General features: G+C 64.6%; 55 protein-coding genes and 1 tRNA gene (2 of these 56 cut by a window edge). 37 read left to right on the top strand and 19 right to left on the bottom strand.

The window, feature by feature from the left end:
- From JC616_RS17990 to JC616_RS17965, 6 genes are all read left to right on the top strand, one after another.
- Positions 1-800: the 3' portion of an MFS transporter gene (locus tag JC616_RS17990; protein WP_107800310.1), read on the top strand. Its footprint begins 463 nt before the window's first position; the window shows 800 of its 1,263 coding nt (coding positions 464-1,263); its start codon lies off the left edge, out of view; it ends in the stop codon at positions 798-800.
- A gap of 151 nt (positions 801-951) precedes the next feature.
- The gene (gene metG / locus JC616_RS17985) at positions 952-3,012 is read left to right on the top strand and encodes a methionine--tRNA ligase (protein ID WP_227104624.1); all 2,061 of its coding nucleotides are present in this window, start codon (positions 952-954) and stop codon (positions 3,010-3,012) included.
- A gap of 255 nt (positions 3,013-3,267) precedes the next feature.
- A complete protein-coding gene (locus JC616_RS17980; protein WP_019103612.1) occupies positions 3,268-3,453 on the top strand; it encodes a hypothetical protein in 186 nt (61 codons plus the stop codon).
- Positions 3,454-3,627: 174 nt separating this feature from the next.
- Positions 3,628-4,254, top strand: a complete 627-nt coding sequence (locus JC616_RS17975) for a VC0807 family protein (RefSeq protein WP_227104622.1) — start codon at positions 3,628-3,630, stop codon at positions 4,252-4,254.
- A 425-nt stretch (positions 4,255-4,679) separates the two neighbouring features.
- A tRNA-Met gene (locus tag JC616_RS17970) sits at positions 4,680-4,756 on the top strand.
- A gap of 148 nt (positions 4,757-4,904) precedes the next feature.
- Entirely contained in the window at positions 4,905-5,900 is a 996-nt protein-coding gene (locus tag JC616_RS17965; protein WP_227104620.1) for a 2-hydroxyacid dehydrogenase, read from the top strand.
- Positions 5,901-6,154: 254 nt separating this feature from the next.
- Here the strand turns inward: JC616_RS17965 and yaaA are convergent, their stop codons facing one another.
- Positions 6,155-6,928, bottom strand: a complete 774-nt coding sequence (gene yaaA / locus JC616_RS17960) for a peroxide stress protein YaaA (protein WP_227104618.1) — start codon at positions 6,926-6,928, stop codon at positions 6,155-6,157.
- Positions 6,929-7,063: 135 nt separating this feature from the next.
- On the opposite strand from yaaA, the gene dtd reads away from it, so the two are divergent.
- Together dtd and JC616_RS17950 are read left to right on the top strand one after the other, a co-directional pair.
- The gene (dtd, locus tag JC616_RS17955) at positions 7,064-7,516 is read left to right on the top strand and encodes a D-aminoacyl-tRNA deacylase (protein WP_107798428.1); all 453 of its coding nucleotides are present in this window, start codon (positions 7,064-7,066) and stop codon (positions 7,514-7,516) included.
- 3 nt (positions 7,517-7,519) lie between these two features.
- Entirely contained in the window at positions 7,520-8,599 is a 1,080-nt protein-coding gene (locus JC616_RS17950; protein WP_107798429.1) for an FUSC family protein, read from the top strand.
- 57 nt (positions 8,600-8,656) lie between these two features.
- Here JC616_RS17950 and JC616_RS17945 read toward each other — a convergent pair whose 3' ends face one another.
- Positions 8,657-10,462, bottom strand: a complete 1,806-nt coding sequence (locus JC616_RS17945; RefSeq protein ID WP_227104616.1) for a LysM peptidoglycan-binding domain-containing protein — start codon at positions 10,460-10,462, stop codon at positions 8,657-8,659.
- A gap of 326 nt (positions 10,463-10,788) precedes the next feature.
- Positions 10,789-11,553 carry a hydroxyacylglutathione hydrolase gene (gene gloB / locus JC616_RS17940; RefSeq protein ID WP_227104614.1) on the bottom strand — a complete coding sequence of 255 codons (765 nt, stop codon included), beginning with the start codon at positions 11,551-11,553 and terminating at the stop codon, positions 10,789-10,791.
- A 13-nt stretch (positions 11,554-11,566) separates the two neighbouring features.
- Here gloB and JC616_RS17935 point away from each other — a divergent pair, with 13 nt between their 5' ends.
- The 13 genes from JC616_RS17935 to JC616_RS17875 all read left to right on the top strand — a co-directional run bounded on the left by JC616_RS17935 (position 11,567) and on the right by JC616_RS17875 (position 24,739).
- On the top strand, positions 11,567-12,292 hold the full coding sequence (locus tag JC616_RS17935; RefSeq protein WP_107798432.1) for a class I SAM-dependent methyltransferase: 726 nt from the start codon (positions 11,567-11,569) through the stop codon (positions 12,290-12,292).
- A gap of 46 nt (positions 12,293-12,338) precedes the next feature.
- Positions 12,339-12,782, top strand: coding sequence for a ribonuclease HI (gene rnhA / locus JC616_RS17930; RefSeq protein WP_227104612.1), 444 nt, complete (start codon positions 12,339-12,341; stop codon positions 12,780-12,782).
- 70 nt (positions 12,783-12,852) lie between these two features.
- Positions 12,853-13,572: a DNA polymerase III subunit epsilon gene (dnaQ, locus tag JC616_RS17925; protein ID WP_227104610.1), complete on the top strand. Its 720-nt coding sequence runs from the start codon at positions 12,853-12,855 to the stop codon at positions 13,570-13,572.
- Positions 13,569-14,252 carry a 2-C-methyl-D-erythritol 4-phosphate cytidylyltransferase gene (gene ispD, locus JC616_RS17920; protein ID WP_107798434.1) on the top strand — a complete coding sequence of 228 codons (684 nt, stop codon included), beginning with the start codon at positions 13,569-13,571 and terminating at the stop codon, positions 14,250-14,252. The genes dnaQ and ispD overlap by 4 nt, the downstream gene beginning before the upstream one ends.
- Position 14,253: 1 nt before the next feature.
- Positions 14,254-14,730 carry a 2-C-methyl-D-erythritol 2,4-cyclodiphosphate synthase gene (ispF, locus tag JC616_RS17915; protein WP_107798435.1) on the top strand — a complete coding sequence of 159 codons (477 nt, stop codon included), beginning with the start codon at positions 14,254-14,256 and terminating at the stop codon, positions 14,728-14,730.
- 106 nt (positions 14,731-14,836) lie between these two features.
- Positions 14,837-15,496 (top strand): ribose-5-phosphate isomerase RpiA, encoded by a 660-nt coding sequence (gene rpiA, locus JC616_RS17910; protein ID WP_227104608.1) that lies wholly within the window; start codon positions 14,837-14,839, stop codon positions 15,494-15,496.
- 113 nt (positions 15,497-15,609) lie between these two features.
- Positions 15,610-16,311: a phosphate signaling complex protein PhoU gene (phoU, locus tag JC616_RS17905; RefSeq protein ID WP_107798437.1), complete on the top strand. Its 702-nt coding sequence runs from the start codon at positions 15,610-15,612 to the stop codon at positions 16,309-16,311.
- 198 nt (positions 16,312-16,509) lie between these two features.
- A complete protein-coding gene (gene ppx / locus JC616_RS17900) occupies positions 16,510-17,997 on the top strand; it encodes an exopolyphosphatase (protein ID WP_449727711.1) in 1,488 nt (495 codons plus the stop codon).
- A gap of 7 nt (positions 17,998-18,004) precedes the next feature.
- The gene (gene corA, locus JC616_RS17895) at positions 18,005-19,084 is read left to right on the top strand and encodes a magnesium/cobalt transporter CorA (protein WP_048412489.1); all 1,080 of its coding nucleotides are present in this window, start codon (positions 18,005-18,007) and stop codon (positions 19,082-19,084) included.
- 429 nt (positions 19,085-19,513) lie between these two features.
- On the top strand, positions 19,514-20,104 hold the full coding sequence (locus JC616_RS17890; protein ID WP_146176578.1) for a fimbrial protein: 591 nt from the start codon (positions 19,514-19,516) through the stop codon (positions 20,102-20,104).
- A gap of 179 nt (positions 20,105-20,283) precedes the next feature.
- Entirely contained in the window at positions 20,284-21,015 is a 732-nt protein-coding gene (locus JC616_RS17885; RefSeq protein ID WP_107798440.1) for a fimbrial biogenesis chaperone, read from the top strand.
- 59 nt (positions 21,016-21,074) lie between these two features.
- The gene (locus JC616_RS17880; RefSeq protein ID WP_227104604.1) at positions 21,075-23,615 is read left to right on the top strand and encodes a fimbria/pilus outer membrane usher protein; all 2,541 of its coding nucleotides are present in this window, start codon (positions 21,075-21,077) and stop codon (positions 23,613-23,615) included.
- A gap of 215 nt (positions 23,616-23,830) precedes the next feature.
- Positions 23,831-24,739 (top strand): spore coat protein U domain-containing protein, encoded by a 909-nt coding sequence (locus JC616_RS17875; protein ID WP_227104602.1) that lies wholly within the window; start codon positions 23,831-23,833, stop codon positions 24,737-24,739.
- Between the two features lie 9 nt (positions 24,740-24,748).
- Here the strand turns inward: JC616_RS17875 and JC616_RS17870 are convergent, their stop codons facing one another.
- Positions 24,749-25,654 carry an SAM hydrolase/SAM-dependent halogenase family protein gene (locus JC616_RS17870; protein ID WP_227104600.1) on the bottom strand — a complete coding sequence of 302 codons (906 nt, stop codon included), beginning with the start codon at positions 25,652-25,654 and terminating at the stop codon, positions 24,749-24,751.
- A gap of 199 nt (positions 25,655-25,853) precedes the next feature.
- On the bottom strand, positions 25,854-26,486 hold the full coding sequence (pncA, locus tag JC616_RS17865) for a bifunctional nicotinamidase/pyrazinamidase (protein WP_227104598.1): 633 nt from the start codon (positions 26,484-26,486) through the stop codon (positions 25,854-25,856).
- Positions 26,487-26,628: 142 nt separating this feature from the next.
- Between pncA and JC616_RS17860 the strand changes: the two genes are divergently transcribed.
- Entirely contained in the window at positions 26,629-28,986 is a 2,358-nt protein-coding gene (locus JC616_RS17860; protein ID WP_227104596.1) for a heavy metal translocating P-type ATPase, read from the top strand.
- A gap of 47 nt (positions 28,987-29,033) precedes the next feature.
- Positions 29,034-29,243, top strand: a complete 210-nt coding sequence (locus JC616_RS17855) for a heavy-metal-associated domain-containing protein (RefSeq protein WP_019102750.1) — start codon at positions 29,034-29,036, stop codon at positions 29,241-29,243.
- Between the two features lie 209 nt (positions 29,244-29,452).
- On the opposite strand, the gene JC616_RS17850 is transcribed toward JC616_RS17855, so the two are convergent.
- Positions 29,453-29,629: a hypothetical protein gene (locus JC616_RS17850; RefSeq protein ID WP_227104594.1), complete on the bottom strand. Its 177-nt coding sequence runs from the start codon at positions 29,627-29,629 to the stop codon at positions 29,453-29,455.
- A 213-nt stretch (positions 29,630-29,842) separates the two neighbouring features.
- On the opposite strand from JC616_RS17850, the gene JC616_RS17845 reads away from it, so the two are divergent.
- Positions 29,843-30,046, top strand: a complete 204-nt coding sequence (locus JC616_RS17845) for a hypothetical protein (protein ID WP_048409942.1) — start codon at positions 29,843-29,845, stop codon at positions 30,044-30,046.
- A 67-nt stretch (positions 30,047-30,113) separates the two neighbouring features.
- On the opposite strand, the gene JC616_RS17840 is transcribed toward JC616_RS17845, so the two are convergent.
- The 6 genes from JC616_RS17840 to JC616_RS17815 all read right to left on the bottom strand — a co-directional run bounded on the left by JC616_RS17840 (position 30,114) and on the right by JC616_RS17815 (position 36,118).
- Positions 30,114-30,437 carry a DUF190 domain-containing protein gene (locus JC616_RS17840; RefSeq protein WP_227104592.1) on the bottom strand — a complete coding sequence of 108 codons (324 nt, stop codon included), beginning with the start codon at positions 30,435-30,437 and terminating at the stop codon, positions 30,114-30,116.
- 18 nt (positions 30,438-30,455) lie between these two features.
- Positions 30,456-31,223, bottom strand: coding sequence for a 3',5'-cyclic-nucleotide phosphodiesterase (locus tag JC616_RS17835; protein WP_107798450.1), 768 nt, complete (start codon positions 31,221-31,223; stop codon positions 30,456-30,458).
- A gap of 167 nt (positions 31,224-31,390) precedes the next feature.
- Positions 31,391-33,283: a M14 family metallopeptidase gene (locus tag JC616_RS17830; RefSeq protein ID WP_227104591.1), complete on the bottom strand. Its 1,893-nt coding sequence runs from the start codon at positions 33,281-33,283 to the stop codon at positions 31,391-31,393.
- A 231-nt stretch (positions 33,284-33,514) separates the two neighbouring features.
- A complete protein-coding gene (locus tag JC616_RS17825) occupies positions 33,515-34,219 on the bottom strand; it encodes an amino acid ABC transporter permease (RefSeq protein ID WP_227104588.1) in 705 nt (234 codons plus the stop codon).
- The gene (locus tag JC616_RS17820) at positions 34,201-34,941 is read right to left on the bottom strand and encodes an amino acid ABC transporter permease (protein ID WP_227104586.1); all 741 of its coding nucleotides are present in this window, start codon (positions 34,939-34,941) and stop codon (positions 34,201-34,203) included. Before JC616_RS17820 ends, JC616_RS17825 begins: the two co-directional genes overlap by 19 nt.
- Positions 34,942-35,314: 373 nt before the next feature.
- Positions 35,315-36,118, bottom strand: a complete 804-nt coding sequence (locus tag JC616_RS17815) for an ABC transporter substrate-binding protein (protein ID WP_107798453.1) — start codon at positions 36,116-36,118, stop codon at positions 35,315-35,317.
- Between the two features lie 450 nt (positions 36,119-36,568).
- Between JC616_RS17815 and JC616_RS17810 the strand changes: the two genes are divergently transcribed.
- The 4 genes from JC616_RS17810 (at position 36,569) to JC616_RS17795 (ending at position 39,124) form a co-directional block, all read left to right on the top strand.
- Complete coding sequence (locus JC616_RS17810; protein WP_227104585.1) at positions 36,569-37,177, top strand: CDP-alcohol phosphatidyltransferase family protein; 609 nt, start codon at positions 36,569-36,571, stop codon at positions 37,175-37,177.
- Complete coding sequence (locus tag JC616_RS17805) at positions 37,170-38,117, top strand: phosphatidate cytidylyltransferase (RefSeq protein ID WP_107798455.1); 948 nt, start codon at positions 37,170-37,172, stop codon at positions 38,115-38,117. The genes JC616_RS17810 and JC616_RS17805 overlap by 8 nt, the downstream gene beginning before the upstream one ends.
- Positions 38,118-38,124: 7 nt before the next feature.
- Positions 38,125-38,778: a lysophospholipid acyltransferase family protein gene (locus tag JC616_RS17800; protein ID WP_227104582.1), complete on the top strand. Its 654-nt coding sequence runs from the start codon at positions 38,125-38,127 to the stop codon at positions 38,776-38,778.
- Positions 38,779-38,935: 157 nt separating this feature from the next.
- Positions 38,936-39,124 (top strand): hypothetical protein, encoded by a 189-nt coding sequence (locus JC616_RS17795; protein WP_107798457.1) that lies wholly within the window; start codon positions 38,936-38,938, stop codon positions 39,122-39,124.
- Positions 39,125-39,186: 62 nt separating this feature from the next.
- Here the strand turns inward: JC616_RS17795 and phnE are convergent, their stop codons facing one another.
- From phnE to lgt, 4 genes are all read right to left on the bottom strand, one after another.
- Positions 39,187-40,761, bottom strand: coding sequence for a phosphonate ABC transporter, permease protein PhnE (gene phnE, locus JC616_RS17790; RefSeq protein WP_227104580.1), 1,575 nt, complete (start codon positions 40,759-40,761; stop codon positions 39,187-39,189).
- The gene (locus JC616_RS17785; protein WP_227104578.1) at positions 40,755-41,549 is read right to left on the bottom strand and encodes a phosphonate ABC transporter ATP-binding protein; all 795 of its coding nucleotides are present in this window, start codon (positions 41,547-41,549) and stop codon (positions 40,755-40,757) included. Before JC616_RS17785 ends, phnE begins: the two co-directional genes overlap by 7 nt.
- Complete coding sequence (locus JC616_RS17780) at positions 41,546-42,388, bottom strand: putative selenate ABC transporter substrate-binding protein (protein ID WP_107798459.1); 843 nt, start codon at positions 42,386-42,388, stop codon at positions 41,546-41,548. The genes JC616_RS17785 and JC616_RS17780 overlap by 4 nt, the downstream gene beginning before the upstream one ends.
- Positions 42,389-42,534: 146 nt before the next feature.
- Positions 42,535-43,386 carry a prolipoprotein diacylglyceryl transferase gene (gene lgt, locus JC616_RS17775; RefSeq protein WP_107798460.1) on the bottom strand — a complete coding sequence of 284 codons (852 nt, stop codon included), beginning with the start codon at positions 43,384-43,386 and terminating at the stop codon, positions 42,535-42,537.
- A 197-nt stretch (positions 43,387-43,583) separates the two neighbouring features.
- Here lgt and ilvD point away from each other — a divergent pair, with 197 nt between their 5' ends.
- Positions 43,584-45,440, top strand: coding sequence for a dihydroxy-acid dehydratase (ilvD, locus tag JC616_RS17770; protein ID WP_227104576.1), 1,857 nt, complete (start codon positions 43,584-43,586; stop codon positions 45,438-45,440).
- 749 nt (positions 45,441-46,189) lie between these two features.
- A complete protein-coding gene (locus JC616_RS17765) occupies positions 46,190-47,269 on the top strand; it encodes a hypothetical protein (RefSeq protein WP_227104574.1) in 1,080 nt (359 codons plus the stop codon).
- A 73-nt stretch (positions 47,270-47,342) separates the two neighbouring features.
- Here the strand turns inward: JC616_RS17765 and JC616_RS17760 are convergent, their stop codons facing one another.
- Positions 47,343-48,260, bottom strand: a complete 918-nt coding sequence (locus tag JC616_RS17760) for a LysR family transcriptional regulator (protein ID WP_227104572.1) — start codon at positions 48,258-48,260, stop codon at positions 47,343-47,345.
- Between the two features lie 192 nt (positions 48,261-48,452).
- Here JC616_RS17760 and JC616_RS17755 point away from each other — a divergent pair, with 192 nt between their 5' ends.
- On the top strand, positions 48,453-49,154 hold the full coding sequence (locus tag JC616_RS17755) for a pirin family protein (protein ID WP_227104570.1): 702 nt from the start codon (positions 48,453-48,455) through the stop codon (positions 49,152-49,154).
- Between the two features lie 208 nt (positions 49,155-49,362).
- Here the strand turns inward: JC616_RS17755 and JC616_RS17750 are convergent, their stop codons facing one another.
- Positions 49,363-49,950, bottom strand: coding sequence for a hypothetical protein (locus JC616_RS17750; protein ID WP_227104568.1), 588 nt, complete (start codon positions 49,948-49,950; stop codon positions 49,363-49,365).
- 295 nt (positions 49,951-50,245) lie between these two features.
- Here JC616_RS17750 and glyA point away from each other — a divergent pair, with 295 nt between their 5' ends.
- The 5 genes from glyA (at position 50,246) to JC616_RS17725 (ending at position 54,678) form a co-directional block, all read left to right on the top strand.
- Positions 50,246-51,493: a serine hydroxymethyltransferase gene (gene glyA, locus JC616_RS17745; RefSeq protein ID WP_019100638.1), complete on the top strand. Its 1,248-nt coding sequence runs from the start codon at positions 50,246-50,248 to the stop codon at positions 51,491-51,493.
- Positions 51,494-51,620: 127 nt separating this feature from the next.
- Positions 51,621-52,079 (top strand): transcriptional regulator NrdR, encoded by a 459-nt coding sequence (gene nrdR, locus JC616_RS17740; RefSeq protein WP_019100637.1) that lies wholly within the window; start codon positions 51,621-51,623, stop codon positions 52,077-52,079.
- A 59-nt stretch (positions 52,080-52,138) separates the two neighbouring features.
- Entirely contained in the window at positions 52,139-52,678 is a 540-nt protein-coding gene (locus tag JC616_RS17735; RefSeq protein ID WP_146176579.1) for a GNAT family N-acetyltransferase, read from the top strand.
- A 3-nt stretch (positions 52,679-52,681) separates the two neighbouring features.
- A complete protein-coding gene (gene ribD / locus JC616_RS17730) occupies positions 52,682-53,806 on the top strand; it encodes a bifunctional diaminohydroxyphosphoribosylaminopyrimidine deaminase/5-amino-6-(5-phosphoribosylamino)uracil reductase RibD (RefSeq protein WP_227104566.1) in 1,125 nt (374 codons plus the stop codon).
- Between the two features lie 224 nt (positions 53,807-54,030).
- Complete coding sequence (locus tag JC616_RS17725; protein ID WP_107798468.1) at positions 54,031-54,678, top strand: hypothetical protein; 648 nt, start codon at positions 54,031-54,033, stop codon at positions 54,676-54,678.
- A 53-nt stretch (positions 54,679-54,731) separates the two neighbouring features.
- On the opposite strand, the gene JC616_RS17720 is transcribed toward JC616_RS17725, so the two are convergent.
- Positions 54,732-55,121 (bottom strand): nuclear transport factor 2 family protein, encoded by a 390-nt coding sequence (locus tag JC616_RS17720; protein ID WP_107798469.1) that lies wholly within the window; start codon positions 55,119-55,121, stop codon positions 54,732-54,734.
- Positions 55,122-55,412: 291 nt separating this feature from the next.
- On the opposite strand from JC616_RS17720, the gene JC616_RS17715 reads away from it, so the two are divergent.
- On the top strand, positions 55,413-55,442 hold the beginning of the coding sequence (locus tag JC616_RS17715; protein WP_227104564.1) for a carboxypeptidase M32. 1,464 nt of this gene lie beyond the right edge of the window; 30 of the gene's 1,494 nt are visible here — the first part of the coding sequence; the start codon lies at positions 55,413-55,415; the stop codon falls past the right edge of the window.

Here is a 55,442-nt window from a genome sequence, read left to right as displayed (position 1 = left end):
CGCTGGCCGGCGCCGCGCTGATGGAACTGGCGCCGTGGCGCACCAGCTTCCTGCTGATCGCCGCGCTGTCCTTCCTGGCCTTGCTGGGCCTGATCTGGAAAATGCCGGAAACCACCCAGCCCAGCCACGAGAAACTGCCGCTGGCGCAGATGGGCCGCGATTATCTGAAAGTGTTCGGCAACGGCCGCTTCGTGCTGTCCGCGCTGTGCATCCCGCTGCTGGCGCTGCCGCTGATGGGCTGGATCGCCATGTCGCCGGTGCTGCTGGTGAATGATCTGCACATGAGCGCGCTGGAATACGGCCTGATGCAGCTGCCGGTGTTCGGCGGCCTGATCGCCGGCAATCTGGCGCTGGTGCTGGTGGCCGGCCGCTGGCCGCTGGGCCGTTCCGCGCTGATCGGCATGTGGCCCATCGTGATCGGCCTCAGCCTGATGCTGTCCGGCGTGCTGTTGTCCGCGCATCCGCAATACTTCATGGTGGCCGGCATGACGCTGATGGCTTTCGGCGAAGGCCTGGCGTTTGGCGTGCTCTACCGTTTCGCGCTGATGTCCTGCGACGCCGCCGGCAAGGGCACGGTGTCCGCCAGCATGAGCATGCTGTCCATGGCCGGCTACGCGCTGGGCGTGGAGCTGTTCCGCATCGCTTACCAGCAGGCCGGCATGCTCGGCTTCGCCTGCCTGTCGCTGGCCTTCTCGCTGGCCTATGTGCAGGTGGCGCGCCGCACCGTGCGCGGGGCCATGCTGGAGCGCGCGCAACAGGCCGAGGCCAAGCAGCCGGAACTGGCCAATCAGGCTTCCTGAGCCCGAACCCGGCCCCGCTGGCACAGCCCGGCCCGCATGCGCGGCCGGGCTTTGTCTTGATGGCCGCCGTTTCCCGGATATCCGTCGTGACCGCCGGGGGCGACTGCCTCTATAATCGATCGTTTCAGATCGCACCTTTGGAACAATCCTAATGAGCAAACGCAAGATTCTGGTGACCAGCGCACTGCCTTACGCCAACGCGGGGCTGCATCTGGGTCACATGCTGGAACAGATTCAGACCGATATCTGGGTGCGCTTCCAGAAGATGCGCGGCCACGAATGCTATTACGTCTGCGCCGACGACACCCACGGCGCCCCCATCATGCTGGCGGCGGAAAAACAGGGCATCACCCCGGAGCAGTTGGTGGACAGCGTGCGCGAACTGCACCTGGCGGATTCTCTGGGCTTCCTGATCGGCCACGACAACTACTACAGCACCAACAGCCCGGAGAACAAGGCGCTGGCGGAGCAGGTGTATCTGGCCTTGAAAGCCGACGACAAGATCGCCTGCCGCACCATCGAGCAGCTGTTCGACCCGGAAAAGCAGATGTTCCTGCCGGACCGCTTCGTCAAGGGCGAATGCCCCAAGTGCAGCGCCAAGGATCAATACGGCGACAACTGTGAAGTCTGCGGCGCCACTTACAACCCCACCGAACTGAAGAACCCGTACTCGGCGGTGTCCGGCGCCAAGCCGGTGCTGAAAACCTCCGAGCACTATTTCTTCCGTCTGGGCGAGTGCGCCGACTTCCTCAAGCAATGGACCGGCGGCAGCAGCGTGCGCGCCGACGGCGCGACCCAGCCGCATTTGCAGCCGGAATCGCTGAATAAGATGAACGAGTGGATTTCCGGCGGCCTGCAGGACTGGGACATCAGCCGCGACGCGCCGTACTTCGGCTTTGAAATCCCCGGCGCGCCGGGCAAGTACTTCTATGTGTGGCTGGACGCGCCCATCGGCTACATGGCCAGCTTCAAGAACCTGTGCGATCGCAGCGGCCTGAATTTCGACGAGTGGTTCGGCAAGGACAGCCGTACCGAGATGTACCACTTCATCGGCAAGGACATCCTGTACTTCCACGCGCTGTTCTGGCCGGCGATGCTGAACTACTCCGGCCTGCGCGCGCCCACCGGCGTGTTCGCCCACGGCTTCCTCACCGTGGACGGGCAGAAGATGTCCAAGTCGCGCGGCACCTTCATCCAGGCCAAGAGCTATCTGGATTGCGGGCTGAATCCGGAGTGGATGCGCTATTACATCGCCGCCAAACTGAACGGCCGCATCGAAGACATCGATCTGAACCTGAACGACTTCGTCGCGCGGGTGAATTCCGATCTGGTGGGCAAGTTCGTCAACATCGCCAGCCGCTCCGCCGGCTTCATCGCCAAGCGCTTTGACGGCATGCTGGCCAGCCAGGTTAGCGACGGCGACATCCTCGCCAAGCTGCAGGCCGCTGCCGATGAACTGGCCGCCGCCTTCGAGGCGCGCGAATACGCCAAGGCGCTGCGCGACGTGATGGCGCTGGCGGACGTGGTCAACGCCTACGTGGACGCCAACAAGCCGTGGGAACTGGCCAAGCAGGAAGGCCAGGACGCGCGCTTGCAGGAAGTCTGCACCGTGTTGATCAACGCCTTCCGCCTGCTCACCATTTACCTGAAGCCGGTGCTGCCCAAGCTGGCCGAAGGCGTGGAAGCCTTCCTCGACGTGGCGCCGCTCGCCTGGAGCGACGCCGCCAACCTGCTGCTGGGCAAGAAGATCCACGCCTACCAGCACCTGATGCAGCGCATCGACCCGGTGCTGATCGACAAACTGATAGAAGCGAACAAACAGAATATGCAAGCCACCGCAGACACCCCGGCCGCCGCTCAATACGAGCCGCTGGCCGAAACCATCAAGATCGACGACTTCGCCAAGCTGGACCTGCGCATCGGCAAGGTACTGGAGTGCAACTTCGTCGAAGGCTCGGACAAACTGCTGCAGTTCACCGTGGATATGGGCTTTGAGAAGCGCAACATCTTCTCCGGCATCCGCAAGGCTTATCAGGAGCCGGAAAAACTGGTGGGCCGCAATGTGGTGGTGGTGGCCAATCTGGCCGAGCGCAAGATGCGCTTCGGCGTGTCGCAGGGCATGATCGTCTGCGCTTCCGGCCAGGACGACAGCGAAGGCCTGTTCCTGCTGGACGCCGATCAAGGCGCCAAGCCGGGCATGCGCATAGGCTGAGCCGGTAGTTCCTAATCCTGACTGTTCTTTTTACTAGTTGGGTCCCGCGGCCCCTGCTGTCATATTGGCATGCAGGGGCCGCGTCATTTCGCGGCCCCGAAACCTTCACCGGGCTGTCATCTGAGGCTGTTACATTCACTGCAAGCCAAATGCGAAACATTCTCGTCCGGCTGGCGGAACTTTTGAAAATATGGTATGTCTCTAGATGAAATGAATTTTGAACAACCCAAAAAAAAGAAAAAGGAATGAACCATCATGAAAATTTCTCAACTGAAACCCGGCTACAAAATCCTTGAGCACAAGGACAGCGGCTCTACCATGCATTACGAAGTGGTCAGCATTCGACAGGTTGGCAAGATGTTTGAAGTGACTTTCAAGTCCGCCTTGGGCTTGGCCAGCGCCTTGTATCCCGCCAACGCCTTCATTCAGGCGGCCGCCTGATGCCACTCCCCTGCGTTTGTCCATTCCATTGCGCAGATTACAGATGAAGCCCCGCAAAACGCGGGGCTTTGTTTTTGGCCCGTCCTTTTTCCCCCCCTGCGAAAAACTCAAGTCAGGCAGTTGACGTTTCGATGCAAATTGTTCATGCTTTTTGCATTTGAAGGCGGAGGCGCCGTGCCGAAACGCGCAAAACTGATACTGGAAATCATCGTCAATTTCCTGCTGCCCTGGTTGTGCTACCGCTATGGCGAGCCGCGCTGGGGCGAAGCCGGGGCGCTGATGTTTTCCGCCTTGCCGCCGGTGCTGTGGAGCGTGATCGAGCTGTTGCGCTTCCGGCGCGTGGACGCTTTGAGCCTGCTGGTGTTGTTGGGCATAGGCTTGTCCTTGCTGGCCATGCTGCTGGGCGGCGACGCGCGCCTGCTGTTGCTGCGCGAGTCCCTGATCACCGGTTTGATCGGCTGCGGCTTTCTGCTGTCCTTGGCGCTGCGCCGGCCGCTGGTGTTCTATCTGGCGCGGGCGACCTTGGCGCGGGAGTCGGAGCAGGGGCGGGAGCGGTTCGAACAACTATGGCGCGCGGATGGCTTCAGGCGCGCCATCCAGCAAATGACGCTGTGGTGGGGCTTGGGTTTGAGCTTGGAGGCAGGCGGGCGCGCTTATCTGGCTTGGACCTGGCCGGTAGAGCGTTTTCTGCTGGTGGCGCCCTTCATCAGCTACGGCGTGATGGGCGGGCTGTGCCTGATGACCTTGCTGTATAGGCGGAAGATGCGCCGCGAAGCCGCCGTGGCCATGGCCGCGCTTTGAAGCGGATCGCGGGCGAATAGACAAAAAAAAGGGCCGCAAAAGCGGCCCTGAAGTTCCGTGATGAACACTTAGGAGGAAAGACACGGCTGCTTGTTTTGCGGCTTCGCTGGCAGTCGAAACCGCAGCGGCAATGTCTTCCAAAATGCACAAGATCGCGCCCGCATCGGCAGCGCCTGTTGGCAGACAGGCGGCTGACTTCTCGGGCCGCAATCGCTCGGGGAGAACGACTGCGCTGACCTTGAGTTCACTTTAGACGGTCTTTGTTGATCAGGTGTGTGGTAGTAAAGATCAACTGTTAACAAGTATGAATCGTCTTGGTGCGAACTTTCCCCGCATCAGAAATCTTTTTTCCCAAAACGCTTGACCAGAAAAACGGGGCGGGGTATAGTTCGCTCCTCTGCACGAAACACAGCAGACAGATCAGACGCGGGGTGGAGCAGTCTGGTAGCTCGTCGGGCTCATAACCCGAAGGTCGTAGGTTCAAATCCTGCCCCCGCAACCAAGTTAAAAAACCCGAAGCCAAACGGCTTCGGGTTTTTTGCATTTCCGTTCCCGCCCGTGAGGGCCGGAGTTGCTTGCACGCTAGGCTTTTAGTTGGGAGAAGAGCTGCTTTATAGTGGTCTCATCCATCCGCATTCAGGAGCCGCAGCATGCGCATTGCCGTTTTCGACGCCAAGAATTACGACCGCCACGCGCTGGAGGCCGCCAATCAAAGCCACCATCATCAATTGCAGTTTTTCGAACCGCGTCTGAACCTGGACACCGTGGGCCTGGTTCAGGACGTGGACGCGGTCTGCCCCTTCGTCAACGACAGGCTGGACGCGGCGGTGGTGGCCAAGCTGGCGGCGGCGGGGGTGAAGCTGGTGACTTTGCGCTGCGCCGGCTACAACGGCGTGGATCTGGCGGCCTGCCGCCGGCACGGCATCGCGGTGACCCGGGTGCCGGCCTATTCGCCGCACGCGGTGGCCGAGCACGCCTTCGCCTTGCTGCTGGCAGTGGTGCGCCGCATCCACAAATCCTATACCCGGGTGCGGGAGATGGATTTTTCCTTGGACGGACTGGTGGGTTTCGATTTGCACGGCAAGACCATGGGCGTGTTGGGCGCCGGCCGTATCGGCCAGGCCACGATGTCCATCGCACGCGGCTTTGGCATGCGGGTGCTGGCTTACGATCTGTATCCCAACGCCGAGCTGGCGGCGAGCCTGGGCTGCGAGTTCGTGTCCTTGGAGGAGGTCTGGCGGCAGGCGGACGTGATCAGCCTGCATCTGCCGCTGACGGCGGAGAGCCGGCATGTGGTCAATCGCGAGACGCTGGCGCGGATGAAGCCGGGCGCGGTCTTGATCAATACCAGCCGCGGCGGACTGATCGATACCGCCGCCTTGCTGGAGGCCTTGAAGGCCGGGCGCTTGTCCGGCGTGGGCCTGGACGTGTACGAGATGGAAGAGGGCGTGTTTTTCGAGAACCTGTCGGAAAGCGGGCTGCAGGACGATCAGCTGGCGCGGCTGCTGACTTTCCCCAATGTGCTGGTGACTTCGCACCAAGGCTTTCTGACGCGCGAGGCGCTGATGAATATCGCCGACACCACCTTGGGCAATGCCGGCGCTTTCGAGCGCGGAGAGGCGCTGGTCAACGCCGTATCCGCCTAGTTGGGGCTGCTAAGAAAACCGCGCAGAGAAGCTGAGCCAAGGCGCGCCGACGCAGGCAGTACAAGTCCTAGGACAAGAAGGCGCAACGCAGGATCAGCGATGCTGTTAGCGGGTCTTAGCGTCTGTTTACGATTTCGCGAGCCAGAGCGAGACAAGGCGTTGAGGCTGAGAAAGCGGAATGTACGGGGGTACATGAGCATTTCGAAGTGGTTTTCAACGCCGTATCGCTGAAGCGCAGCAGACTTTAGAGGTTCTTAGGGCAGGTCGCGGCGGAACACCCAGTTGAGTTCGTTGGAGGCCGCCGCATCGAAGGCGTAGCCGGCGCTGTCGAAGTGCTTGAGCTGCTCCGGCTGGCTGACCTGATGCAGCGCGGCCCAGCGCGCCATCATGCCGCGCGCGCGCTTGGCGTAGAAGCTGATGATTTTGTACTGGCCGTTCTTGCGGTCCTGGAACACCGGGGTGATCAGGCTGCCGTTGAGCTTGGCCGGCTTCACCGCCTTGAAGTATTCCTCCGAGGCCAAGTTCACCAGCACCGGGTCTTTTCTTTGCTCCAGCACCGCGTTCAGCGCGTGGGTGACGGTGTCGCCCCAGAACTCGTACAGGTTTTTGCCGCGCGGGTTGCTCAGGCGGGTGCCCATCTCCAGCCGGTAGGGCTGCATCAGGTCCAGCGGCCGCAGCGCGCCGTAGAGGCCGGACAGGATGCGCAAATGGTTTTGCAGATAGCTCATCTGCCCCGGCTCCAGGCTGGCGGCGTTCAGGCCTTCGTAGACGTCGCCCTTGAAGGCCAGCACCGCCTGTTTGGCGTTGGCCGGGCTGAACGGCGCTTGCCAGTCGTGGTAGCGACCCACGTTCAATTGGGCCAGCGCGTCGCTGATGCTCATCAGCTTGCCGATTTCCAGCGGGCTCTTGGCGCGCAGCACCTGAATCAGTTCGGCGCTGTGATGCAGAAAGTCCGGCTGGGTGTAGTGATCGGTGGCGGCGGGGGTGTCGAAGTCCAGCGTCTTGGCTGGGGAGATGACCATCAGCATGAGGCGAATCCTTATTGAGCAACCGTCATTGTACTGGACTGCGCCGGGCTTGGCCCGTCGTCGTGACCGGCGGCGCGCTTGGCTCTAGAATGCAGGCCGGGATTTGAATCTATGATGGTCTGGCAAGGAGAGGACATGCGGGTATTGGTGCAAAGGGCGAGGCAGGCGTCGGTGACGGTGGAAGGGCGCGTGACCGGGGAGATCGGTCCCGGCCTGCTGTTGCTGGTGGGCATTGAGGAGGAAGACGGGGCGGAGGATATCGCCTGGCTGACGCGCAAGCTCAGCCAACTGCGGATCTTCAACGACGAGGCCGGCGTGATGAACCGCTCGGTGCTGGATTGCGGCGGCGAGGTGTTGGCGGTCAGCCAGTTCACCTTGTTCGCCAGCACCAAGAAGGGCAATCGGCCGTCGTATTCGCGCGCGGCGCGGCCGGAGCGCTCCAGCCCCCTGTTCGATCAATTTGTCGCCTCGATGGCGCAGACCTTGGGCAAGCCGGTGCCCACCGGGGTGTTTGGCGCGGACATGCAGGTGGCGCTGGTCAACGATGGTCCGGTGACGATCTGGCTGGACAGCAAGACGATGGAGTGAGAGATGGAAGGCAGCCGCTGGCGCTCCTGGCGCATTCTGCTGACGCCGTATTATCTGAACCTGTACGCCCGGCAGGCGCATGTACTGCGGGTGGCCGCGGCGTTTTTGGTGGGTTTGGCCTTGAACCTGTTGTTCGAGATACCGCATGGCAGCTGGATGCTGGTGACCATTCTGATCGTGCTGGGCAGCGTGCCGCACTGGGGCGGGGTAAGGCGCAAGGCCTTGCAGCGCATGGGCGGCTCTTTGCTGGGGGCGGCGGCCGGCCTGGTGGCCATGGCCTTGTACCGCCATTCGCCGCTGTCCTGCTATCTGTGGATGACGGCGCTGGTGATGCTCAGCGCCTGGTTCGCGCTGGGCAAGGGCGAGTATCTGGCGCTGCTGGTGGGGCTGACCATGGTGATTGTCGCCGGCCTGGGCAACGAGCCGGTGGAGGCCGCGCTGTGGCGCGGCTTCAATGTGCTGGCCGGTTCCCTACTGGGCTTGGTGGCCGCGGGCCTGTTTCCTTTGCGGGCGATAGACAGCTGGCGTTTTTTGCTGGCGGATAATTTGCGCGAAGCGGCCACCCTGTACAGCAAGATCGCGCGGCGGCGCGAGGTGGACGCCGGCTTGGCGCTGGAGCGTTTCAACAGCCGCTTGATCCGCATGCGTGCCTTGGTGGCGGCGGCGGTGCAGGAGTCCGGCCTGCCCGCGGCGGGTTTCGACGCCATCCAGCGGCGTCAGCGCGCGCTGTGCAGCTTGCTGGACCGGATGGGCGAGGTGGCCCAGAACACGCCGGCCCTGAGCGACGGCGCCGAGCAGCGCCGCGCCATAGTGCGCACGCTGATGCGCGCCGCTCACGGCATGCGCTTCAATCAGCCGGCGATGTTGGCGGAGGTGCTGAGCGAGGCGGTCAGTCCGCTGGCGCTGGACAAGCCTTCGTATTGCCACTGGCTGACCGCGGAGTTCAATCTGGTCGCCGAGCATTTGCGCGAGGATTTGGCGCTGCTGCTGCCCAGCCTGATGCAGGTGCCGCCGCCCAGCCGCGGGGTGCTGCTGATGGTGTGGCACTGGCTGAGCAGCGCCAGCCAGGGGCGCAGCCGCTAGCGGCGGACATGAAAAAAAGCCAGGGCGAGCCCTGGCTTTTTTTTGCGGCCCAAGTCCTTACAGGCCCTGGATGCGCACTTTCTGGCCCGGCTGCAGCCGGGTCAACTGGCGGGAATCGTTCCAGCGCTGGATGTCGTTGTGATTGACGCCGAAGCGGCGGGCGATGCTGAACAGGGTGTCGCCGCGCTGCACCACGTATTCCGCCGGCACGCTGCCGGTGGCGCGCTGGTTGATCTGCAGGCCGCTGACTTTCAGCAAGGCGTCTTGCTGAGCCTGGCTGGCGCGGCTGTCCGCCAGCAGGGTCACGCTCTTGTCCAGGGTTTTGTTGACGTTGAGCACCTGGCCGACCAGAACGGTGTTGGAGTCCAGCTGATTGGCCGTTTTCAAATCGTCCAGACTAAGGTTGAAGCGACGGGCGACGCTGTACAGGGTGTCTCCCGCGGCCACGGTGTAATTGCCGTCGGCGTCGGCCGTGGCCGTTGTCGCGGCCGCCACGAGGACGGTTTTGGCCGGGGCCGGCGGGGCTTCCGGCGCTGCCGCCAGGGCGGGAGCGGGCTGGACGGCGGCCGGCGGCGTCTGAACCTGAGCGACGGGGGTGGCTTGCGGGACGGCTTGGGCCGAGGCGACCATCACCGCCGGCGCGGCGCGCGGCGTTTCCGCCTGCGCCAACAGGGTGGCGCTGTCGCCGCTTTCCGGCAAGGCGGTGTCGGTGGCGTCCAGCGGACGGATGTCGCGCTGATCCTTGCTCATCGCCACCAGCACCGGCTGGCCGGCCTTGAGCGAGCTGCTGCTCAGATTGTTGGCGCTCATCAATTGGCCGGCGCTCATGCCGTGCTCGCTGGCGATCAGGCTGACGTTGGCGTCCGCGGGCGGAGTGTAGACTTCCCAAGTGAGCAGCGGCTTGTCCCACTTGGCCAGATTGGCCTGGAACTTGTCGGCCTTGGCCGCCGGGATCAGCATCTGGCGGCCGTTTTTGTGCGCGTATACCGGCAGGTTGAAAGCCGGGTTCAGTTCTTTGAATTCCCCGATGGACACGCCGGCCAGCTTGGCGGCGATGTCGATATTCATGTGCTTGCCGGTGGAAACCGCGACGAAATAAGGCTTGTTGGGAAATTTGTCCAGGCGCACGCCGAACTTGGCCGGATCGTTGAGGATGTTGCGCACCGCCAGCAACTTGGGCGCGTAGTTGCGCGTCTCGTTGGGCATGCGGATGTTTTCGTACGTCACTTCCTGACCGCTGGCCTGCAGCCGGGCGATGGCGCGGGAGACGTTGCCCTCGCCCCAGTTATAGGCGGCCAAGGCGATATTCCAGTCGCCAAACTGTCCGTACAGGTTTTCCAGGTAGTCCAGCGCGGCGCGGGTGGCTTCCATCACGTCGCGGCGGCCGTCGTACCACCAGGTCTGTTCCAGACCGTAGTGGCGGCCGGTGGCCGGCATGAATTGCCACAGGCCGGAGGCGCCGACATGGGATTTCGCGGTGGGAACGAAGGCGCTTTCCACCAGCGGCAGCAGCGCCAGTTCGGTGGGCATGCCGCGGCGCTCCACCTCGTTCATGATGTGAAACAGATATTTTCTACTGCGGTCCAGCGTGCGGCGGAAGTATTCCGGCTTGCTGGCATAAAAGCGTTCCTGGCGGCGCACGATGTCGGCGTTCACTTCCGGCAGTTGGAAGCCTTCGCGCGCGCGCTCCCAGACATTGTCGCCGTTGCGAAGCAGGCTGGAGTTCAGCAGCATCATGTCCAGGCCGGAGGCCAGGCCCTCGTCCACGCCGACGGATTGGCGAAACGCCCCGTCCGCGTGCGCGGCGGAGGCAAATAAAAAAGCAAATGACAGCGAAAGTGCCAACGGGGTGAAGCGATTCATTTGGCGGGCCCGGAATTCTGATTTCGGCTGATGCTAAACAGCCAACATAGGGGTGTCAACCAAAAAACCAAATAACTTCATGTGCTTTGCTGACATATAGGCCATGCAGACTGTCCTGCGCCAGTTATTTTTAACAGTGGCGCTCAGGATTCAGTTCCTTGTCATGGTTTGAGGGGCCGTTCGCGGTAGGCCGCGCGTAGGCGATACGGCCTTGAAAACCGTTTTGAAATACGAATGGACCGCGACGCGCCTTCCGTTTTTCCCGTCGTTTTCCCTGCCGTTTTCGCCGTGTTTCGCCTTGGCTCGCAAGATTGTGAACAAATCCCTCAGAAGCGATTTTTCCACTCGCGCAGCGCGGAAAAGACCTCGACAACATCATTAAGCGGCTGGCCGCTCCAGTGCGCGGCGGACTGGCGCACCGCCGGTTCATGCGCGCGCAGAAAGGGATTGCTGGCGCGTTCCAGGCTGATGGTGGAGGGCAGGGTGGGCAGGTTCTGCTCGCGCAGCTTCAGGTCTCGGCTCATGCGGATGGCCAGCACCGGGTTGCCCGGCTCCACCGTCAGCGCGAAGCGCAGATTGGCCAAGGTGTATTCATGGGCCGGATAGACCTTGGTGGCGTCCGGCAGCGCGGCCAGCTTGGCCAGCGAATCGTGCATTTGCCGCGGCGTGCCTTCGAACAGCCGGCCACAGCCGGCGCCGAACAGGGTGTCGCCGCAAAACAGCGCGTCGTCGATCACATAGGCCAGGTGGTTCAGCGTGTGGCCCGGAACTTCCAGCACCGCGGCCGCGCCGAAGGAGAGCTCGACGCGGGCGCCGTCCATCACCGGGCGGGAGACCGAGGCGATGTCGGCCGGGCCGTAGACGGCGGCGTCCGGCCAGCGCGCGGACAGCTCGGCCACGCCGCCGATGTGGTCGGCGTGGTGATGGGTGATCAGGATGGCTTCCAGTTGCAGTCCTTCCCGTTCCAGGAAGGCGGCCACCGGCGCGGCTTCGCCCGGGTCGACCACGACAGCGCGGCCGCTGTGATGCAAAACCCAGATATAATTGTCACTGAAGGCCCCTACCGGGCTGACGGTGTGTTTGGCTGGCATAAGGCTTCTCTCGATGAAGAATTCGTTTAGCGACTGGCTGAGCTCCAGCGAATTGGGCTGTTATCTGCTGGAGCGCGAGCAGGCTTATTTCGACCGCGCCGTCGCCGACGTGTTCGGCTTTCATGCGGTGCAGCTGGGTTTGCCGGAAGTCGATTTCCTGCGCGCCAACCGCATTCCCTGGCAGTGCCGCGTTTCGGACTCCGGACCGGCGCAGATTCTGTGCGCTCCGGAGCAACTGCCGTTCGAAAGCCGCAGCCTGGACCTGCTGGTGATGCCGCATGTGCTGGATTTTACCACCGTGCCGCATCAGGTACTGCGCGAAGCCGAGCGCGTGCTGATGCCGGAGGGCCGCCTGATCCTCACCGGCTTCAATCCGGTGTCGCTGTGGGGCGTGCGCCGACTGGTCCAAGGGCGCGAGAACGCGCCGTGGAGCGGCAACTTCCTGTCGCTGGTGCGCATCAAGGACTGGCTGACCCTGCTGGAGCTGGAGCCCGCGAGCGGAGGCTTCATGGGCTACGCGCCGCCGTTCTCCCGCTGCGACTGGGTGCAGCGTTTCCGCTTCATGGAGCGGGCCGGGGACCGCTGGTGGCCGCTGGCCGCCGGCGTGTACGGCATCGAGGCGATCAAGCGCCAGCGCGGGATGCGCTTGATCCTGCCCAATTGGAAGCAGGGCAAGGCCAAGGCCGGCCTGGCGGTGGCCGCCGGCAACGAGCGCCATCACAGCCACCGGGAACCATGAAACAACACAGCAAGCGGGGCGCGAGCCCCGGCAATGACGAGACAGCATGACGACTGAAGACAAGGTAGAGATATATACCGACGGCGCCTGCAAGGGCAATCCGGGACCGGGCGGCTGGGGCGCTTTGCTGCGCTTCAAGGGCAAGGAAAAGGAAGTGTGCGGCGGCGAGGCCAACACCACCAATAACCGCATGGAGTTGCTGGCGGTGATCAAGGGCCTGGCCACCTTGAACCGGCCGTGTCAGGTGGTGGTGTACACCGACTCCCAATACGTGCAAAAAGGCATTTCCGAATGGATCCACGGCTGGAAGGCGCGCGGCTGGAAGACCGCGGCCAAGGAGCCGGTGAAGAACGCCGATCTGTGGCAGCAACTGGACGCCGAACGCAACCGCCATCTGCATGTGGAGTGGCGCTGGGTCAAAGGCCACGCCGGCCATGAGTTCAACGAAAGGGCCGATCAGCTGGCCAACCGCGGCGTAGAGCTGGCCTGAGCCGGCCGCGCCCGCCCTTCTTCTGGAGTCAGAGCGACGCCGCCGCCGGCGGCCGTCGCCAGGATAGCGCATGAGACAAATCATTCTCGATACCGAAACCACCGGTCTCGAACACGCCCAAGGCCATCGCATCATCGAATTCGCCGGCCTGGAAATGATCAACCGCAAGCTGACCGGCAAGCATCTGCATCTTTACATCCACCCGGAGCGAGACATCGATCCGGACGCCCAGCGCGTGCACGGCATCTCGCTGGAGTTCCTGGAAGGCAAGCCCAAGTTCCGCGAGGTGGCCGAGGAAATGGCCGACTTCCTGCGCGACGCGGAACTGATCATCCACAATGCGCCGTTTGACGTCGGCTTCCTCAACGCCGAATTCGAAAGAGTGGGCCTGCCGTCGATCAAAAACCTGTGCGCCAATGTGATTGACACCCTGCGCGAGGCGCGCGACCAGTTCCCCGGCAAGCGCAACAGCCTGGACGCCTTGTGCGACCGGTTCGAGATCGACCGCTCCAACCGCACCTTGCACGGCGCGCTGGTGGACTGCGAGCTGCTGTCCGAAGTCTATCTGTGGATGACCCGCGGCCAGGAAAGCCTGGTGATGGACATCGACGTCGATCTGCCCGGCGGCCAGCACGGCGCGATGGATTTCGAGCGCAAGCCGCTGATCGTCAAGCGCGCCAACGAGCGGGAGCTGGCCGATCATCAAAGTTATTTGAACGATCTGGACAAGTCGGTGAAGGGCAGCTGCCTGTGGCGCAGCCTGGAGACGCCTGCCGGAGAGGGCGCGTGAGCCGCTATCTGGCCTTGGTGCCGGCCGCCGGCCACGGCAGCCGCTTCGGCGCGCCCAGCCCCAAGCAATACCTGCAATTGAACGGCAGGCCGCTGATGTGGCACACCCTGCAGGCGTTGGCCGCGGTGCCCGCCGTGGAGACGGTGGCGGTGGTGATCTCTCCTTGCGACGAGTGGTTCGACGATTTCGACTGGGACATCCCCAAGCTGCAAGTGTTGCGCGCGGGCGGCGTCAGCCGCGCCGAGAGCGTGCGCAACGGCCTGGAGGCGCTGGACTGCGCCGACGACGACTGGGTGCTGGTGCACGACGCCGCGCGCTGCTGTCTGACCGCGGACGCGGTGGAGCGGCTGCTGGCCGAGGTGGGCGACGATCCGGTGGGCGGCCTGCTGGCCCTGCCGGTGCCGGACACCGTCAAGCGCGCCGACGCCGAACAGCGCGTGGCGGTCACCGTTTCCCGCGCCGGCCTGTGGCTGGCGCAAACTCCGCAGATGTTCCGCCGCGGCAAATTGCGGGAAGCGCTGCAAGGCGGCGATCTGGCGGATGTGACCGACGAAGCCTCCGCCATTGAGCGCTGCGGCGGCAAGCCGCGGCTGGTGGAGGGCGACGCCCAGAATTTCAAAGTGACTTATCCGCGCGATCTGGCCTTGGCGCGCGCGGTGCTGGCGGCAAGAAAGGATTGATATGTTTCGAGTTGGACAGGGCTACGACGTGCATCAGATGGTGGCCGGCCGGCCGTTGATCCTGGGCGGCGTGCGCATTCCGCACGATAAGGGCCTGTTGGGCCACTCCGACGCCGACGCCTTGCTGCACGCGATTACCGACGCCTTGCTGGGCGCGGCGGCGCTGGGCGACATCGGCCGCCATTTTCCGGACACCGATCCCGAATTCAAAGGCGCGGACAGCCGCGCGCTGCTGCGCGAAGCGGCCAAGCGCGTGCGCGCCGCCGGCTGGCGCCCGGTGAACGTGGACAGCACGCTGATCGCGCAGCAGCCCAAGCTGGCTCCGTATATCGACGCGATGCGCGCGGCCATCGCCGAAGACCTGGGCCTGGAGATCGGCGCGGTCAACGTCAAGGGCAAGACCAATGAAAAGCTCGGCTATCTGGGCCGCTGCGAGGCGATAGAGGCGCAAGCCGCCTGCCTGCTGATGCCCGTGTAAAACCGCGCCGAGATTCGCCGTTCGAGATTGATGACAGGTGTCCGGCGGCCCGCCCCGTGCCATAATCCGCCCGGCGCAATACCATCCCAACACAGGAGGCATTACCATGTTGACTCAGGACCAACTGAAGCTTGCCGTGGCCAAGAAGGCCATCGAATTCGTGCCGGACGACAGCATCGTCGGCGTCGGCACCGGCAGCACCGTCAATCTGTTCATTGAAGAGCTGGCCGCCATCAAGGGCCGCATCCGCGGCGCGGTGTCCAGCTCGGACGCCTCCACCGCCCGCCTCAAGGCCCACCACATCCCGGTGTTCGACCTGAACGAAGTGGACGCGCTGCCGGTGTACATCGACGGCGCCGATGAAATCAACCACCACTTGCACATGATCAAGGGCGGCGGCGCCGCGCTGACCCGCGAGAAAATCGTCGCCAGCGTGGCCGATCAATTCATCTGCATCGCCGACGAAAGCAAATACGTCGCCATGCTGGGCGGCTTCCCGCTGCCCATCGAGGTCATTCCGATGGCGCGCAGCTATGTGGCGCGCGAACTGGTCAAGCTGGGCGGGCACCCGGAACTGCGCCGGGGCGTGAGCACCGACAACGGCAACGTGATCCTGGACGTGCACGGCTTGAAGATCCAGAAGCCGGTGGAACTGGAGGAGATCATCAACCATCTGGCCGGCGTGGTCACCTGCGGCCTGTTCGCGCGCCGTCGCGCCGACGTGCTGGTGTTAGGGCGGCAGAACGGCGTGGAAGAAATCCGTTAAGGGCCGTCCGCCTTCGAGCAGGCCGCCCGCAGGCGGGCAGATGAATTGTCACATCGGCGTCATCTGCCCACATTAACATAGCGTTTTTTGACTGGTTTTGGTTTGGGGCAGACATGGCAGAGCATATTTCCAAACAGTTCGATATGGAGCTGGAAACCATCCGCACCCGCGTCCTGCAGATGGGCGGACTGGTGGAGCAGCAGATTTTGTCCGCGGTGGAAGCCCTGCTGGCCGGCGATATTGACAAGCTGGACAAGGTGATCGCCGAGGATGCGCTGGTCAATGCGATGGAAGTCACCATCGACGACGACTGCTTGCACATCATCGCCCGCCGCCAGCCGGCGGCCAGCGACTTGCGCATCGTGTTCACCGTGATCAAGGTGATCACCGATCTGGAGCGCATCGGCGACGAAGCCAAGAAGATCGCGCGCATGGGCAAGACCATCTACCAGTCCGAACGCTATCAGGTGCCGCGCTTCCGCGAGATCGAGAAAATGGCGGACGCGGCGCTGGGCATGCTGCGCCGCGCGCTGGACGCCTTCGCCCGCCTGGACACCAGCGCCGCGCTGGAACTGGCCGAAGCCGACCAGGAGCTGGACGAAGACTTCGCCGCCGAACTGCGCCAGCTGATCACCTTCATGATGGAAGACCCGCGCACCATCAGCATGTCCATCGACACCTTGTTCATCTCCAAGGCGATAGAGCGCATCGGCGATCACGCCACCAATATTTCCGAATACGTGGTTTACCTGGTCAAGGGCAAGGACATCCGCCACACCACGCTGGAAACCAAGAAGCGCGAAACCCTGGGCTGAGCCGGCCCGCGCCGGCCACGGCGACTTGACATGACGGTTTGCCTAAAATGGCGGTAACATTCGGTGTTACCGCCATTGTTGCGTCCGGCGTCCGTGCCAGTCCCCCGGCGATCCAACCTGATGATGAATCCCCCCGTTTCCGCCGGCGCCGCCGCGCGGGCGCGGGCCTTGATAAAGAGAGAAGGGGTGTCTTTGACACTGACCACGCCCCCAAACAACGTGCTCGCCACCATCGATATGGGCTCCAACAGCTTCCGCCTGCAAGTGTCGCGGGTGGTGGACGACCAGCTGTACGCGCTGGACGTGATGAAGGAGACCGTGCGCCTGGGCGCGGGCCTGACCGCCGACAAACAACTGGACCAGGAAACCCAGGACAAGGCCCTGGCCTGTCTCGCCCGCTTTGGCGAGCGCCTGCGCGGCTTCACCCCGGCACAAGTGCGCGCGGTGGGCACCAATACCCTGCGCGTGGCCAAGAACGCGGCGGACTTCATCGCCAAGGCCGAGCCCTTGCTGGGCTTTCCCATCGAGGTGATCGCCGGCCGCGAAGAGGCGCGGCTGATCTATCTGGGCGCCGCCCATTCGCTGCCGGACACCAAGGAGCGGCGCATGGTGGTGGACATCGGCGGCGGCTCCACCGAGTTCATCATCGGCAGCCATTACAAAGCCCTGGTCACCGAAAGCCTGCCCTTGGGCTGCGTCAGCTACACATTGCGCTATTTCGGCGACGGCAAGCTGACCCAGGCCAATTTCCGGGACGCCATCCTGGCCGCGCGCAACGAGATTCAGCGCATCGCCCACCAATACCAGCGCGAAGAATGGCAGCTGGCGGTGGGCACCTCCGGCACCGCGCGTTCCCTGCGCGACGTGCTGGAAATCAACGACTGGAGCACGGCCGACATCACCTTGTCCGGCATGGAAAAGCTCAAGGCGCTGCTGATCCGCCAGGGCGGCATCGCCGCCATCGACGTCAACGGCCTCAAGGCCGACCGCGCGCCGGTGCTGGCCGGCGGCCTCGCCATCATGATCGCGGTGTTCCAGGAACTGGCCATCGACAAGATGACGGTGGCCGAAGGCGCTTTGCGCGACGGCGTGCTATACGATCTATTGGGCCGCCAGCGTGAAAAGGACATGCGCGATACCACCGTCACCCAGTTCAAGCGCCGCTACCATGTGGACACCGCCCAGGCCGAGCGCGTCACCGCGCTGGCCGAGCGCCTGTACCGGATGGTGGCCGGCGAGGACGTGGACCAGGCCATGCTCAAGCGCCTGCTGTGGGCGGCCAAGCTGCACGAGATCGGGCTGACCATCTCGCACACCGCCTATCACAAGCACTCTTCCTACATCCTGCAGCACGCCGACATGCCCGGCTTCTCCAAGCGCGAACAGGCCACGCTGGCCGCCATCGTGCTGGGCCACCGCGGCGACATGGGCAAGATGCGGCAATACATGGAAGACTCCAGCCTGTGGCAGGCGGTGGTGTCGCTGCGGCTGGCGGTCTTGTTCCACCGCAGCCGCAACAGCATCGCGCTGCCGGAAATGCTGGACCTGCGCCAGCACGCCACCGGCTTCGCGCTGACGCTGAACAAGGTCTGGCTGAAGGGCAGCCCGCTGACGGCGAGCGGCTTCAAGCAGGAGATCGGCCAGTGGAAGAACGTCGGCTTCGTGCTCGACATCGTGCAAGTGTGATCCGCCCATGCGCCACGCCACGCTGAAAAAACGCATTCCCACGCTGGGCGAGGCGCCCGGCACCCTGCTGTCGGTGGGCGAGGCGAAATTGCCGGAAGCCTCGATCTCGCTGTTCGAATACGGCCCGGAGCAATTGCAGGAAACCGTGTTCCAGACCGTGGCCGAGGGCCTGGCCCACCAGCCCGGCGGCGGCGTCTTGTGGCTCAACGTCTACGGCCTGCACCAGCCCGAGGTGATGCGCGCCATCGGCCAGCGCTTCGGCCTGCATTCCCTGGTGCTGGAAGACATCATGAACGCGCGCCAGCGGCCCAAGGTGGAGGACTACGGCGATTATTTGTTCGTCGCCAGCCGGGTGTTCGACTACCACCAGCACAGTGAAAACGGCGCCGGGCGCTTGTTGTCCGATCAGATCTATCTGGTCATCGGCCGCCGTTTCGTGCTGAGCTTTCAGGAGCGGCCCACCGGCGTGTTCGAGGAGGTGCGGGAACGGCTGCGCCGCGGACGCGGCCTGCTGCGCCACAAGGACGCCGACTACCTGGGCTATTCCTTGCTGGACGCGATGATAGACGACTACTTCGGCGTGCTCACCGAGTTCAACGAAAAAGTGGAGCGCATGGACACCATGCTGCTGCGCGGACGCGATCAGGGCGTTTTGCTGCAGATCCAGCGGCTGAAGCGGGATTGCCTGAAGCTGCGCCGCGCGTTGATGCCGATGCGGGAAATGCTGATTTCGCTGAACCGCGGCGAGCATGGCTTTTTCAAGCCGGAGACCTTGGTCTATCTGCGCGACGCTTACGATCACACCATGCATGTGATCGAATCGCTGGAGATGTCGCGCGAGATGGTGGGCGACATGCTGGACCTCTACCTGTCCACCCAGTCCCATCGGCTCAACCTGCAAATGCGGGTGCTCACCGTCTTGACCATGATCTTCATGCCGCTGACGCTGATCGCCGGCATCTACGGCATGAACTTCGAATACATGCCGGAGCTGAAATGGCATTACGGCTATCACCTGGTGCTGGTGGCGATGCTGGGCATCGCCGGCGGGCTGGGGTGGTTGTTCTGGAAGCGGCGCTGGCTCTGAGGCGCGGTCCCGCCTAGGCCGGACCAGGCCAGCGTATTCCCTGAGAAACGGCAGACGCCTGTACGGCGGCTGCCGTTTTTTTTCCGCCCGCGCGTTGCGCGCTTGGAAAGCGCGGCGAGTCCTCTTTCGGCCCAGCTTGCCTTGGGTTTTTCTCTCTCTCCTGGGGGGGATTTATTTTTGTATGGAGTTTCCCAATAAAAATCCATTAATTTCGCATATTAATATTATGCGATTTTAAGATGATTACCTCATGGTTAGTGTTTCATATAACCATATGACAATAAAATAGGATAAATCCTATATTTCATAAGTATTTGAAAACCTAAAATCCTCTTCAGATTGTTTGACAATCTTGGCATTGGCGTGTTTTCGCCATTCGAACGTCGCAGGCTTTGGTCTGCGGCTTTTTCAATCTGAGGGAGGTTTTGCATGAAATTGTTAAACAGCAAGCAAGGGAAATTCGTTTTGGCGGCGCTGGCCGCCTTTGCCGTCAGTCCGGTCTTTGCCGATACCCTTTCCGGCCAGATCGACTTTACCGGCCGAGTGATTTCCGATTCTTGCCGGCTCAGCTCGCCCAATGGCGACGCCAACAGCATCAAGGTGGACATGGGCACGGTGTCGGTGGAGGACATCGGCACGCTGGCCAATCCCAAGTTCACCGGCGCCGGCAGCCGGCAGGTGAACTTCAACATCATTTGCAAAACCGCCAGCAAAGTGACAATGAAGCTGGCCGGCGCGGCGCCGGAAGTGATGAGCGGCAACAACATCCTGCGCGTCAACAACGGCACCTCGTCTCCGGGCTTTGCCCGGGGCGTCGGCATCGCGGTGTTCGACAGCGCCGCGGTGGCCAACCCCTCCGCCTACAACCTGACCAGCGGCGTTCTTTTGCAGGAGGACCAGCCGGGTCAGCCCGATGATATCCGTCGCGTCAGCTTCGCCGCCGCCTATGTCGGTTCCGGCGGGGCCATGTCGCCGGGCATCGCCAATGCCAGCCTGCCGTTTACCCTGACTTACGACTAAAGCGCCGGCGCGGCGTCGTCAGGCGTCCGCGCCATGCCCGCGGCGCGGGACTGGCCGCGCCGCGGGCCCCCTGAACAGGCTCTGCCAGGACGACGGCGCGCCGTCCTCCCTTTCCTCATCGCGTTCCCGGCCGCGTCAGCCGCCTTGGGACCATTGTTGGATATCTCGTGGCCTCACTCATGAAAATCATTCTGTTCCTCTCCCTGGCCTTGCTCATCAGTCCGGTTTGGGCCGGCATCGCGCTTAACGGCACCCGCGTCATCTTTGACGGCAATGACAAGGAGGCCTCCATCATCGTCAGCAATCTGGGCGAGGAGATCCTGGTCCAGTCCTGGCTGGAGTCGGCGGAAGGCCAGCCGGACGAACTGCCGTTCGCGGTGACGCCTCCGCTGGCGCGCTTGCCGCTTAAGCAGCAGCAGTTGCTGCGGGTGTTGTACGAGGGCGCCGGAGCGGCGCCCGACCGGGAGTCGGTATTTTGGCTGAACGTGCAGGAAATCCCCCAGGCGGCGCGCGGAGACAATGTGCTGCAACTGGCGGTGCGCCAGCGCGTCAAGGTGTTCTTCCGGCCTCAGGGGCTGGGCAGCGACGCCGCCTTGCAAGCGCCGGAAGGCTTGCGCTGGAGCCTGCTCCAGGCCGACGGCAGGCCGGCCTTGCGCGTGGACAACCCCAGCCGCTATCACGTGACGGTGGTGGATTTGACACTCAAGGCCGGCGCCGGAGCGCAGGAGCTGGCGAGCGCCTATATGGTGGCGCCGGGCGGCAGCGGGCAATGGCCGCTGAAACCGTCCGCCGCCGGCAGCGCGCAACTGCGCTACGGCATCATCAACGACTTCGGCGGGCTCGTGGAGTACGAGGTCGCGCTCGAAGCCGGCCGGGAAGGCCGCCCTCAGCAGCGCCCCCAGGAACCTTGACCATGTCGCTTCCATCTTCCTCGGCCATCTGCCGGATCCCCTCCGTATAAAGCCCAATCATGCGCATACGTCCAAATCGTCAGCCCTGGAATAAAACCTCGATCCGACGCCGTTCCGCGCTGAAGCCCGGCTGCCTGGCCCTGTTGATGGCGCTGGCGGAACTGGCCCGGGCGGAGGCGGCGGAAGGAGAGGCGCAGTCCGCGCCCGTCTTGCTGGCCTTCAACACCAACTTCATCAACGGCTCCGGCCGGATGCCGGATTTGAGCGCGGTGCTCAGCGCCGGCAACGCCTTGCTGCCCGGCAACTATCGCGTGGACGTGCTGGTCAACGGCAATCTGACCGGCCGCCGCGACGTGCTGTTTCGCCAGGCGGCCAGCGGCAAGGTGGAAGCCTGCATCGACGCCGGTTTGCTGCAGGCGGCCGGCGTGCAGCTGCAAAGCCTGACGCCGACCTTGTCCGCGGACGACCCGGCCTGCCTGGACCTGCCGGCGCTGATGGACCTGGCGGCGGCGGACTACGACGCCAATCGGCTGCAACTGAGCTTGAGCATTCCCCAGGCCTTTCTCAGCCGCGGCGCGCGCGGTTATATCGACCCGGCGCTCTGGGACGCCGGCGTGGCCGCCGCCTACGTCAACTACCAGTTCAACGGCAATGAGAGCCGCAGCAGCGAGCCGGGCGGGGTCAACCGCCGCAACGCCTTCCTCGGCCTGCAAAACGGCGTCAACCTGGGCGCTTGGCGTTTGCGCAACGACAGCACCTTCAACTGGGCCGACGGCCAGTCCATGAGCGCGCGCAGCAACCGCAGCGTGTTGCAGCGCGACTTGATCGGCTGGAAAAGCCAGCTGGCGCTGGGCGAGCAATACGCAGACTCCACCTTGTTCGACAGCGTGCGCTTCCGAGGCGCGCAGCTGGCCAGCGACGACGCGATGCTGCCGGACGGCGAGCGCGGCTACGCGCCGGTGGTGCGCGGCCAGGCGCAGAGCAACGCGGTGGTGGAAGTCCGCCAGAACGGCTATACGCTGTACCGCGCCAATGTGCCGCCGGGGCCGTTCGAGCTGAGCGATATTTTCCCGTCCGGCTCCAACGGCGATCTGGAAATCACCGTCACCGAGGCCGACGGCAGCAAGCGGGTGACGCAGCAGTCCTTCTCCAGCCTGCCCCTGATGCTGCGCAAGGGCCGTTGGCGCTACAGCGCCGCCTTCGGCGAGTATCAGGGCAGCCAGGACGTGCATCCCAGCTTCGCCGCCGGCACCCTGGTTTACGGCGCGGGCGACGACAGCACGGTGGCGGCGGGCTTCCAGCTCACATCGAATTTTCAGGCCGTCAACCTGGGCGTGGGCGCCAACACCCCGCTGGGCGCGCTGTCCTTGGACTTCACCCAGTCCAACAGCCGGGTCAGGGGCGCGCGGCGGCAAGGGCAGAGCTTGAGACTGCTTTACGCCAAAACCTTTACCCGCACCCTGACCAACCTGACGCTGGCCGCGTATCGCTATTCGACCTCCGGCTATCGCAGTTTCAACGACCACGCCAACGATCTCGCCGGCAATAGCCAGGGACAGTTCGGCCGCAGCCGCTCGCGCATCGATCTGAGCACCCAGCAGGACCTGGGCCGCGAGCGGCGTTTCGGCAGCCTGTATCTGAACCTGAGCCAGCAAAGCTACTGGGGACAGAACGGCAGCAGCGGCAGCGTGGGCCTGGGCTACGGCAACAACTGGAAACTGCTGGGCTACAACTTCACCTTGAGCCGGAGCCGCGACAGCCGGCCCGGCGGCGTCAGCAGCAACCAGGTGATGCTGACCTTCACCGCGCCGCTGGGGCCCAAGCCGCGCTCGCCGCGGATGTACGCCAACCTGAGCCACACCTCCGGCAACGGCTCCACGCTGCAAACCGGCGTCAGCGGCCATCTGGGCGAGAACACCAGCTATTCCGTGCAGCTTGGCCATGCCGGGCGCAACGGCAGCACCTCGGGCGGGCTCAGCGTCAACCACAACGCCGATTTCGTGCAATTGAGCGCGGCCTACAACGCGGCGCGTCATTACCAGTCCGCCAGCGTCGGCCTGTCCGGCGCCATTGTCGCCCATGGCGGCGGCGTCAACCTGAGCCGTCCGGTGGGCGACACCTTCGCGCTCTTGCAAGTGGACGGCGTGACCGGACCGGCGCTGCGCACCGGCAACGGCGGCGAACTGGGGCGCAACGGCTACGCGGTGCAACCCTACGCGCAGCCCTACCGCGTCAACACCCTGAGCCTGGATACCCGGCAGCTGGGGGCCGACGTGGAACTGGACGACACGGTCAAGCTGGTGGTGCCGCGGCGCGGCGCCGTGGTCAAGGGCGTGTTCAAGGCCAGAAGCGGCCAGCGCGCCCAGTTCACCCTGCTGCGGCCGGACGGCGCTCCGGCGCCGTTTGGCGCCAGCGTGGAGGACGCCGACGGCAAACCGTTGGGCATCGTCGACCCCAGGGGCAAGGTGCTGGCCTTGCTGAAGCGGGAGACCGGCCGGCTGACGGTGAAATGGCGGGGCGGCCAGTGTACGGCCGATTACCGGCTGCCGCCGGCCAAGGCCGGCCGCTATTACCAGCGGCGGACGCTGAACTGCGGCTAGCCCGCGGGAGCGGGCCGACTTTGCAATATGATCGAGTGGAGCATCAGCGAATGAAGCACATCAAAATCCGGCGGAGCATCGGCGTCATGCTGCTGAGCTTCCTGCTTGGAGGCATGGCCAATGCGGGGCCTTGCGAGCCTACAGGCTCGGTTCCCCGGTTCAGTTTCGCGTTTAACCGGACTTTTACCTCGCCGGATGACAATGCGGCGGGGGCCTTGTATCCGAACGCTTATTTATGGGATTTGGGCAAGACGTATGTGGCGGGCTGCGCTTGTACTGGATCGACAATACCTTACAAGGTGTTCTACACCACCAGGACCGAGTTGCCCAAGGGGGAGCGCAGAACGGTCAATGGCGTGCCGTTGCAGTTCTATGCCTTGAACCGCAATCTGCAAGTGGGGGTGGAGGTCTTTCTCGCTGGGGAGGTTCGACAGTATAAAGCGGTGCCGTGGGACAGTTTGAGCAATGAAATGACCGGCCAGCTACGCTGCGTAAACGGCGAGACGATAGGTTCGCGGCCCTTTGAAACCGGTAGCCGGGGGCGGGTGCATTTGTTGATCAGCCGTCCGTTTGTCGGCACCTTGAATGTGCCGGAATTCAAAGTGCTGGATGTGTTCGGCGTGCGTGGCTACCCTACGGCACCGGGCAGCTCTCCTATGGTCAGCCTGTTCATGAGCATGAGCGTGACGGTGCCGCAGAACTGTAAGTTGGCCGCGGGGCAGCAAACCACCATCGATTTCGGCCCCTTGATCGCCGGGCAATTGGCCCGTCCCGGCGCGGCCAGGCAAAGCGCGGTGAGCCGCACTTTCCAGATTCAATGCACCAATATCTCCGCCGGGGTCAAGATCAATCTGGCGCTGGAAGGACGGCCGCACGGCCGGGACGCGCGCTATCTGGAAACCACGCATCAGAACGTGGCGGTGGCGATGGAGAGCGCCGGCAAGCTGGTGCCGCCCAGCCTGCCTGGCGGGGTGCCGGCCGGCGGGCAACTGATTCCGATCGCGCTGGATTACGACAATCTGCGCGCCTTGTTCGGCTTGACCGCCTGGCCGGTGAAGATGGTGGAGAACCCGACGCCGGGCGGGTTCCAGGGCAGCGCCACTTTGAAGTTCGATTTCGAGTAGCGGCGGCGTTCAGGGCCGGCTCAGCTCCACCGACCATTCCGGCCCGGAGCCGATGCCGCGCTTGGCGGCGTAGTTGTCCATATTCAGCGCCAGCGACACGTCCAGCAGGCTGTTCAGATAGACCAGAGGCTGGCCGCTGGGCACTTCGCCGAAGGTGCGGCGATAAGGCGCCACCACCTCGTCCACCGGCTTGCCCTGCTTGAATATGCGCACTTTCACCGCGTCGCCGGGGCGGAAGCCCTGGGCTTCGAACAAGGTTTTGGGGATATTGGTCCACACATTGCCGTATTGCGGGTCCAGCACCGGGATCATGCCCTTGAGCCGTCCGTCGGCGGCTTCCGCGCGCTGGTACGACAGCTTGACCACGGCGGCGGCCGGCAGCGGCGGGCCCACGTCCTCGAAACGGATTTTGCCGGCGGCCAGCCGCGCGCCGGTGTAGGCGTAGACGTCGCGGCCATGGAAGGTGTAGGAATCGGCCGAACCCTGCAAGCGGTTGGTTTTCTCGTCGATGCGGCGCAGTTCGGCCACGCCGTCGCGTTCGGCGATCAAGGTCAGCAGGCCGTTGTTGGGATTGACGAAGTAGCGGCCGTCCCGGGTCTTCAGCACCACGGACTGGCGCTCGGTGCCGACGCCCGGGTCCACCACCGACACGAACACCGTGCCCTTGGGCCAGTAGTTGGCAGTCTGGTACAGCCGGTAGGCGCCGCTCCAGATATCGTAATCGGGGATCTCGTGGGTCAGGTCGGACAGCGTCAGCTTGGGGTCCACCGAGTAGGCGACGCCGCGCATCGCCGACACCGCGCCGTCCTTGAGGCCGAAGTCCGTCATCAGCACCAGCGGCGCGTCCGCGCGCGCCAAGCCGGCCAGCAGCAGGCCGGCGGCCAGCCAGAGGCGGGCGTGTTGGAATAGCTTCATTCTTTTTCTCCTAAGTGTTTTTGTTTCCAGGCGCCTGCCAGCGCCGGGCTTGCTTAGCATCTGTCCACGATCTCGCGAGCTAAGGCGAGACAAGGCGGAAACGAGCGAAAAAGCGGAGTGTACAGGTGGTACATGAGCATTTTGAGCTCGTACTCACCGTGCAACGCTTCACTACGCGCAGCAGATCGTAAACAGGTTCTTACACCTCGTCCGAGCGCAGCCTCTGCACGCCGGCGGCCAGCATCTGCGCCCAGGCGCTACTCAGCGAGCCGTTCAGATTGATGCCGCGGCAGGCGTCGTCCACCACCGTGGTTTCCAGGCCGGCTGCGCGCGCGTCCAGCGCGCTCCAGGCCACGCAGTAGTCGGTGGCGAGCCCGGCCAGCCATACCCGCTTGACGCCGCGCTCGGCCAGGTAGCCGGCCAGGCCGGTGGGAGTTTGGCGATCCGCTTCGACAAAGGCGGAATAGCTGTCCAGAGCCGGGTTGCAGCCCTTGCGGATGATCAGTTGGGCCTGGCTGGTGTCCAGCTCGGGGTGGAATGCCGCGCCATGGCTGCCGGCCACGCAGTGATCCGGCCACAGCGTCTGCTCGCCATACGGCAGCTGGATGCTGTCGAAAGGCTGCTTGCCGGCATGCCGGCTGGCGAAGGACACATGTTTGGCCGGGTGCCAGTCCTGGGTCAGGACCACCCGGTTGAAGAACTGCATCATGTGGTTGATCAGCGGCACGATCTGATCGCCGTCGGCCACCGCCAGTTCGCCGCCGGGACAAAAACTGTTTTGCACGTCCACCACGATCAAGGCGCAATCGTCGCCGTAGCGTTTCAGGGGCATAGCGTTTTCCTGCAAGGGTTCTCAGCCTATCTTGTTACCACGCGGCCGCCGGCGTGGTAAAGCCCGCCACGGTGACAAGAGTGAAAAAAGGGTTTGCCATTTATACCCTATGGGGGTATATAATTCGGCTCAGGAGGTCATCATGACAGCAAGCACCGTGGATTTGCCGATTGAGGGCATGAGTTGCGCGGCCTGCGCCGCCAGGATTGAAAAACAGTTGAACCGGCTGGACGGGGTGGAGGCGGCGGTCAACTTCGCCAGCGAATCGGCCAAGGTCTCGTTCGACCCGGTCAAAACCCCGCCGCAAACCTTGGTGGACACCATCGCCAAGACCGGTTTCGCCGTGCCGCGCCGGCAGGCGGAGCTGGATATTCAGGGCATGACTTGCGCCGCCTGCGCCGGCCGCATCGAGAAGGTGCTGAACCGGTTGCCGGGCGTGTCCGCCCAGGTCAACTTCGCCAGCGAGAGCGCGCGCGTCGATTACGTGGCCGGGCTGGCCGACGAGGCGGCGCTGATCGCCGCGGTCAGCCGTGCCGGCTACCAGGCCGCGGCCAAGGCCGGGCCGGGCGACGACACCCTGGCCGCGGAGCATGCGCGCCGCTACCGGCGCGAGCGGCTGTGGTTCGCGTTTTCCGCTCTGTTGACGCTGCCCTTCGTCATTGAAATGGCGGCGATGTTCAGCGGCGGCCACCATGGCTGGCTGCCGCGTTACTGGCAGCTGGCCTTGGCCACGCCGGTGCAGTTCGTAGTTGGCTGGCGTTTCTACAAGGGCGCCTGGGCGGCGTTGCGCGGCGGCGGCGCCAATATGGACGTGCTGGTGGCTCTGGGCACCAGCATGGCCTGGCTGCTATCGGCGGCGGTGACGTTGTTGGGCCTGGAGGACCAGCATGTTTATTTTGAAGCCAGCGCCTCGGTGATCACCCTGGTGCTGCTGGGCAAGCTGCTGGAGGCGCGCGCCAAGGGCAAGACTTCGGCGGCGATCGAAGAGTTGATCCGGCTGGCGCCCAAGACCGCCCGTGTGGAGCGCGAGGACGGCCGGGTGGAAGAGGTGGCGGTCACCGCGCTGCGCCAGGGCGATGTGGTGGTGGTGCGCCATGGCGAAACCCTGCCGGTGGACGGCGAGGTGGTGGACGGCGCGGCGGCGCTGGACGAAAGCATGCTCACCGGCGAAAGCCTGCCGGTGGCCAAGCGGGTGGGCGACAGCGTCTACGCGGCCACCCGCAATCAGGACGGCATGCTTAAAGTGCGCGCCACCGGCGTGGGCGGCGACACCCAACTGGCCGAGATCGTGCGTCTGGTCAGCGCGGCCCAGGGCTCCAAGGCGCCGATCCAGCAATTGGCGGACGTGATTTCCGGCGTGTTCGTGCCGGTGGTGGTGGGCATCAGCCTGCTGACCTTCGTCGTCACCGGCCTGTGGCTGCAGGACTGGTCGGCGGCGCTGATTCACGCGGTGGCGGTGTTGGTGATCGCCTGCCCGTGCGCCTTGGGCCTGGCCACGCCGACGGCGGTGATGGTGGGCGTGGGCAACGGCGCGCGGCGCGGCATTCTGTTCCGCAACGCCACCGCGCTGGAACTGGCCAGCCAGGTGGGGGTGTTGCTGGTGGACAAGACCGGCACGCTGACCGAGGGCAAGCCGCAAGTGAAACAAGTGCTGCCCTTGGCGGCGGACGCGGACCTGGTGCTGCAACTGGCCGCCAGCGTGGAGGCCGGTTCGGAACACCCGCTGGCGCGCGCCATTCTGCAGCAGGCGCAGCAGCAGGGCCTGCCCTTGCTGCCGGTCAGCGGCTTCGCCGCCCAGGTGGGGCAGGGGGTGCAGGCTGAGGTGGCCGGCCACGGCCTGGTGCGCGCCGGCGTGCCCGGCTGGCTGGGCGAGCAGGCGCTGTCCGCCGCCTTGCCCCTGCAGCAGGCGGGCAACACCGTGGTGGCGGTGGCGCGCGGCGAGGAGCTGCTGGGCCTGTTGGCGATCGCCGACCGCATCCGGCCCAGCTCGGCCCAGGCGGTGGCGCAGTTGCAGGCCATGGGCATACGGGTGGCGATGCTGACCGGCGACAACCCGGCCACCGCCGCCGGCATCGCCGCGGAAGCGGGCATTCGCGATTATCGCGCCGAGGTGAAGCCGCAGGACAAGGCGGCGGAGGTGCGGCGCTGGCAGGCGCAGGGTTTCAAGGTGGCGATGATGGGCGACGGCGTCAACGACGCGCCGGCGCTGGCCGCCGCCGACGTCAGCCTGGCGATGGGCGCCGGCTCGGATGTGGCGATCGAGGCCGCCGATATCACGCTGATGCACGGCGACCTGATGCATGCGGTGGACGCGATCCGGCTGTCGCGCGCCAGCCTGCGCAAAATCCGGCAGAATCTGCTGTTCGCCTTCATCTACAACGTGATGGGGATACCGCTGGCGGCGCTGGGCATGTTGAACCCGGTGATCGCCGGCGCGGCGATGGCGATGAGTTCGGTATCGGTGGTGAGTAATTCGCTGTTGTTGCGGCGCTGGAAATAGGGCGGCATCGGCGCTAGCGAAGTTTTGAATTTTTTCAGGAGAAAGCAATGTCCGAATTGATCATGAAAGTGGATGGCATGACCTGCCAGGGTTGCGTGAAAAGCGTCAGCGGCGTGCTTAGCGGCATGGCCGGCGTCAGCGAGGCCGAGGTCAGCCTGGAGGCCAAGCAGGCCAAGGTGGTGTACGACGCGGAGATCGTGTCGCCGGAGGAGTTGGCGGCGGCGGTGGAGGACGCGGGTTTCGACGTGACGCGCTGAGCCTTAAACGGCGACGTAGCGGAACAGGGCATGGCTTGCGAGCCATGCCCTGTTTCATTGTGTTCCATGGTGGGGCGTTGACTGAGCACCTGCGATTTTCAGAGGCGTGGACGTCGGCGGGCTGACGGCAATATATTGTTTTTCAATGATCTTGCCGGCTTGACGGTTTAGGGGGGGGCCAGCATCAAGCTATACTTGGCTGGCAGAGGTCAATGATGACTGTCGAGAAAACCATAGGGAAAATGAGGACATCGGCGGGCAATATCAGTTTTGATGAACTTGTGGCCGTGTGTGATGCCCTTTTCGGCGAAGGGCGCGTTAAGAACCTGTTCAAAGTCTGCTGCGCTGCGGCGATACAGCGTTGAAACCGAACTCAAAATGCTCATGTACCACTTGTACATTCCGCTTTTTCGCTCGTTTTCGCCTTGTCTCGCTCTTGCTCGCGAGACTTTGAACAGGCTCTAAGGGCAGCCATCATATCTACAAGATCCCAGGTGTGCCGGGCGGGGTGAATATTCAAGACAATGGCCGCGGCAAAGCGAAGGCCTATCAGGTTAAGCAGGTGCTGAAAGCGATTGAGAAGATTGAAGGAGCGTAAGATGGATTATCGACACTACTCGTACCGGGTCGTCTGGTCGTCGGAAGACGAGGAGTATGTTGGGCTCTGCGACGAGTTTCCCTTGCTGTCGCACCTTGACAGTACTCAGGACAAGGCCTTGCATGGCATCGTCGCGCTGGTGAAAGACGTGTACGAGCATATGAAGGAAGAGCGCCAGCCTCTGCCGGAGCGTTTGAGCGCTTGAATCGACGCAGCTTCTCCCTCGCCCGCCGGCGGGTTTGTTTTATCCGCCGTCCCTTGGCGCTTCGTTTTTACGATTCCTCCTCCCCCAGCACGCCGAACTCCACCGGCGTCTTCACGTAAAACACCTTGATACCGGCGGCGGCGAGCGCGGCCAGCAGTCGTTCGGCCTCGTCGGCGCTGAGCGCCAGCGTGACTTCCTCGGGCTGGTCCGCCAGTTCGAAGAAGTGAGCGGAATGCAGCCGGCGGTGGCGGCCGTAACCTTCGCTGGCGGCAAACAGCGTGGCGCCGCGGACGCCCATCCGCCGCGCCTGTTGCAGTATCCATTCCGCCAAGGGCTGGCCGTCGTGGCTGTGGCCCTGCTGAGTGAAGAAAGAGAGTTGATAGCCTTGCATGGCGCGGGCCTCCTGCGGCTACAGTTCGATCACCATGCCTTCGCGCAGCGGGCAGACGCGCAGGCCGTTGGGGTATTCCGAGCGCAGCTGTTCCAGCAGGTGCTCGCGGCAGCCGGGGTCGATGTGGCTGATCCACAGATGGGTGTTGGCCGGCAGCTGCGGCAGGAAGGGCAGCAGCAGCAAGGGCGTCATATGGCCTTGGCGCGCGGCCTCGCCCTGGCGTTCGTCGGTGTAGGTCAGCTCGCAGATCACGTCGGTCAGCGAGGGCACATTGGACACCCATTGCCAGAAAGCCGGGCAGGGGCCGCTGTCGCCGCTGAAGGCCAGCGCGCGCCAACTGCCTTCTATCAGCCAGCCCAGCGCCGGCACGCTGTGATTGGCCGGCAGCGCGGTGGCCAGGCCTTCGCCCAGCGGCAGCGCGTAGCCGGGTTCCACCGCCTGCAGCCGCAGCCAGGGCTGCTCGACGCTGGGCTGGCGGGTGTAGTCCGGCCACAGCTCGCCGTTGAACAGGTGGGCGCGCAGCGCGTCCAGGGTTTCCTGCTGGCTGTAAACGGTGAGGCCGGGCCCGCGGCGGCTGGCGTGGACGTCGGCCAGCAGCGGCAGGCAGCCGCAGTGATCGGCGTGGCTGTGGGTGAGCAGCACCTGACGGATGGACAGCATTTCGTCCGGGCGCAGGCTGGTGACGCCGGTGCCGCAGTCTATCAGAGTGTCCTCGTCGATCAGGAAACTGGTGGTGTGGCCGGGATGGCCGATGCAGGCGGCGGCGCCGAGAATCTTGATGTGCATGGGTTTCTCCTGGTTGCGGCCGTTGACCGGCCTGGCCGGTCCGCCGCTGCAAACATGGAAACGATCCGCTGCCCGCCCCGCCTTGAGTGGGCGCCCGCGCCGTGAGGTCCGGCCGGCTTTAATCTATTCATTGTAGACAAGCCGGCGGACGCTTGCGCGGGACGGGATCAGCGCACGATGCCTACCGGGTAGAGGAAGCGGTTGCTGTCGGCGAACGGGGTCTGCTCATAGAACCAGTTGAGCCGGGCGTTGCGGTCCTTGGCGAACTTGGGGTCCTTGAGCCTGGCCTGGAAGGCCTGGCGCAGGGCCGGGCTTTCCGCCAGCATCCGCCGCGCCATCGGCTCCATCACATAGGCTTCCGGCGCTTCCGCCGAGGTGAGGTTGGCGTTGAAGAAGCCCCAGTGCAGGAAGGAATCCGGGCTGGAGGGCTCCAGCAGCAGCATCGCCAGCGTGCCCAGCGGCTGTTGCGGGTCCACCACCACGGAACCGGCCGGATAGGTGACTTTGCGCTGCAGCGGGCTGGGCTTGCCGTCTATCAGCAAGCGGCCTTCATAGCCGGGGATTTTGTCGGCGGATTCGCGATCGGGCTCGAACGGGGTGCCCAGCTTGATGTCGTCCAGCCGGTAGACGGTGACGTCCAGGGTTTCCGGCCGGCTCAGTTCGCGAAGCTGGATGCCGTGGGCGCGCAGGCGGGCGATCACCTCATGCCATTGCGCCGGCACCACATAGGCCTTGGGCCGCGCGGCGATCAGGTCCGGCACGGTCAGCGGGGTGATGGGCAGGCGGTAGTCGCGCGGCTGATTGCTCCAGCGCATGATTTTGTCGCCGGTGACGGGGGAGGGCACTTTGTCGAATTTGACGCCCTTGAAGTCCACCAGCTTGGGCTTGCCCTCGGCCTCCTTCCAGGTCAGCGTCACCGGGTCCGGCCGCGCGGCGCGGTCCTTGGCGATGGCGGCGCGCAGGCCGTCGTAATGGCGGGACACGCTGTCGAAGATGGCGCGGTAGAGCACGTAGTTGCCCAGCACTTGCTGCTTGTAGGGCTTGAGCGCGTGCAGTTCCACCAGGATGGCGGGGATGCCGCGCGCGTCCGCGTATTGGTTGGAGAAGCGCGCCAGGTCGCTGTAATACGGGTAATAGCCCTTGTCGGGGTTCTCGTTGTCGTTCATCGAAATGCAGACATTGGGCTCGTGGCCGTAGCGGCGCAGCTCGCGGTAGACTTCGGGCGTCATCACCTGATCCATCCAGCGGCTGGACGCGGGCGACCAGCCCTGGCCGTTATTGCAATAAGTGACGTCGTATTGGTAGTTGACGCCGTCGGTGCTGTGGGTGTCGATGAAGAAGTCCGGCTGGTAGTCGTTGAGCGCGCGCGCCACATTGCGGATTTCCGGGCTGTCCAGCTTGGTGAAGTCGCGGTTCAGATTGAGGTTGCGGCCGTTGACGCGCCAGCCGGTCTGTTCCGGCCCGTTCTGGTTGATGCGGCCGTATTTGCCGTAGCGCATGTCGCCGTCCACGTTGACGGTGGGGACGAAGAGCAGGTTGACCTTGGACAGCAGCGCGTCGTCGCGGATCAGCAGGTCGCGGATCAGCATCAGCCCGGCGTCCTTGCCGTTGGCTTCGCCGGGGTGGATGCCGGCTTGCACATAGATCAGCGGCTTGCCGCTGGCGCGCAGGCCCTGCGGCGATTTATCGGCGGCGGCGGACACCACCGCCATCATCATGTCGCGGCCCTGGTCGGTTTTCTCCGCCATCGGGCTGAGCTTGAGCAGCGCCGGCTTGGCCGCGGCCAGCCGGTTCAGATAGGCGATGGTTTCCGGATAGGCCGGCGTGTGCTTGAAGCCGCTGGCTTCCAGCGGGGTGGCCCAGGCGTCGTCCGCCTTGGCGGCGAAGCGCTGGCTGTCCCCCTGCCAGGGGATGTCCGGCGGCAGCACCCGCTGGCGCGCGGCGGACAGGTATTGGCTGTCGTCGACATAGTCCGGCGCGGCCGGCATGGCGTGCGCGTGCGGGCTGAGGTGCAGGGCGGCGAAGGCGGAAACGATGGCGAAGCGTAGCGGCAAGTGCATGATGATTATCCTGATTGTCCGAGACCGAAATAGGCTACGCCCGGCGGCCCGGCGGACGCACGGGCTGTTGCGAGGCGGCTTGACGCGGATCAAGCGCTTGCTTGCCGCGTTTCCCGCCGGAGCGCATCCAGTTCAAATCCAAAAGCCGGAGCCCCGCGCTACAGGACTCCGGCTCCTACGCTGTTCTGCTCGATGAGGTCGGCTCCAGCGCCGGGGCGGTTTTCCCCGGGCTCAGGCCCGGGCCGGCAGGCTCCAGCGCTTGTCGCTCCAGCGGCCCAGCAACTGCAGGCCGCCGCAGACCAGGAAATAAGCCAGCGCGATGAAGGCGAAAATCTCCAGCGGGTAGACCTGCTCGCGGTTGTTGACCTGGGTGGCGACGAAGGTGAATTCGGCCACGCCCACCACATAGGCCAGCGAGCTGTCCTTGATCAGGGTGATCCACTGATTGACGAAGGAGGGCAGCATCATGCGTAGCGCCTGCGGCAGCACGATCAGCCGCAGCGTCTGCCAGCGGTCCAGCCCCAGAGACAGTCCGGCCGCCCATTGGCCGGGGCCGATGGCGGCGATGCCGGCCCGCACCGACTGGCTCAGATAGGCGGCGTTGATCAGCGCCAGCGCCAGCACCACGGTGAGCACGCCGGGGATGTCCACGCCAAACAGGATGGGCAGCAGGAAATAGCACCAGAAGATCAGCATCAGCACCGGGATGGCGCGCAGCAGCGCCACCAGCGCGCCCAGCGCGCGGCGCGGGCCGGGCCCGCCCATCACCAGGGCGATGCCGCCGGCCAGGCCCAGCAGGCTGGCCAGCACGCCGGCGGCGGCGCTGATGGCCAGGGTCAGCAGCAGGCCGCCGGGCTCGCCGTTGGCCAGATTGCCCCACAGCAGATAATCGAGATTGTCCTGAATCACCGGCGGCATCATCGCGGCGCCCTCCATGCCGGCTCGCCGCGCTGGCTCAGCGCCTGGGTCAGCAACACCAGCAGCAGATAGGCGGCGGTGGCGACGGCGAAGGCCTGGAAGGCGAGCAGGGTTTCGGTTTCCACCTGGCGCGAGGTGTAGGACAGCTCGGCCACGCCTATGGCCATCGCCAAGGAGGTGTTCTTCACCACCGCGGTGTATTGGCCGACCAAGGGCCGGCGCGCCAGCGCCCAGGCCTGCGGCAGCACCACCCAGCGGAATTCCTGCCAGCCGTTCATGCCCAGCGCGCGCGCGGCCTGGCGCTGGCCGGCGGCGACGCCGCGCAGCCCGGCCTGCAGTTCGCCGCAGATGAAGCTGGCGCTGTACAGGGTCAGGCCCACCAGCGCGGCCAGGAATTCGAAGGACGGCCACGGCAAGGCCAGACCGCCCGGCAAGGGCAGGCTGCGCGGGGTGTTCAGCCACAGCATGGCGGCTTCAGGCAGCAGGCCGGCCACGCCGAAATACCACAGCAGCAATTGCACCATCAGCGGAGTGTTGCGGTGCAAGCTGACCCAGAGGCCGACGCCGCGGCCGAGCGCGCGCCAGCGCGACTCCAGCGCCACGGTCAGCAGCATGCCGAGCGCGGTGGCGGCGGCGCAGACCAGCAGGGCCAGCCAGCCGGTGAGCAGCGCGCCCTTGAGCAGCCAGCCCAGGTAGTGGGGCTCCAGCCAGTGGTGGCCGAGCCAGGAGGGGGGATTCATTGCTTGCTGTCCTGTATGGCGATTGCGCTCCGCCTTTCAGCGCCGGCGGCGTCTGAAATGGCGAAACCGCCGGGCGCGCCCGGCGGCTGGGGATACGGATGGGAAAACGCGGGTCTTGGAACGTGTTTACGATCTCGCGAGCTAAGGCGAGAGCAGGTGAAAACGGTTGAAGAAGCGGAATGCTCAGGTGGTACATGAGCATTCTGAAAGCATTTTCAACGCCGTATCGCCGACGCGCAGCAGATCGTAAATAGGTTCTTAGAGCCGCTAAGAAAACCTCGCAGAGAACCTGAGCCAAGGCGCGCCGACGCAGGAAGTACAAGTGGTACGACAAGGAGGCGCAACGCAGGATCAGGGGTTTTGTTAGCGGGTCTTAGCTGGCTTCGCCGATCTTGAAGTCCCTAGGCAGCGGCGCTTTGGTGGCCGGGCCGAACCACTGATTGTAGATCTTGGCGGCCTGGCCGGATTTTTCCAGTTCCAGCAGGCTGTCGTTCACAGCTTTCAGCAGACGCGCCTCGCCCTTGGGCAGGCCGATGGCCTGGTATTCGCGGGTCAGGGTGAACGGCGCCAGTTCGAACTTGGCCTTGTCCGGCGCATTGGCCAGCAAGGCGGCCAGCTTGGAGCCGTCCTGGCTGATGGCCTGGACGTTGCCGTTGCGCAGCGCGGTGAAGGCCAGGGGGGTGTCGTCGTAAGCCACCACGGTGGTTTTCGGGTATTTGTCGCGCAGATTCACTTCCTGGGTGGTGCCCTTGTCCACTCCCACGCGCAGGCCGGCCAGTTGTTCCGGCTTTTGCAGCGATCCCTTGCGGGCGATGAACTGCTGGCCGGAGGCGAAGTAGGGCAGGCTGAACGCCACTTGCTTCTTGCGCTCGTCGGTGACGGTGAAGTTGGCGGCCACCAGATCGGCCTTGCCGGACACCAAGAGCGGCACGCGGTTGGCCGGATTGGTGGGGATCAGGCTGAGTTTTACGCCCAGTTTCTTGGCGATGTGTTGGGCCACGTCCACGTCCAGGCCGGAAATCTGACGGGTCTTGGCGTCGAGGAAGCCGAAGGGCGGGTTGCTGTCGAAGGCGGCGACGCGCAGCACGCCGGCTTTCTTGATGTCGTCCAGACGGTCGGCCCAGGCGGCGGTGGCGGTGGCGCTCAAGGCGATGGCCAATGCGATGGCGTGTTTCATGATGATGCCCCTAGTCTGAAGACGCGCCGCGGGTTTCAATCGCGCCTGTTGGCGGCGCGGTTTCAGAAGATGCCGGCGCATCGTGATTCTGAGAAATTTCCTGCCATGGATAAACCCATGACATGCGATGAACTGATGCTAAGGCATCTTGCAAATTCTTGGAAATTATTAAAAATTAGTCTTATATATTAATTTGTTTTGATTGTGTGATTTTCCTTATTGGAACAATGCCTTGTCCGCATTGAGGCCGCGGCGGCGGCGAGCCGGTATTTTTGTTCGAGGTAGGATTGCCAAACAATTTCCTTTGCCGCGCTTTTCTGCAATCGGCATAATCGCGTTTTCCGTGCGTTCCCCATTGGCGGACGCGTCGACGGATTTGCAACTTTTCTTGACGACTGTGATGACTGGCGCGAAAGCGCGTCGGGACGAAGCAGACAAGCCGAAGCCGAAATGCCCAGCATCTATCAACTCAAATCCCGTTTTCAGGACCTGCTGCGCCCCTTGCTGCGCGGCCTGGTTTCCCTTGGCGTCACCGCCAACCACGTCACGCTCGGCGCCATGCTGGCCTCCATCGCCTACGGCGGCTGGCTGGCCTGCCGGCCGGATCAGGCCTTGCCCTGGCTGCTGCTGCCCGTCTTCCTGTTCCTGCGCATGGCCTTGAACGCCATCGACGGCATGCTGGCGCGCGAGCACGGCCAGAAGTCGCGCTTGGGCGGCATTCTCAACGAGGTGGGCGACGTGGTGTCCGACGCGGCGCTCTATCTGCCCTTCGCCCTGCTGCTGGCCCAGCCTGCCTGGGCGGTGCTGGCGGTGACGTTGGCGCTGCTGACCGAGTTCGTCGGCGTGCTGGGCCCTAGCCTTGGCGCGAGCCGGCGCTACGACGGACCGATGGGCAAGAGCGATCGCGCCTTTGTTTACGGCGCCTTCGCGCTGCTGCTGGGCCTGTGGCCGCAGGCGGCGGCCTGGGGCGGCTGGGTGTTTGGATTGAGCGCCGCCTTGATGGCGCTGACCTGCGTCAACCGGGCGCGGGCCATTTTGAAAGAGGGCGAAGATGTTTAAACCGCTGTTGCCGCAAGCATTGATCTGGGCGCTGGGCGCCGTATTCGCGCTGCTGGTGATCGCCAGCGTCGCCATCCGCGTGCTGGAGAGCCGCTCGCCGCAGAAGAACTGGCTGGAATTGAAGCTGCGCATCCGCACCTGGTGGTGGATCGTCGCCTGCTTCTCGCTGACCTTGCTGGGCAATGTGCCGCTGGCGCTGGTGGTGTTCGCGCTGATCAGCTTCCTGGCGCTGAAGGAATACCTGACGCTGTGCGCCACCCGCACCGCCGATCACGTGGTGCTGTTCTGGGCCTATCTGAGCATCCCGCTGCAGTATTACTGGCTGGGCGTTCACTGGTACGGCATGTTCATCATTTTCATCCCGGTCTACATCTTCCTGTTCCTGCCGATGCGTATGGTGCTGATCGGCGAGACCCAGGGCTTTCTCAAGGCCGCCGCCTCGCTGCAATGGGGCTTGATGATTTGCGTGTTCTGCCTGAGCCATATGGCCGCGGTGCTGACCCTGCCCCAGCTGACCCATATCGGCGAACCGGCCCAGGGCGCGATGCTGCTGTTCTACCTGGTGGCGCTGACCCAGCTCAACGACGTGGCGCAATACCTGTGGGGCAAGGCCTTCGGCCGGCGCAAAGTGGCGCCCAAGGTGTCGCCCAACAAGACGCTGGAGGGCTTCCTCGGCGGCGCGCTGACCACCTGCCTGCTGGGCTGGTTGCTGGGGCCGCTGCTGACGCCGTTCTCGCCGCTGCACGCGGCGCTGGCCGGCCTGCTGATCGGGGTGATGGGCTTTATCGGCGACATCGTGATTTCCGCGGTGAAGCGCGACATCGGGGTCAAGGACTCCGGCCGCCTGTTGCCCGGCCACGGCGGGGTGCTGGACAGGCTGGATTCGCTGACCTATACCGCGCCGCTGTTCTTCCACTATGTCCATTACTTGTACTTCTGAGCCGATGATGAGCCGATTGCTGCGCATTCTGTTCGTCCTGCTGCTGGCCCGGCCGGTGGTGCGTCTGTGGCTGGGGGTGACGGTGCGCCACCAGGAACGGCTGCCCTTGCGCGGCCCGGCCATCGTGGTGGCCAACCACAACAGCCACCTGGACATCCTGGCGCTGTACAGCCTGTTTCCGCTGGGCCGCATCCCCGAGGTGCAGCCGGCGGCGGCGGCGGACTACTTCCTGAAAAACCGCCTGTTCGCCTGGTTCGCCACCCAGGTGGTGGGCATCATTCCGGTGGTGCGCGGGGGCGTGGCCAAGGGCCTGGACCCGCTGGAAGGCTGCCGCGAGGCGCTGCGCCAGGGCCGTATCCTGATCCTGTTTCCGGAAGGCTCGCGGGGCGAGCCCGAGGTGCTGTCCGAGATCAAGTCCGGCATCTGGTATCTGAGCCGGGATTTCCCCGAGGTGCCGGTGGTGCCGGTCTATCTGCACGGCCTGGGCCGGGCGATGGGGCGCGGTCAATGGCTGCCGGTGCCCTTCTTCGTCGACATCGCCGTTGGTCGGCCGTTACAGTGGCTGGAAGAGAAAGCCGCTTTCCGCGACCGTATCCGCGAAGCCTTGTTGTACTTGAAGCAAAAAACGCTGCCCGCCGCACCGGCGGAGCAGGAGGGCTGAGACGCCGCCGTCCGCCCCTTGGCGGGCTTGGGGGAGACGGCCTATTGCGGCCGCCGGCCATGGCTGGCAATCTGAACGGGCGACGTTCGTGGACGTCGCCTGGCGAGGCAGGCTGGAACAATAAGAAGATTCGATGTGTGGGAAGAGGAGAAACGTGATGAGCAAGAAAGGATGGTATCTCGGCTCCTTGTGCATGGCCGCGGCCGCTTGCGCGGTGGCTTTGCTGGGCATGGCGTTGGCGGACGCCGGTTCGGCGGCGTGGCCGTTCGTCTTGGCCAAGGGGCTGGCTTTCGCCGCGCTGGCGATGTTTCTCTGCGGCCTGGCCGCGTGCAGGGAAGCTCGATAGACGTGGGATGAAGGCGCGAGACGACGGGGCGGCAGGCTTAGGCTTGCCGCCCCGTCCTCGTTTCAGCCCATGCGCCGGCGCAGCGCGCGGCTCAGCTGTTCCACGCCCCAGGACAGCGCCACCATCGCCAGGATGACGGCCGCGGCGGCTTGTTGTTGGAACAGCGACAGCGCCAGATACAGCTGCTGGCCCAGGCCGCCGGCGCCGACGATGCCGAGCACGGTGGCGATGCGGATATTGTTTTCCCAGCGGTACAGCGTATAGGCCAGCCATTGGCTGGCCACCATGGGCAGCGGCCCATAGCAGAAGGCGGCGATGCGGCCCGCGCCGGCGTTGAGCAGCGCCTGTTCCGCTTGCGGCGGCGCGTTTTCCAGCGTTTCCGCGAACAGACGGCCCAGCACGCCGGCGGTGTGCATCGCCAGCGCCAGCACCCCGGCGGCCGGCCCCAGGCCCAAGGCCAAGACCGCCAGCGCCGCCCACAGCAGATCCGGAATGCCGCGCAGCATATTCAGCAACAGCCGCGTCGCGCGCTTGGCGGCTGCGCCCAGCCGGCCGGCGGCCGGCAGCGCCAGCGGCATGGCCAGCAAGGCGGCCAGCACCGTGCCCAGCGCCGACATCGCCAAGGTTTCCACCACGCCTTGTCCCAATGGCCGCAAGTTTGGGGCGGAGAGGTCCGGAGGCAGGAATTCCATGGCGAAGCGCGGCAGGCCGCGCCAATCAAAGCCGTTGGCGCGCCAATCCGGCCACAGCCAGCACAGGCTGAACGCGGTCAGCGCGCCGCCGGCCAGCAATAGGCGGCGTCCGCCGCCGTCGCGCTCCAGCGCGCGCCGCGACCAGCGGCTGACGCCCTCGCTCAAGCCCACCAGCAGCAGGAATACCAGGAGCAGGGCGCCGACCTCGCCGCCGTTGAGCATTTTCAGGCTGCTGTCCAGCAATTGGCCGATGCCGCCGGCGCCGACGAAGCCCATCACCGCCGATGCGCGGATCGCGCATTCCCAGCGGTAAACGCTGTAGCTGATCAATTCCGGCAGGGCCTGAGGCCACAGCGCCCAGCACAGCCGCTGCCAGCGGCTGGCCCCGGCCGCCGCCAGAGCCTGGGCCGGCGCGCGCGGCTGGGATTCCAGGATCTCCGCGTAAACCTTGCCCAGCATGCCGCCGTAGGCCAGGCCCAAGGCCAGCACCGCCGGCAGGCTGCCCAGGCCGGCGGCGCGGACGAAGAGCAGCGCCCAGACGATGTCCGGCACGCCGCGCAGCCACACCATCAGCCCGCGCAGCAGGCTTTGCGCGGCCAGGACGGTGCGGCGCGGCCGGACCGCGGTGAGCTGGTGATCGTCCAGCGCGCGGCTGGTGGCGAAGGCCAGCGGCGCGCCCAGCAGCATGGCCAGGCACAGGCCGGCGCTGGCCACCGCCAGCGTGGTGGCGGTTTCCTTGGCCACTTCTTTCAGAAAGTCGCCGTCGTGGGCGGGCGGCAGAAAGCCGGCGGCGAAACGCGCCAGGCTGAGCCAGGTGTCGCCGTTGAACAGAGTGCTCAGCGTGAACTGGGTCAGCGGCAGCGTCGGCAGCAGCAAGGCCAGGGTCAGCAGCAGCCAGCCCAGCCGCGCGCGGGCGGCCGGGTCGCGCGGCGCGGGTCTCAGCATTGCAAGCCTCTGAGCGCGGCGGGCGCGGCCGGCTCCACCGCGGTCTCGGGCATCTCGCCGGCGTAGAGCTCGGCCAGCAGCTGGGTATGGACTTGCTCGCGCGGCAGATCGAAGACGACGGCGCCGTCGCGCAGGCCTATGATGCGCGGGAAGTGCGCCAGCGCCAGCTGTACCGAGTGCAGGCTGGCCAGCAGGGTGGCGCGGCGGGCGCGGGCGTCCTCGCACAGCAGGCGTATGCTGTCGTCGGCCAGCCTGGGGTCCAGCGCCGACACCGGCTCGTCGGCCAGCATCAGGTCTGGCCGCTGGTACAGCGCGCGGGCGATGCCGACGCGCTGACGCTGTCCGCCGGACAGCTGATCGCAGCGCTGCCATAGTTTGTCGGCCAGACCCAGCCGTTCCAGCTCTGCGGCGACGCCGGCGGCGTCGTCCGGCCACAGCAGGCGGCGCAAGGCCGCCAGTTCGCCGCCCTGGGCCAGCCGGCCGGCGGCCACCGCGTGGATCACGCGCTGGCGCGGCGGCAGCGGCGGCGTCTGGTAGACGCTGCCTATGCGCGCGCGCAGCGCGCGCAAGGCGCGGCGCGGCAAGCGCCAGGGATCGGCGTCCAGCAACCGGACCGCGCCGCAGTCCGGGCGCAGGCCGGTGTTGGCCAGCAAGAGCAGGGTGCTTTTGCCGGCGCCGGACGGGCCGATCAGGGCCGCCTGTTCGCCGGCGGCAAGCTGCAGATCGATGTCGCGCAGAATGACGGCGCCGTCCAGGCTCAGGCCGACGCCGCGCAGCTCCAGGCTCACTTCAGCAGCCCGGCGGCCGCGGCGGCGGCTTCTATGCCCTTATAGTTGTCCGGCTTGGTGGGGATGAAGCGGCTGGCGCGTTGCAGATCCAGTACGGCTTTCTGATCCGGGTTCTTGGCGTCCAGCTTGAGGAAGGCCTGGCGGATCTTGTCCTGCAAGCCCTTGTCCATGCTGCCGCGCACCGTCCAGTTGTAGTCGTAGTAGGCCGGGGTGGTGGCGATCACGCGCACCTTGGCGGTATCCACCTTCTTGCTTTCCACCAGCTTCTGCCACACCGAGCTGTTCAACACGCCGGCCTCCACCTTGCCGGCGGCCACCCAGGCCACGGTAGCGTCGTGAGCGCCGGAATAGGCGACGTTCTTGAAGAAGCTTTCCGGCTTGAGGCCGTCCTTCTGCATGAAATAGCGCGGCATCAGGTGGCCGGAGGTGGAGGAGGCGGAACCGAAGGCGAAGCTGTCGCCCTTCAGCTCCTTCAGGCTCTTGGCCGGGCCGCTGGTGATGAAGGTGGAGGTGAACTTGCTGTCCTCCTCGCGCTGCACCAGCGGCACCACCTTGCCGCGCTGGCTGGCCTGCACATAGGTGAAGCCGCCCAGCCAGGCCATGTCCAGCTTGTCCGAGGTCAGCGCGGTGACCACGCCGGCGTAGTCCGACACCGGCACGAACTGCACTGGGATGCCCAGCTCTTTTTCCAGGTATTGGCCCAGCGGCGCGAACTTGCGCTGCAGCTCGGTGGGGGATTCGTCCGGGATGGCGGAGACCTTGAGCACGGTCGGGGCGGCGTGGGCCAGGGCGGCGGCGGCCAACAGCGCGCCGGCCAGCGTCAGTTTGATGGCGGTCATGGCAGTGTTTTCCTCTATTGCGGACGAAAAGCCGCAAGGGCTGGCGCCGGCGGGCCGGCGATTCAAAAAGGCCAGTCATTAAGACTGGCCTTGAAGCGGCGGACTAAAAACCGCCGCGTATAGCAAGCATTCTAGCCTAGCCCGGCTTAGGCCGCCTTGCGCTTGCCGAACAGGTAGAACAGCGCCAGGCCGATCACGATCATCGGCAGGCTCAGCCACTGGCCCATGCTGATCACGTCGGACTGGCCGAAGATGCCGGCGTCCGGGGTGCGGAAGTATTCGCTGCCGAAGCGCGCCAGGCCGTAGCCCATCAGGAACAGCGCCGACACCTGGCCGCGCGCGCGGGTCTTGGCGCTGAAGCACCACAGCAGCGCGAACAGCGCCAGGCCTTCCAGCGCGAACTCGTACAGCTGCGACGGGTGGCGCGGCAGGCCGCCGTATTTGAGCAGGGTCACCATCAGGTCGGACGATTGCTGCGCCTGGATCAGATCGTCCATCTTGGCCTGCGGAAACAGCATCGCCCACGGCAGTTGGGGATCGGCCACCCGCCCCCACAGCTCGCCGTTGATGAAGTTGCCGATGCGGCCGGCGGCCAGGCCCAGCGGTACCAGCGGCGCGATGAAGTCGGTGACTTCCCAGAAGCTGCGGCCGTGCTTGCGCGCAAACAGCGCCACGCCGATCAGCACGCCGATGAAACCGCCGTGGAAGGACATGCCGCCTTTCCACACCATCAGAATCTCCAGCGGATGACTAAAATAATAGCCGGGCTGGTAGAACAGCACCTCGCCCAGGCGGCCGCCCAGCACCACGCCGACGGCGCCGTACATCAGCAGATCGTCCAGCAGCTTGGAGGTGAGGAAAGCGTGGCCGCGCTTGATGCGGTAGTTGCCCAGGATCAGGAAGCTGGCGAAGCCCAGCAAGTACATCAGGCCGTACCAATGAATGGCCAACGGGCCCAGCTGGATGGCCACGGGGTCGAACTGCGGATGAATGATCATTTGTCAGCCGTGTGCGTTTGCGGTAAAAGAATGTGGACGGATTATATGGGAAAGCGTTCCCACGCGTCGCGCGGCCCACCCGCCGCCCGACGCATTTTTGCCTTGAGCTCCCCGGCACCCGGAGCCAGGCGGCCCGGCCTTAAAGCAGGCCAGGCCCGGAGCGCCTTTCCCCTCATGTAGAAATTAAGGAATCAGCAATGCCCCAATACCGCTCCCGCACTTCCACCGCCGGCCGCAATATGGCGGGTGCCCGCGCCCTGTGGCGCGCCACCGGCATGAAGGACGACGACTTCGGCAAACCCATCATCGCCATCGCCAACAGCTTTACCCAGTTCGTGCCCGGGCACGTGCACCTGCACAATATGGGTCAACTGGTGGCGCGGGAAATCGAACGCGCCGGCGGCGTGGCCAAGGAATTCAACACCATCGCCATCGACGACGGCATCGCCATGGGCCACGGCGGCATGCTCTATAGCCTGCCCAGCCGGGACCTGATCGCGGACAGCGTGGAATACATGGTCAACGCCCACTGCGCGGACGCGCTGGTGTGCATCTCCAACTGCGACAAAATCACCCCCGGCATGTTGATGGCCGCGATGCGTCTGAACATCCCGGTGGTGTTCGTCTCCGGCGGCCCGATGGAAGCGGGCAAGGTGCAATGGGGCAACGACATCCGCAAGCTGGACCTGGTGGACGCGATGGTGGAAGCCGCCAACAGCGCGGTGTCCAACGAGGACGTCGAGCGCGTGGAGCGCTCCGCCTGTCCCACCTGCGGCTCCTGCTCCGGCATGTTCACCGCCAACTCCATGAACTGCCTGACCGAGGCGTTGGGCCTGTCCCTGCCCGGCAACGGCAGCCTGGTGGCCACGCACGCGGACCGCAAGGAATTGTTCCTGCGCGCCGGCCGCCTGATCGTGGATATCACCAAGCGACATTACGAACAGGACGACGCCAGCTTGCTGCCGCGCGCCATCGCCTCCAAGGCCGCGTTCGAGAACGCGATGAGCCTGGACGTGGCCATGGGCGGCTCCACCAACACCGTGCTGCACCTGCTGGCGGCGGCGCAGGAAGCCGGCGTGGACTTCAAGATGGCGGACATCGACCGCATTTCGCGCTCGGTGCCGTGTCTGGCCAAGGTGGCGCCGGCCACCCAGAAATACCATATGGAAGACGTGCACCGCGCCGGCGGCGTGGTGGCCATCCTGGCCGAGCTGGACCGCGCCGGCCTGATCCGCCGCGAAGTGCCCACCGTGCACAGCGCCACGCTGGGCGAAGCGCTGGAAGCCTGGGACATCTGCCGCCATGGCGAAGACAGCGAAGCGCGGCGCTTCTACCGCGCGGCGCCGGGCGGAGTGCCCACCACCATCGCCTTCTCGCAGTCCATGCGTTACCCGACGGTGGACGACGACCGCGCCGAGGGCTGCATCCGCGACCGCGAGCACGCTTACTCTCAGGACGGCGGCCTGGCTGTGCTGTCCGGCAATATCGCCGAGCGCGGCTGCATCGTCAAAACCGCCGGCGTCGACGACTCCATCCTCAAATTCAACGGCCGCGCCCGCATCTTCGAAAGCCAGGACGCGGCGGTGGAGGCCATCCTGGCCGACCGCATCGTGGCCGGCGACGTGGTGGTGATCCGCTATGAAGGCCCCAAGGGCGGCCCGGGCATGCAGGAAATGCTCTATCCCACCAGCTATCTGAAATCCAAGGGCCTGGGCAAGGAGTGCGCCTTGCTGACCGACGGCCGTTTCTCCGGCGGCACTTCCGGTCTGTCCATCGGTCATGTGTCGCCGGAAGCGGCCGAGGGCGGCGCCATCGGCCTGGTGGAAGAGGGTGACCGCATCGAGATCGACATCCCCGGCCGCTCCATTCGTCTGGCGATCAGCGACGAAACGCTGGCGGCGCGGCGCGCGGCGATGGAAGCCAAGGGCCGCGACGCCTGGAAACCGCTGGGCCGCGACCGCGTGGTCAGCCCGGCCTTGCGCGCCTACGCTGCGATGACCACCAGCGCCGACACCGGCGCGGTGCGCGACGTGACGCAAGTCGAACGCCGTTGATATTTGTCATATTTCCTTAACCGGTTTCCGGATAGGATTCGGGCCGTGCGGTTTTTTGCCGCGCGGCCCATTGTTTTTTGGGGCGCAGCAACCATCTGCTCCTCATTCGTCCGTCGCCGCTTTCCACTGGCGCGGCCCCGTCTCTCCCCAGCCTCCCGGTTTTCGGCGGCGTCTTAGTCTTGTTCATTTGTTTTCGAATCCAACAGTTCCTTCCCGTTTGTTTTCCTAAATTTTCACAAACGAAATCCGTTCTAATGCCATTAATCATATACTTGGTCTGTTTAAATCTAAATGGCATTGTTTGGGACTAAGATTCGGCTGGGTCGGGGCAGGGGCGAGATGGGGGTGAAGAAGAAAACGGAGACGCTGATCGGCGCCGGCAGGCAAGTTCCCTAGCTACACGGATTTTAATAATTCTATTGATTTAACAGAAGCTTAGCGTTTGCTTAGCATGGGGCGTCGTCGGAAAAAGGCAAAAAAAATGCGCGGTACCGTTAGGTCCGCGCCAAGTCTACAAAGGAGAAATAGAGGAGAAACTATCAAGAAGCAATTGCTGCATCTCAACGAGAACGAATTATCCAGATTGCGGTATCGAGTGTCAACATGTTGTTTTTCGCAAATGTGTGAAATTATAATTTTCTGTCGCGCATCTGGTACATCGCGGCCGAGGCCGCCGCTGTCGCGGCGCACCATGGCTGTCGCAGCTGTGCCAAAATAGCGGTTTTCCGATTGCCGCAGGATTCCCCTTCATGGACGCCGTACGCCACACCCTTCCCGATCCGCGCCAGTACCACCCGCAAGTGGCGCTGACCAATATGCTGATTCACAACGCCCAGTCGGCGTTGAACGCCAAGACCGAGTCCGATCGGGAAATGTGGTTCTCCGCGGTGCGCGACGCGATGGCCGAGATGCTGGCGCGCGGCGAACTGCTGTCCATCTCGGTGGCGCTGGCCATGGTGCCGTCTCAGCAATGCTATCAACTGGTGTGGGACGCGCTGCGCGACGCGGTGGAAAACACCGGCGGCGGCCGCGCCATCGTCTTCGCCATGCCGCTGGTGCTGGTGGCCGGCAGCAAGAACCAGACCACGCTGCCGGGCGAGATCGCAGATGTGGCCGGCCTGAACCAATTGCTGCGCGAGCACGGCGTGTTCGCCGCCGACGCCGACGTCGCCCTGGGCGGCGCGTTATTGCATCCGGACAGCGTGGTGGGGCTGGACTCCGCCCAGCTCTATAAGCTGAACCGCGATCCGGCCCATGCGCGCGCGCTGCTGCCGCAACAGCCGGCGCCGGTCACGGTGAAGGAAGAGGGCGTGTTCCTGCGCTACCTGCTGGGCGTCGCGATTCAGCCGGAAGGCGCCGAGCCGCCGCTGCGCCTGGGCGGCGCGGTGGGAGCTTGGGGCATGCCGCTGATGAAATTCCTGGGCGAGCAATTGAAGACCGACGGCGTGACGCTCTTCCCCATTGCCCGCCCGCCGATGCCGGCGATGCAGGCCATGGTGGCCGGCAACTACGCTCGCTTCGAGGTGGCGATGCAGGTATTCGCCAGCAGCCAGATCCGCAGACTGCGCGAACTGAACAAGGAGCCGGTGGCCATCCTGTCCGCCCACGACAACGGCGAACTGCACATCACCCTGTCCGCCGAAGGCGACGAGCGCAACTGGGAAGCCTTCGTCTGGCCGCTGGCGGCGCTGGACACTGTGCCGCTGATCGAGGAAAGCTTCCGCGAACTGATGGCGGAATGCCATGTGCGCGAAGTGCATGTGCTGGCCGAGCTGCATCCGGACAGCAAGGACGGCGTGCCGCTGTTCTTCACCGCCGACGATTTGTAAGCCTCGTCCCGCCTTGTCCGGTGATCACGCCCCGCCTCGAGCGGGGCTTTGTCATTGCGCTTATCGTTAGCCGCTAACGGCAATCCGCCCACGGCGCGACGGCCAGCCGCGCCGCCAGGTAGTCGATCAAGGCCTGCACCCGCGCCGGCCGGCTGCGGCCCGGCGGCGTCAGGATGTAGAGCGCGATCGGGTCCACCTGCCAATCCATCATCACGGTTTCCAGCTCGCCGGCCTGCAAGTCCCGCCAGGCCAGGAATTCCGGTTGCAAGGCCAGGCCCAGGCCGGCGCGTAGCGCCGGCGTCAGCGCCTCGGCGTTGTTGACCCGCAGCGATGTAGGCATTTCCAGCGCGAATTCGCCTTGCTCCGCGTGGCGAAAGCGCCAGAACTCGCCGCCGGGCGCGTTGCTGTACAGCAGCGCGCGATGCGCGGACAGCTCGCGGGGATGGCTGGGCCGGCCGTGGCGCGCAAAATACGCCGGCGAGCCCACCAGCAAGATGCGCACCGAGCACAGGCGGCGGGCCAGCAGGCTGGAATCGGCCAGCGAGGCGATGCGCAGCGCCAGGTCCAGGCGCTTGGCCACCAGGTCCACTTGCTCGTCGCTGAAATGGAAATCCAGTTCCACTTCCGGGTGCCGCGCCATGAACTCCGGCAGCAGCGGCGCCAAGTGAGACAGCCCGAAGGACATCGGCGCGGTCACCCGCACCGGCCCGCGCAAGCTGGAGGATTGCTCGGCGATGTCGGCCTCCACCGCCTCGCCTTCCGCCAGGATGCGGCTGGCCCGCTCCAGCGCGGCGTGGCCGGCCTCGGTCAAGGACAGCCGCCGCGAGCTGCGGTGCAACAGCATGGTTTTCATCCGGGCTTCCAGGCGGGAAATCGCCTTGGACACCGTGGCCTGGGACAGCGTCAGCTCCGCGGCGGCGCGCGCGAAGGAGCCGCATTCCGCCACCTTGGCGAAAATCGCCCAGGCTTCCAGATCGGGCAGTCGTTTCATAAATAGGCAGGAGTTGGATAGATTGATTCCAATTTTAGCGTTCAAAAATCAGTATGGCGCATTGATTGCATCAAAAATGGAAAGAATGCTATTCGATCCCTCGGCTTATCAGCCCCTGGCCCGCTGCGTATAGTGGCTGCATCGGACGCGTCGCCGCGCAGGCGGCGCCTCGCCACAATATCGGAGGACCATATGATCGAGCATCGTCCCTTCGCCGCCTTGGGCGGCGCCCATCATGGCTGGCTGGACGCCAAGCACCATTTCTCCTTTGCCGAATACCACGACCCGGCGCGCATGCACTGGGGCGCGCTGCGGGTGTGGAACGACGACGTCATCGCGCCGGGCACCGGCTTCCCTCCGCATCCGCACGCGGACATGGAAATCGTCACCTATGTCCGCGAAGGCGCGATCAGCCACCGCGACAATCTGGGCAACCAGGGCCGCACCGAGGCCGGCGACGTGCAAGTGATGAGCGCCGGCCGCGGCATCGTGCATTCCGAATACAATCTGGAAGCCGTCGACACCCGCATCTTCCAGATCTGGATCATGCCGGAGCGGCGCGGCGGGGACCCGTCCTGGGGCAGCAAGCCCTTTCCCAAGGCGGACCGCTCCGGCGCCTTCGTCGCGCTGGCCAGCGGCATGGACGGCGACGATCAGGCCTTGCCCATCCGCGCCGACGCCCGCGTGCTGGGCGCCACCCTCAAAGCCGGCGAAAGCGCGGACTATCCGCTGGGCGCGGAGCGCCGCGGCTATCTGGTGCTGGCCCGCGGCCGGGCGGAAGTCAACGGCGTGGCGCTGCAAGCCCGCGACGGCGCGGCGATTAAGGATGAAGCGCTGTTGCGCATCGTCGCCAGCGAAGACGCCGAGCTGATTCTGGTGGATAGCCGAGAGTGAGGGAATGAAAGACAAAGCGCCGGGTGTCCGGCGCTTTTTTCAAACCACGCGCAGTTTGCGCGTTGGCGGTTTCTTCGATGATGGTGGGTTGGATTCCACCTTGACTACAGTTCCTTTGGAACAAGCCTCACCGAGATCATGGCTTAGCTTAGCCAAGCTGTGGGCGGTGCTCTGGGACACATAGACCCGCTTCTTGGCATTGGGTGATTTAACGCTGTTTTTCATAGCCGATATACCCCGTATCCTCAAGCCCCGCGTTGTGGATGGCGCTAAAACCCAGTTCTTGTATGAGCAGGTGATTACAGTGACAAACTCTATCATAGAACCTGCCAAGCCCCGGAGCCGGCTTGTAAAAGTACTGCCTTGTTTCAGCTACAAGCCGACTATGGTAGACAACAATTTCAAGTAAATGTTGCCCAAAACTGAAAATTTGGCGGGGGTTGTCCAGGCGCCATGAGGCCGGCTCGTAGATATGGTCGCGGCTGATAGCGTCGGCTCGCATGAACTTTACCAACCGGCTTGTGCGCATATCGGGTTCAAAGTCATGCGCCCAAGTCCGGATAAAGTCACGTACCTCCTGCTCATCGTCTCCAGGCACTTCTCCCGCTAGGCTGGCAAAATACATTAGGTAGCGGTAGGCGCTAAAAACAAATGGCACGACTTCGAAGAAGCCATCGGCATGATGGGCTAAGGGGACACGGTAGATATTCCCCACCCACGCGGAGCGCTGATCCGGCGTGGGCGCACCTGCGAACCACTCCGTGGGCATGGCTTGGTTTTGCTCCAGCCAAAACATTCATCTTTCTCCACTGAGACGAACCATTGGAAGAGGGCGCTTGCCACAAGAGTGAGATGCAAGCAAGGTCGTAGCCCTTGCAAAGCGATCCATGGGCGCTTGGCATTGTTGCTTTATCCAATGCTGGGCTGCAAATCGCTGTGGCTTTGTCCCTTTATCGGTGGGGTGTGGGGGCGATGGAAGTGGCGCGCAGGGGCTTGTCGTTGCCTCTCGCAATTGCTTCACGTTAAGGATTTCGCTCCGGCATTTCGTGTAGAATGCCCGCATCGTTAACCCTTTGATGGATGAGTCAAAGATGTTCGCTGCTGACCAGACGATTGCCAAATTCGACCCCGAACTCGCCGCCGCCATTGCGGCCGAGTGTCAACGCCAGGAAGATCACATCGAGTTGATCGCCTCGGAAAACTACACCAGCCCCGCGGTGATGGAAGCCCAGGGCTCCCAACTGACCAATAAGTACGCCGAAGGCTACCCGGGCAAGCGCTTCTACGGCGGTTGCGAACACGTGGACGTGGTGGAACAGCTCGCCATCGACCGCGTCAAGCAGCTGTTCGGCGCGGAATACGCCAACGTGCAGCCGCACTCCGGCAGCCAGGCCAACCAGGCGGTGTACTTCTCCATCCTGAAGCCGGGCGACACCGTGATGGGCATGAACCTGGGCCACGGCGGCCACCTGACCCACGGCTCCCCGGCCAACCTGTCCGGCAAGATGTTCAACATCGTCGCCTACGGTCTGAACGACAAGGAAGAAATCGACTACGACGACATGGAGCGCGTAGCGATGGAAACCAAGCCCAAGCTGATCATCGGCGGCGCTTCCGCTTACGCGCTGCGTTTCGACTTCGAGCGCATGGGTCAGATCGCCAAGAAATGCGGCGCTTACTTCATGGTGGACATGGCGCATTACGCCGGTCTGATCGCCGCCGGCGTTTACCCGAACCCGGTGCCGTTCGCCGACTTCGTGACCTCGACCACCCACAAGACCCTGCGCGGTCCGCGCGGCGGCATCATCCTGGCCAAGGCCGAGTTCGAGAAGAGCATCAACAGCAATGTGTTCCCGACCCTGCAAGGCGGCCCGCTGGAGCACGTGATCGCCGCCAAGGCCGTGGCCTTCAAGGAAGCGCTGCTGCCCGAGTTCAAGGTGTATCAGGAACAAGTGCTGAAGAATGCCTCCATCATGGCCAAGACCCTGGGCGAGCGCGGCGTGCGCATCGTATCCGGCCGCACCGAGAGCCATGTGTTCCTGGTGGACCTGCGAGCCAAGGGCCTGACCGGCAAGGCGGCCGACGCGCTGCTGGGCCGCGCCCACATCACCGTGAACAAGAACGCGATTCCGAATGACCCGGAAACCCCGTTCGTGACCTCCGGCATCCGCATCGGCTCCCCGGCCATCACCACCCGCGGCTTCAAGGAAGCCGAAGCCATCCAGGTGGCCAATCTGGTGGCGGACGTGCTGGACAACCCGAACGACGACGCGCTGATCGCCCGCGTGGCCGAGCAAGCCACCGCGCTGTGCCATCGTTTCCCGGTGTACTCCAAATAAGCCAAGCTGGTCTCGGCCGCTGAAAGACGCCCCCAGGGGCGTCTTTTTCATGGGCGGGCGATAGCGGCATTAACTTGACTGCGCATTGCTGATAACATCCCTACATTGGAACCCTTAGGATTAAGTCATGAAATGCGCGTTCTGCGGCAATGCCGATACTCAGGTAATCGACTCCCGCGTCAGTGAGGACGGCAGCAGCATCCGGCGGCGGCGGCGCTGCCCGGTGTGCGAGAAGCGTTTCACGACCTTTGAAACCGCCGACGTGCGCATGCCGCAGGTGGTGAAAACCGCCGGCCACCGTTCGGAATTCGACATCGAGAAAGTGCGAACCAGCTTCCTGCGCGCGCTGCACAAGCGCCCGGTACCCACCGCCTTGGTGGACGAAGCGATAGACCGCATCTGTCACAAGCTGCTGCAATTGGGCGAGCGCGAAGTCTCCAGCCGCGAGATCGGCGAAATGGTGATGAACGAACTGGCGCGCCTGGACAAAGTGGCTTATGTGCGTTTCGCCTCGGTGTACCGCAGCTTTCAGGATGTGTCCGAGTTTTCCGACGCCATCAAGGAAATCCAGAAGTCTTCGCATTGACCGACCGGCGGGCGGCTGGAGTAGACTGCTCTATTCTTCCGTCATCGCGGGTGCCCTCCATGGTAGAACCCCTGCCTTCCAATGTTTCGCTGCGCGCGCCGGAGTTGTCCGACGCGCCGGCGCTGTTCGCGCTGATCAACGCCAACCGCGACGCGCTGCGGCCGTGGATGCCGTGGGAGCCCCTGACCCGCTCCGAGGCGGACTCCCGCGCTTTTCTGGAATCCGCCGCCGTCGGCCGCCAGATCGGCAAGGCCTATACTTGGCTGGTATTGCGCGACGGCGCGCTGGCCGGCGTTTGCGATCTGCACGCCATCGACGATTTGAACCGCCACGCCTTCGTCGGCTATTGGCTGGACCGCCGTCAGGTGGGGCAGGGCGTGATGCAGGCGGCGCTGCGCCTGTTGCTGGCCGAAGCCTTCGGCCCCTTGGGTCTGCACCGGGTGGCGATAGACGCGGCGGCGGACAATCATCGCAGCTGCGCGGTGGCGGAGCGGCTGGGCTTCCGCTATGAAGGCGTGCTGCGCGAGTACTTGTTGTTGCAGGGCCGCTATTGCGACGCCAGGCAGTACAGCCTGCTGGCTCAAGAATGGAAGCAATGAATCATGAATTATTCCGCCGATGACCATCGTCACATGCAGCGCGCGTTGCGGCTGGCCGCCGAGGCCACCCGCCGCGCCGCGCCCAATCCGGGCGTGGGTTGCGTGCTGGTGCGCGACGGCGCGGTGATCGGCGAGGGCGCCACCCTGGAAGTGGGCGGCGATCACGCGGAAATCCAGGCGATCAAGGACTGTCTGGCGCGCGGCCTGTCCCCGCGCGGCGCCACCGCCTACGTGACGCTGGAGCCGTGCAGCCACCACGGTCGCACCCCGCCGTGCGCGCGGCGTCTGATCGACGAGGGCGTGGCCCGGGTGGCCGCGGCGATGGTGGACCCCTACCATGAAGTGGCCGGCCGCGGTCTGGCCATGCTGCGCGCCGCCGGCATCGCCGCCGACGCCGGGCTGATGGAGGCCGAGGCGCGGCAAGTGCATCGCGGTTTTCTGTCGCGCGTGGAGCGCGGCCGTCCCTGGGTCACGCTCAAGGCCGCCGCCACACTGGACGGCAAGACCGCCTTGCTCAACGGCCGCAGCCAATGGATCACCGGCCCGGAGGCGCGGCGCGACGTGCATCGTCTGCGCGCGGAACACTGCGCGGTGCTCACCGGCAGCGGCACCGTGCTGGCCGACGATCCGCAACTGACGGTGCGGGAAGTCCCCTGCGAGCGCCAGCCGCTGCGGGTGGTGCTGGACAGCGATCTGCGCACGCGGCCGGAACAGCGCATCTATCAGGACGGCGCCACCTTGCTGGCCACTTGCGATCACGAGGCTGCGCGCTTGGAGCCCTACCGCGCCGGCGCGGAGCTTCTGAGCTTGCCGCGGCTGCCCGACGGCCATGCCGATCTGCCGGCTTTGCTGGCGGCCTTGGCGCAACGCGGCGTCAATATGCTGATGGTGGAAGCCGGCGCCGGCCTCAACGGCGCGCTGTTGCGCGCCGGGCTGGTGGACGAGATCGTCCTCTACCTGGCGCCGTCGCTGGCCGGCGATGCCGCGCGCGGCCTGTTCGCCTGGCCGCCGCTGGAAGACCTGGCCGACAAGCAGCGGCTGAGCATACGCGACGCGCGCATGGTGGGCGCGGATTTGCGCCTGAGCCTGACGCCGGTCTTGGCGGCTGCTCAAGGTCCCGCGAACTAGGGCGAGACAAGGCGAGGATGGCCTCCGCGCTTGGGAAAATGACCGCGTCGCCGCGAATCCCGTCTGGAGTCTGCAACATTTCTGTCCGAAAATAAGAGCAGTTCGCCCGCTGTGCGCATGACGCGTGACGGCGGGCGCGAACGCACGCTCAGGACGGGCCGCCAAGAACGGCTCGCTTTCGCATTCGGGGCAGTCGCGGCATCCGGGAGGGCTGGGGAAAGGGCATGAGCGATTTGAAGGCGGCGCTGGAAGCTTATATGCGATTGTTGGCGCGTCAGGGTGCGCCGGCTCAGGTGATCGACGAAAGGCGTCGCATTCTGGAACTGCTGTTGCCCTGGCTGGACGGCGTCGAGCGCAACGCGGAAGGCTTCCGCGGTCCTTGTGAACGCCTGCTGCAGGCCTGCTCGCCGGACGAGCAGGTGCTGGCGCTGACCTGTACCCGTGAGTTCTATTACTTCTGGCTGGGCGATACCAAGAAAGTGGTGGAGATCACCGCGCGCAGCGGTTTTTCGGTGCGCAATGTGCGGGTGTGGCTGGAGACGGATTGGGAAGGGCTGCTGACGCGGATGGAGCGCGACGGCTTCTCCCGCTTCCCGCCGTCGCTGGGCCTCTACCTGGGCAAGCTGTTCGAGGACGGCATGTCCGAGCCGGACATCCATCTGCGCGAGCGCCTGCTCAAATCCCTGCTCTATCTATTGGACGGCCAGCCCATCCAGGGCGACAGCTTCCGCATGATGGTGGACGCGGTGTTATTGCATCTGCGCGAGGCGGAGCTGAAAAACACCTTCTTGCTGCTGGTGCGCGAGTACTTCTATTACTGGCACCAATTCCCGCAAGCCCAGGCGCGCAACGCCGGCCAGCCGGCGGCTTGAGGCGGACCGACGGGCCCGCTATTTCATCCCCCGACGCTTCCGTTCCCGCGGCCTCAAGCCGGCTGCGCGGCTTCCAGCCTGGCCCGGCCCGGCAAGCCCGCGCGCCAGGCCGGCGGCGCTTCGGCGCTGGCCCAGTATTCCTCGATCTGGCTGATCAGCCCGTGTTCCAGCGTGAACAGGGAATTGGCGAAGAAGCGCGCCTCGCCGTGGTCTACCTGCGCCACCACGTGCCAGCGGCCGTCGGCCAGCAGATTGTCCTGCAGCAGGCGTATGCTCCAGCCCTCCGGATAAACGCGGTTGACGTGGACGATAGCGTCCGCGCCGCGGAAGCACTCGCCGCTGCAGTGCCACAGCATCACGGCGTCGTCGCGCAGCAGGCGGCGCGCGCGCTCCCAGTCGCGGTCCTGGTAGGCGAGAAAGAGTTGGGCGGCGATGGATGGCATGATTTTACCTCATGCGAGTCATAGAATATTGATAATGTACAAAATCAAAATCCTTGTCAATACGCGGCTTTGGCGGATTTTGGGGCGGAAGTTGTCAGATCAAATAGTCTGATGGCATCATGCTTTGACAAGTGGAGCGTGTTTACGATCTCGCGAGCTGGGGCGAGACCAGGCGTTGCGGCTGAGAAAGCGGAAGGAGTAGCGCTACATGAGCATTCTACAGCGGTTCTCAACACCGTATCGCCGACGCGCGGCAGATCGTAAATCGGTTCTTTATAGAGAGGAGACAAGATGACGCACACATCCGCCTACCAGGCTTTA

This window comes from Chromobacterium rhizoryzae (assembly GCF_020544465.1).
In the GTDB taxonomy this organism is placed as follows: domain Bacteria; phylum Pseudomonadota; class Gammaproteobacteria; order Burkholderiales; family Chromobacteriaceae; genus Chromobacterium.
Note: the sequence above shows the minus strand (reverse complement) of the source record. Positions and strands in the feature narration are given on the sequence as shown.

Bases quoted from the DNA above. Each gene is read 5' to 3' on its own strand.
- rnhA (WP_227104612.1), top strand. From the start codon at position 12,339: ATGACGACTGAAGACAAGGTAGAGATATATACCGACGGCGCCTGCAAG.
- JC616_RS17755 (WP_227104570.1), top strand. From the start codon at position 48,453: ATGATCGAGCATCGTCCCTTCGCCGCCTTGGGCGGCGCCCATCATGGC.
- JC616_RS17805 (WP_107798455.1), top strand. From the start codon at position 37,170: ATGTTTAAACCGCTGTTGCCGCAAGCATTGATCTGGGCGCTGGGCGCC.
- nrdR (WP_019100637.1), top strand. From the start codon at position 51,621: ATGAAATGCGCGTTCTGCGGCAATGCCGATACTCAGGTAATCGACTCC.
- ribD (WP_227104566.1), top strand. From the start codon at position 52,682: ATGAATTATTCCGCCGATGACCATCGTCACATGCAGCGCGCGTTGCGG.
- yaaA (WP_227104618.1), bottom strand. From the start codon at position 6,928: ATGCTGATGGTCATCTCCCCAGCCAAGACGCTGGACTTCGACACCCCC.
- JC616_RS17880 (WP_227104604.1), top strand. From the start codon at position 21,075: ATGCGCATACGTCCAAATCGTCAGCCCTGGAATAAAACCTCGATCCGA.
- dnaQ (WP_227104610.1), top strand. From the start codon at position 12,853: ATGAGACAAATCATTCTCGATACCGAAACCACCGGTCTCGAACACGCC.
- JC616_RS17815 (WP_107798453.1), bottom strand. From the start codon at position 36,118: ATGAAACACGCCATCGCATTGGCCATCGCCTTGAGCGCCACCGCCACC.
- JC616_RS17750 (WP_227104568.1), bottom strand. From the start codon at position 49,950: ATGTTTTGGCTGGAGCAAAACCAAGCCATGCCCACGGAGTGGTTCGCA.
- glyA (WP_019100638.1), top strand. From the start codon at position 50,246: ATGTTCGCTGCTGACCAGACGATTGCCAAATTCGACCCCGAACTCGCC.
- JC616_RS17845 (WP_048409942.1), top strand. From the start codon at position 29,843: ATGGATTATCGACACTACTCGTACCGGGTCGTCTGGTCGTCGGAAGAC.
- JC616_RS17725 (WP_107798468.1), top strand. From the start codon at position 54,031: ATGAGCGATTTGAAGGCGGCGCTGGAAGCTTATATGCGATTGTTGGCG.
- JC616_RS17765 (WP_227104574.1), top strand. From the start codon at position 46,190: ATGGACGCCGTACGCCACACCCTTCCCGATCCGCGCCAGTACCACCCG.
- phnE (WP_227104580.1), bottom strand. From the start codon at position 40,761: ATGCTGAGACCCGCGCCGCGCGACCCGGCCGCCCGCGCGCGGCTGGGC.
- JC616_RS17860 (WP_227104596.1), top strand. From the start codon at position 26,629: ATGACAGCAAGCACCGTGGATTTGCCGATTGAGGGCATGAGTTGCGCG.
- JC616_RS17720 (WP_107798469.1), bottom strand. From the start codon at position 55,121: ATGCCATCCATCGCCGCCCAACTCTTTCTCGCCTACCAGGACCGCGAC.
- pncA (WP_227104598.1), bottom strand. From the start codon at position 26,486: ATGCCCCTGAAACGCTACGGCGACGATTGCGCCTTGATCGTGGTGGAC.
- lgt (WP_107798460.1), bottom strand. From the start codon at position 43,386: ATGATCATTCATCCGCAGTTCGACCCCGTGGCCATCCAGCTGGGCCCG.
- JC616_RS17760 (WP_227104572.1), bottom strand. From the start codon at position 48,260: ATGAAACGACTGCCCGATCTGGAAGCCTGGGCGATTTTCGCCAAGGTG.
- JC616_RS17810 (WP_227104585.1), top strand. From the start codon at position 36,569: ATGCCCAGCATCTATCAACTCAAATCCCGTTTTCAGGACCTGCTGCGC.
- JC616_RS17935 (WP_107798432.1), top strand. From the start codon at position 11,567: ATGAAGAATTCGTTTAGCGACTGGCTGAGCTCCAGCGAATTGGGCTGT.
- gloB (WP_227104614.1), bottom strand. From the start codon at position 11,553: ATGCCAGCCAAACACACCGTCAGCCCGGTAGGGGCCTTCAGTGACAAT.
- dtd (WP_107798428.1), top strand. From the start codon at position 7,064: ATGCGGGTATTGGTGCAAAGGGCGAGGCAGGCGTCGGTGACGGTGGAA.
- JC616_RS17780 (WP_107798459.1), bottom strand. From the start codon at position 42,388: ATGACCGCCATCAAACTGACGCTGGCCGGCGCGCTGTTGGCCGCCGCC.
- JC616_RS17830 (WP_227104591.1), bottom strand. From the start codon at position 33,283: ATGCACTTGCCGCTACGCTTCGCCATCGTTTCCGCCTTCGCCGCCCTG.
- JC616_RS17735 (WP_146176579.1), top strand. From the start codon at position 52,139: ATGGTAGAACCCCTGCCTTCCAATGTTTCGCTGCGCGCGCCGGAGTTG.
- JC616_RS17800 (WP_227104582.1), top strand. From the start codon at position 38,125: ATGAGCCGATTGCTGCGCATTCTGTTCGTCCTGCTGCTGGCCCGGCCG.
- JC616_RS17825 (WP_227104588.1), bottom strand. From the start codon at position 34,219: ATGGAGGGCGCCGCGATGATGCCGCCGGTGATTCAGGACAATCTCGAT.
- JC616_RS17795 (WP_107798457.1), top strand. From the start codon at position 38,936: ATGAGCAAGAAAGGATGGTATCTCGGCTCCTTGTGCATGGCCGCGGCC.
- ilvD (WP_227104576.1), top strand. From the start codon at position 43,584: ATGCCCCAATACCGCTCCCGCACTTCCACCGCCGGCCGCAATATGGCG.
- JC616_RS17820 (WP_227104586.1), bottom strand. From the start codon at position 34,941: ATGAATCCCCCCTCCTGGCTCGGCCACCACTGGCTGGAGCCCCACTAC.
- JC616_RS17855 (WP_019102750.1), top strand. From the start codon at position 29,034: ATGTCCGAATTGATCATGAAAGTGGATGGCATGACCTGCCAGGGTTGC.
- JC616_RS17835 (WP_107798450.1), bottom strand. From the start codon at position 31,223: ATGCACATCAAGATTCTCGGCGCCGCCGCCTGCATCGGCCATCCCGGC.
- rpiA (WP_227104608.1), top strand. From the start codon at position 14,837: ATGTTGACTCAGGACCAACTGAAGCTTGCCGTGGCCAAGAAGGCCATC.
- JC616_RS17885 (WP_107798440.1), top strand. From the start codon at position 20,284: ATGAAAATCATTCTGTTCCTCTCCCTGGCCTTGCTCATCAGTCCGGTT.
- ispF (WP_107798435.1), top strand. From the start codon at position 14,254: ATGTTTCGAGTTGGACAGGGCTACGACGTGCATCAGATGGTGGCCGGC.
- JC616_RS17870 (WP_227104600.1), bottom strand. From the start codon at position 25,654: ATGAAGCTATTCCAACACGCCCGCCTCTGGCTGGCCGCCGGCCTGCTG.
- JC616_RS17850 (WP_227104594.1), bottom strand. From the start codon at position 29,629: ATGAGCATTTTGAGTTCGGTTTCAACGCTGTATCGCCGCAGCGCAGCA.
- metG (WP_227104624.1), top strand. From the start codon at position 952: ATGAGCAAACGCAAGATTCTGGTGACCAGCGCACTGCCTTACGCCAAC.
- JC616_RS17980 (WP_019103612.1), top strand. From the start codon at position 3,268: ATGAAAATTTCTCAACTGAAACCCGGCTACAAAATCCTTGAGCACAAG.
- JC616_RS17945 (WP_227104616.1), bottom strand. From the start codon at position 10,462: ATGAATCGCTTCACCCCGTTGGCACTTTCGCTGTCATTTGCTTTTTTA.
- JC616_RS17890 (WP_146176578.1), top strand. From the start codon at position 19,514: ATGAAATTGTTAAACAGCAAGCAAGGGAAATTCGTTTTGGCGGCGCTG.
- JC616_RS17965 (WP_227104620.1), top strand. From the start codon at position 4,905: ATGCGCATTGCCGTTTTCGACGCCAAGAATTACGACCGCCACGCGCTG.
- phoU (WP_107798437.1), top strand. From the start codon at position 15,610: ATGGCAGAGCATATTTCCAAACAGTTCGATATGGAGCTGGAAACCATC.
- JC616_RS17950 (WP_107798429.1), top strand. From the start codon at position 7,520: ATGGAAGGCAGCCGCTGGCGCTCCTGGCGCATTCTGCTGACGCCGTAT.
- corA (WP_048412489.1), top strand. From the start codon at position 18,005: ATGCGCCACGCCACGCTGAAAAAACGCATTCCCACGCTGGGCGAGGCG.
- JC616_RS17840 (WP_227104592.1), bottom strand. From the start codon at position 30,437: ATGCAAGGCTATCAACTCTCTTTCTTCACTCAGCAGGGCCACAGCCAC.